The organism is Bordetella genomosp. 10, from assembly GCF_002261225.1.
Classification (GTDB): domain Bacteria; phylum Pseudomonadota; class Gammaproteobacteria; order Burkholderiales; family Burkholderiaceae_B; genus Bordetella_C.
Genome location: NZ_NEVM01000002.1, coordinates 1 through 56,732, shown reverse-complemented (window position 1 = coordinate 56,732; position 56,732 = coordinate 1). Strand labels below are relative to the sequence as shown.

52 protein-coding genes and 2 pseudogenes (1 of these 54 running past the window's edge) are annotated in these 56,732 nt (G+C 69.0%); 31 read left to right on the top strand and 23 right to left on the bottom strand.

The window, feature by feature from the left end; translation table 11 throughout:
- The 4 genes from CAL29_RS09735 to CAL29_RS09720 form a co-directional block, all read left to right on the top strand.
- A protein-coding gene (locus tag CAL29_RS09735; RefSeq protein ID WP_094852865.1) for a LysR family transcriptional regulator crosses the window boundary here: on the top strand, window positions 1-260 show its 3' end. It extends 646 nt beyond the left edge of the window; the window shows 260 of its 906 coding nt (coding positions 647-906); its start codon lies off the left edge, out of view; the stop codon is at window positions 258-260.
- 210 nt (window positions 261-470) lie between these two features.
- Window positions 471-1,445, top strand: a complete 975-nt coding sequence (locus CAL29_RS09730; RefSeq protein ID WP_094852864.1) for a tripartite tricarboxylate transporter substrate binding protein — start codon at window positions 471-473, stop codon at window positions 1,443-1,445.
- A 126-nt stretch (window positions 1,446-1,571) separates the two neighbouring features.
- Window positions 1,572-2,939 (top strand): MmgE/PrpD family protein, encoded by a 1,368-nt coding sequence (locus tag CAL29_RS09725; RefSeq protein ID WP_094852863.1) that lies wholly within the window; start codon window positions 1,572-1,574, stop codon window positions 2,937-2,939.
- 145 nt (window positions 2,940-3,084) lie between these two features.
- Window positions 3,085-4,080, top strand: a complete 996-nt coding sequence (locus CAL29_RS09720; RefSeq protein ID WP_094852862.1) for a bile acid:sodium symporter family protein — start codon at window positions 3,085-3,087, stop codon at window positions 4,078-4,080.
- Window positions 4,081-4,362: 282 nt separating this feature from the next.
- Here the strand turns inward: CAL29_RS09720 and CAL29_RS09715 are convergent, their stop codons facing one another.
- The 11 genes from CAL29_RS09715 to CAL29_RS09665 form a co-directional block, all read right to left on the bottom strand.
- On the bottom strand, window positions 4,363-5,751 hold the full coding sequence (locus CAL29_RS09715) for a replicative DNA helicase (protein WP_094852861.1): 1,389 nt from the start codon (window positions 5,749-5,751) through the stop codon (window positions 4,363-4,365).
- Between the two features lie 73 nt (window positions 5,752-5,824).
- On the bottom strand, window positions 5,825-6,697 hold the full coding sequence (locus tag CAL29_RS09710; protein WP_094852860.1) for a hypothetical protein: 873 nt from the start codon (window positions 6,695-6,697) through the stop codon (window positions 5,825-5,827).
- Between the two features lie 214 nt (window positions 6,698-6,911).
- A complete protein-coding gene (rplI, locus tag CAL29_RS09705; protein WP_094852859.1) occupies window positions 6,912-7,367 on the bottom strand; it encodes a 50S ribosomal protein L9 in 456 nt (151 codons plus the stop codon).
- Between the two features lie 13 nt (window positions 7,368-7,380).
- Window positions 7,381-7,653: a 30S ribosomal protein S18 gene (gene rpsR / locus CAL29_RS09700; RefSeq protein ID WP_094852858.1), complete on the bottom strand. Its 273-nt coding sequence runs from the start codon at window positions 7,651-7,653 to the stop codon at window positions 7,381-7,383.
- An 87-nt stretch (window positions 7,654-7,740) separates the two neighbouring features.
- Entirely contained in the window at window positions 7,741-8,055 is a 315-nt protein-coding gene (gene priB / locus CAL29_RS09695) for a primosomal replication protein N (protein WP_094852857.1), read from the bottom strand.
- 117 nt (window positions 8,056-8,172) lie between these two features.
- Window positions 8,173-8,547, bottom strand: coding sequence for a 30S ribosomal protein S6 (gene rpsF / locus CAL29_RS09690; RefSeq protein ID WP_094852856.1), 375 nt, complete (start codon window positions 8,545-8,547; stop codon window positions 8,173-8,175).
- Between the two features lie 221 nt (window positions 8,548-8,768).
- Window positions 8,769-9,566 carry a GTP cyclohydrolase FolE2 gene (gene folE2 / locus CAL29_RS09685; protein WP_094852855.1) on the bottom strand — a complete coding sequence of 266 codons (798 nt, stop codon included), beginning with the start codon at window positions 9,564-9,566 and terminating at the stop codon, window positions 8,769-8,771.
- A gap of 176 nt (window positions 9,567-9,742) precedes the next feature.
- Window positions 9,743-11,635: a 1-deoxy-D-xylulose-5-phosphate synthase gene (dxs, locus tag CAL29_RS09680; protein WP_094852854.1), complete on the bottom strand. Its 1,893-nt coding sequence runs from the start codon at window positions 11,633-11,635 to the stop codon at window positions 9,743-9,745.
- Between the two features lie 72 nt (window positions 11,636-11,707).
- Entirely contained in the window at window positions 11,708-12,619 is a 912-nt protein-coding gene (locus CAL29_RS09675; RefSeq protein ID WP_094852853.1) for a polyprenyl synthetase family protein, read from the bottom strand.
- A complete protein-coding gene (locus tag CAL29_RS09670) occupies window positions 12,616-12,891 on the bottom strand; it encodes an exodeoxyribonuclease VII small subunit (RefSeq protein WP_256977490.1) in 276 nt (91 codons plus the stop codon). The genes CAL29_RS09675 and CAL29_RS09670 overlap by 4 nt, the downstream gene beginning before the upstream one ends.
- A 162-nt stretch (window positions 12,892-13,053) precedes the next feature.
- The gene (locus CAL29_RS09665) at window positions 13,054-13,896 is read right to left on the bottom strand and encodes an IclR family transcriptional regulator (RefSeq protein ID WP_094852851.1); all 843 of its coding nucleotides are present in this window, start codon (window positions 13,894-13,896) and stop codon (window positions 13,054-13,056) included.
- 199 nt (window positions 13,897-14,095) lie between these two features.
- Between CAL29_RS09665 and CAL29_RS09660 the strand changes: the two genes are divergently transcribed.
- The 3 genes and pseudogenes from CAL29_RS09660 to CAL29_RS09650 all read left to right on the top strand — a co-directional run.
- Window positions 14,096-15,058 carry a Bug family tripartite tricarboxylate transporter substrate binding protein gene (locus tag CAL29_RS09660; protein ID WP_094852850.1) on the top strand — a complete coding sequence of 321 codons (963 nt, stop codon included), beginning with the start codon at window positions 14,096-14,098 and terminating at the stop codon, window positions 15,056-15,058.
- 280 nt (window positions 15,059-15,338) lie between these two features.
- Window positions 15,339-16,496: an aromatic ring-hydroxylating oxygenase subunit alpha gene (locus CAL29_RS09655; protein ID WP_094852849.1), complete on the top strand. Its 1,158-nt coding sequence runs from the start codon at window positions 15,339-15,341 to the stop codon at window positions 16,494-16,496.
- Window positions 16,497-16,708: 212 nt separating this feature from the next.
- Window positions 16,709-17,257 (top strand): annotated as a pseudogene (locus CAL29_RS09650) (HD domain-containing protein); the annotation flags it as partial.
- Window positions 17,258-17,354: 97 nt separating this feature from the next.
- Here CAL29_RS09650 and CAL29_RS09645 read toward each other — a convergent pair.
- Both CAL29_RS09645 and CAL29_RS09640 read right to left on the bottom strand, forming a co-directional pair.
- Window positions 17,355-18,215 carry a sulfurtransferase gene (locus CAL29_RS09645; protein WP_094852847.1) on the bottom strand — a complete coding sequence of 287 codons (861 nt, stop codon included), beginning with the start codon at window positions 18,213-18,215 and terminating at the stop codon, window positions 17,355-17,357.
- A complete protein-coding gene (locus CAL29_RS09640; RefSeq protein ID WP_094852846.1) occupies window positions 18,212-19,093 on the bottom strand; it encodes a DMT family transporter in 882 nt (293 codons plus the stop codon). Before CAL29_RS09640 ends, CAL29_RS09645 begins: the two co-directional genes overlap by 4 nt.
- Before the next feature lie 240 nt (window positions 19,094-19,333).
- On the opposite strand from CAL29_RS09640, the gene htpX reads away from it, so the two are divergent.
- The 10 genes from htpX (at window position 19,334) to gspN (ending at window position 26,389) form a co-directional block, all read left to right on the top strand.
- Window positions 19,334-20,212, top strand: a complete 879-nt coding sequence (gene htpX, locus CAL29_RS09635) for a protease HtpX (RefSeq protein ID WP_094852845.1) — start codon at window positions 19,334-19,336, stop codon at window positions 20,210-20,212.
- 195 nt (window positions 20,213-20,407) lie between these two features.
- On the top strand, window positions 20,408-20,845 hold the full coding sequence (locus CAL29_RS09630; protein WP_094852844.1) for a general secretion pathway protein GspC: 438 nt from the start codon (window positions 20,408-20,410) through the stop codon (window positions 20,843-20,845).
- 152 nt (window positions 20,846-20,997) lie between these two features.
- The gene (gspG, locus tag CAL29_RS09625) at window positions 20,998-21,429 is read left to right on the top strand and encodes a type II secretion system major pseudopilin GspG (RefSeq protein ID WP_094852843.1); all 432 of its coding nucleotides are present in this window, start codon (window positions 20,998-21,000) and stop codon (window positions 21,427-21,429) included.
- On the top strand, window positions 21,401-21,961 hold the full coding sequence (gene gspH, locus CAL29_RS09620; RefSeq protein ID WP_094852842.1) for a type II secretion system minor pseudopilin GspH: 561 nt from the start codon (window positions 21,401-21,403) through the stop codon (window positions 21,959-21,961). The genes gspG and gspH overlap by 29 nt, the downstream gene beginning before the upstream one ends.
- Window positions 21,948-22,346 carry a type II secretion system minor pseudopilin GspI gene (gspI, locus tag CAL29_RS09615; RefSeq protein WP_094852841.1) on the top strand — a complete coding sequence of 133 codons (399 nt, stop codon included), beginning with the start codon at window positions 21,948-21,950 and terminating at the stop codon, window positions 22,344-22,346. The genes gspH and gspI overlap by 14 nt, the downstream gene beginning before the upstream one ends.
- Before the next feature lie 14 nt (window positions 22,347-22,360).
- Complete coding sequence (locus tag CAL29_RS09610; protein WP_179283970.1) at window positions 22,361-22,987, top strand: prepilin-type N-terminal cleavage/methylation domain-containing protein; 627 nt, start codon at window positions 22,361-22,363, stop codon at window positions 22,985-22,987.
- On the top strand, window positions 22,984-23,973 hold the full coding sequence (gene gspK, locus CAL29_RS09605; RefSeq protein WP_306430681.1) for a type II secretion system minor pseudopilin GspK: 990 nt from the start codon (window positions 22,984-22,986) through the stop codon (window positions 23,971-23,973). The genes CAL29_RS09610 and gspK overlap by 4 nt, the downstream gene beginning before the upstream one ends.
- Window positions 23,970-24,977: a type II secretion system protein GspL gene (gene gspL / locus CAL29_RS09600; protein WP_094852838.1), complete on the top strand. Its 1,008-nt coding sequence runs from the start codon at window positions 23,970-23,972 to the stop codon at window positions 24,975-24,977. The genes gspK and gspL overlap by 4 nt, the downstream gene beginning before the upstream one ends.
- Entirely contained in the window at window positions 24,974-25,561 is a 588-nt protein-coding gene (gene gspM / locus CAL29_RS09595) for a type II secretion system protein GspM (protein WP_094852837.1), read from the top strand. The genes gspL and gspM overlap by 4 nt, the downstream gene beginning before the upstream one ends.
- Window positions 25,562-26,389 carry a type II secretion system protein N gene (gene gspN / locus CAL29_RS09590; protein WP_094852836.1) on the top strand — a complete coding sequence of 276 codons (828 nt, stop codon included), beginning with the start codon at window positions 25,562-25,564 and terminating at the stop codon, window positions 26,387-26,389. It begins immediately after the preceding gene.
- 63 nt (window positions 26,390-26,452) lie between these two features.
- On the opposite strand, the gene gspE is transcribed toward gspN, so the two are convergent.
- Both gspE and gspD read right to left on the bottom strand, forming a co-directional pair.
- On the bottom strand, window positions 26,453-27,886 hold the full coding sequence (gspE, locus tag CAL29_RS09585; RefSeq protein ID WP_218831839.1) for a type II secretion system ATPase GspE: 1,434 nt from the start codon (window positions 27,884-27,886) through the stop codon (window positions 26,453-26,455).
- Window positions 27,883-30,495, bottom strand: a complete 2,613-nt coding sequence (gene gspD / locus CAL29_RS09580) for a type II secretion system secretin GspD (protein ID WP_094852835.1) — start codon at window positions 30,493-30,495, stop codon at window positions 27,883-27,885. The genes gspE and gspD overlap by 4 nt, the downstream gene beginning before the upstream one ends.
- A gap of 130 nt (window positions 30,496-30,625) precedes the next feature.
- Between gspD and gspF the strand changes: the two genes are divergently transcribed.
- On the top strand, window positions 30,626-31,846 hold the full coding sequence (gene gspF, locus CAL29_RS09575; protein ID WP_094852834.1) for a type II secretion system inner membrane protein GspF: 1,221 nt from the start codon (window positions 30,626-30,628) through the stop codon (window positions 31,844-31,846).
- Between the two features lie 12 nt (window positions 31,847-31,858).
- Here the strand turns inward: gspF and CAL29_RS09570 are convergent, their stop codons facing one another.
- Complete coding sequence (locus CAL29_RS09570) at window positions 31,859-33,250, bottom strand: L-serine ammonia-lyase (RefSeq protein ID WP_094852833.1); 1,392 nt, start codon at window positions 33,248-33,250, stop codon at window positions 31,859-31,861.
- Between the two features lie 344 nt (window positions 33,251-33,594).
- Here CAL29_RS09570 and CAL29_RS09565 point away from each other — a divergent pair, with 344 nt between their 5' ends.
- Window positions 33,595-35,268 (top strand): Na/Pi cotransporter family protein, encoded by a 1,674-nt coding sequence (locus tag CAL29_RS09565; protein ID WP_094852832.1) that lies wholly within the window; start codon window positions 33,595-33,597, stop codon window positions 35,266-35,268.
- A 49-nt stretch (window positions 35,269-35,317) separates the two neighbouring features.
- Here CAL29_RS09565 and CAL29_RS09560 read toward each other — a convergent pair whose 3' ends face one another.
- Together CAL29_RS09560 and polA are read right to left on the bottom strand one after the other, a co-directional pair.
- Entirely contained in the window at window positions 35,318-36,109 is a 792-nt protein-coding gene (locus tag CAL29_RS09560; protein ID WP_094853991.1) for a dienelactone hydrolase family protein, read from the bottom strand.
- Between the two features lie 295 nt (window positions 36,110-36,404).
- Window positions 36,405-39,122 (bottom strand): DNA polymerase I, encoded by a 2,718-nt coding sequence (polA, locus tag CAL29_RS09555; protein WP_094852831.1) that lies wholly within the window; start codon window positions 39,120-39,122, stop codon window positions 36,405-36,407.
- Between the two features lie 55 nt (window positions 39,123-39,177).
- On the opposite strand from polA, the gene CAL29_RS09550 reads away from it, so the two are divergent.
- The 9 genes and pseudogenes from CAL29_RS09550 to ureG all read left to right on the top strand — a co-directional run bounded on the left by CAL29_RS09550 (window position 39,178) and on the right by ureG (window position 46,635).
- Window positions 39,178-39,804, top strand: a complete 627-nt coding sequence (locus CAL29_RS09550) for an LOG family protein (protein ID WP_094852830.1) — start codon at window positions 39,178-39,180, stop codon at window positions 39,802-39,804.
- A gap of 245 nt (window positions 39,805-40,049) precedes the next feature.
- On the top strand, window positions 40,050-40,988 hold the full coding sequence (locus CAL29_RS09545; RefSeq protein ID WP_094852829.1) for an urease accessory protein UreD: 939 nt from the start codon (window positions 40,050-40,052) through the stop codon (window positions 40,986-40,988).
- 31 nt (window positions 40,989-41,019) lie between these two features.
- The gene (gene ureA, locus CAL29_RS09540) at window positions 41,020-41,322 is read left to right on the top strand and encodes an urease subunit gamma (RefSeq protein WP_094852828.1); all 303 of its coding nucleotides are present in this window, start codon (window positions 41,020-41,022) and stop codon (window positions 41,320-41,322) included.
- Window positions 41,323-41,382: 60 nt separating this feature from the next.
- Window positions 41,383-41,982: a HupE/UreJ family protein gene (locus tag CAL29_RS09535; protein ID WP_094852827.1), complete on the top strand. Its 600-nt coding sequence runs from the start codon at window positions 41,383-41,385 to the stop codon at window positions 41,980-41,982.
- Window positions 41,983-42,013: 31 nt separating this feature from the next.
- The gene (locus CAL29_RS09530; protein ID WP_094852826.1) at window positions 42,014-42,319 is read left to right on the top strand and encodes an urease subunit beta; all 306 of its coding nucleotides are present in this window, start codon (window positions 42,014-42,016) and stop codon (window positions 42,317-42,319) included.
- Window positions 42,319-44,022, top strand: coding sequence for an urease subunit alpha (ureC, locus tag CAL29_RS09525; RefSeq protein ID WP_094852825.1), 1,704 nt, complete (start codon window positions 42,319-42,321; stop codon window positions 44,020-44,022). The genes CAL29_RS09530 and ureC overlap by 1 nt, the downstream gene beginning before the upstream one ends.
- Before the next feature lie 88 nt (window positions 44,023-44,110).
- A pseudogene (ureE, locus tag CAL29_RS32175) lies at window positions 44,111-44,737 on the top strand (urease accessory protein UreE); the annotation flags it as partial.
- Between the two features lie 409 nt (window positions 44,738-45,146).
- Complete coding sequence (locus CAL29_RS09515) at window positions 45,147-45,863, top strand: urease accessory protein UreF (RefSeq protein ID WP_094852824.1); 717 nt, start codon at window positions 45,147-45,149, stop codon at window positions 45,861-45,863.
- 145 nt (window positions 45,864-46,008) lie between these two features.
- A complete protein-coding gene (gene ureG / locus CAL29_RS09510) occupies window positions 46,009-46,635 on the top strand; it encodes an urease accessory protein UreG (RefSeq protein ID WP_094852823.1) in 627 nt (208 codons plus the stop codon).
- A 26-nt stretch (window positions 46,636-46,661) separates the two neighbouring features.
- Here the strand turns inward: ureG and CAL29_RS09505 are convergent, their stop codons facing one another.
- A complete protein-coding gene (locus CAL29_RS09505) occupies window positions 46,662-47,633 on the bottom strand; it encodes a tripartite tricarboxylate transporter substrate binding protein (protein WP_094852822.1) in 972 nt (323 codons plus the stop codon).
- Between the two features lie 362 nt (window positions 47,634-47,995).
- Between CAL29_RS09505 and CAL29_RS09500 the strand changes: the two genes are divergently transcribed.
- From CAL29_RS09500 to CAL29_RS09490, 3 genes are all read left to right on the top strand, one after another.
- Window positions 47,996-48,433: a helix-turn-helix transcriptional regulator gene (locus CAL29_RS09500; protein ID WP_094852821.1), complete on the top strand. Its 438-nt coding sequence runs from the start codon at window positions 47,996-47,998 to the stop codon at window positions 48,431-48,433.
- 158 nt (window positions 48,434-48,591) lie between these two features.
- Window positions 48,592-49,002 (top strand): VOC family protein, encoded by a 411-nt coding sequence (locus tag CAL29_RS09495; protein ID WP_094853990.1) that lies wholly within the window; start codon window positions 48,592-48,594, stop codon window positions 49,000-49,002.
- A 261-nt stretch (window positions 49,003-49,263) separates the two neighbouring features.
- A complete protein-coding gene (locus tag CAL29_RS09490) occupies window positions 49,264-50,754 on the top strand; it encodes a glucosyltransferase domain-containing protein (RefSeq protein WP_094852820.1) in 1,491 nt (496 codons plus the stop codon).
- Between the two features lie 138 nt (window positions 50,755-50,892).
- Here CAL29_RS09490 and typA read toward each other — a convergent pair whose 3' ends face one another.
- The 4 genes from typA to infB all read right to left on the bottom strand — a co-directional run.
- Window positions 50,893-52,722 (bottom strand): translational GTPase TypA, encoded by a 1,830-nt coding sequence (typA, locus tag CAL29_RS09485; RefSeq protein WP_094852819.1) that lies wholly within the window; start codon window positions 52,720-52,722, stop codon window positions 50,893-50,895.
- Between the two features lie 11 nt (window positions 52,723-52,733).
- Window positions 52,734-53,471 carry a tRNA pseudouridine(55) synthase TruB gene (truB, locus tag CAL29_RS09480; protein WP_094852818.1) on the bottom strand — a complete coding sequence of 246 codons (738 nt, stop codon included), beginning with the start codon at window positions 53,469-53,471 and terminating at the stop codon, window positions 52,734-52,736.
- A 38-nt stretch (window positions 53,472-53,509) separates the two neighbouring features.
- Complete coding sequence (gene rbfA, locus CAL29_RS09475; protein WP_094853989.1) at window positions 53,510-53,911, bottom strand: 30S ribosome-binding factor RbfA; 402 nt, start codon at window positions 53,909-53,911, stop codon at window positions 53,510-53,512.
- A gap of 24 nt (window positions 53,912-53,935) precedes the next feature.
- Window positions 53,936-56,732: translation initiation factor IF-2 (gene infB, locus CAL29_RS09470; protein ID WP_143277648.1), on the bottom strand; the 2,797-nt coding region annotated here is incomplete at its 5' end.

Sequence of the window (56,732 nt, the reverse complement as noted above, 5' to 3'; positions counted from 1 at the left end):
CCGACCACGAGGTGCTCAATACCGTTACCGCGCTGAGCATGGTGCGGGCGGGCTTCGGCCTGACCATCGTGCCGCTCATCGCGCTGCCCGAACTGAACCTGCGCGGCGTCGCCTGCCGCCCGCTGCGGGGGCCGCAGCCCTTGCGCGAAATCTGCCTGTGCCGCCATGCCGAGCATGCCCTGTCGCCGGCGGCCGAGCGGCTGCGCCAGATGCTGCGCGACATGCCGCGGCGGGAATCGGTGGTCATCCCACCCCGCTAGCGCCGGATCCATATGGGTTCGTACGGATTCGTACGGATTGGGTTGGTACGGATTCATACGCCCAGCCTATGAATTCAAACGATCTTTCGAATTGTCCCCGGCTCCGCGCCGGGCTGTAATCGTCGCCACGACGGGCGCACAGCCCGCATGTCCGCATGTCCATGCGCCTTCGGCCGCGTGGGCAGCGCGAAGACAACCGAAGAGACGATCATGCCCATCCGATTCATGCCGGTCTTGCGCGCCGCGCTGCTGGCCGCCGCGGCCATCGGCCTGCCCGCGCATGCCGACGATTACCCCGCCAGGCCGGTCAGGGTGATCGTGCCCTTCCCGCCCGGCGCCGGCGTCGACATCGTCACCCGCCTGGTCGCCGCCAAGCTGACCACGGAACTGGGCCAGACCTTCGTTGTCGAGAACCGCTCGGGCGCGGGCGGCAACGTCGGCGCCGGCGAAGCGGCGCGCACGGCGCCCGACGGCTATACGCTGCTGGCCGCGCCCTCGTCCATCGCCATCAGCCAGAGCCTGTATAGGAACCTGCCCTTCAAGGTCGACAAGGACTTCCGTTCGGTCGCCCTGATGGCGAGCGTGCCCTTCATCCTGGTGGTCAATCCCAAGGTGCCCGCCGCGAACGTGTCCGAACTGATCGCGCTGGCGAAGGCCAGGCCCGACACCTTGACCTACGCCTCCACCGGCAACGGCAGCTCTCCGCAACTGACGGCGGAAATGTTCGCGTCGGACACCGGCATCCGCCTGCGCCACGTGCCCTATCGCGGCTCCGCGCCCGCCATGACGGACCTGATGTCCGGACGCGTGGACATGATGTTCGCCAATGCCCTGTCCGTGCTGCCGCAGGTGCGCAGCGGACAGTTGCGGGCGCTGGCCATCACCAGCGCCCAACCCGATCCGGACTCGCCGGAACTGCCCACCATGCGGCAGGCGGGCGTCGCCGGCTTCGAATCGAATACGTGGTTCGTGCTGATGGTCCCCAGCGGCACGCCGGACGCCATCGTCGACACGCTGAACCGGGCCGTGGCCAAGGTCATGCAACTGCCCGACGTCCGCAACACGCTGCGCCTGCAGGGCGCCACCGCCGGACAGGGCACGCCGGCCGAGGTGGATGCCTACGTCAAGCGGGAAATCGACAAGTCCGCCGCCATCGTCAAGGCGGCCCATATCCATATCGACTGACGCCATATCGACTGACGCCATATCGATCGACGCCATATCGATCGACGCCATAACGACCGACGCCATATCGACCGATACGGCATCGACTCACACCTCATCGACCGAGACCACCTCGACCGGCTTCCCATGCAAACCTCCGCCACGCCGCAAACCGACCCGCCCGTCACCCTCGCCCTCGCCCGCTACCTGGTCGACGCGCGCTACGAAGACCTGCCCCCCGCCGTGATCCACGAGGCCTCGCGCGGCCTGCTCAACTGGATGGGTTGCGCCCTGGGCGCGGCGCGCCATGAGACCGTGCAGGCCGTGCTGGATGCGCACGCCCCCTTCTTCGGCCCGCCGCAAGCCCAGATCGCCGGCCGCGCGCAACGCGCCGACATCCTGCACGCCGCGCTCGTCAACGGCATCGGCTCGCACGTCCTGGATTTCGACGACACGCACTACCGCGCCGTGCATCCCAGCGCGCCGGTGGTGCCGGCCATCCTGGCGCTGGCCGAGTGGAAGCGCCACAGCGGCCGCGAACTGGTGCATGCCTACGTCCTGGGGGTGGAAGCGGAGATCCGCATCGCGCTGTCGGTGTTTCCCGAGCACTACGACCGCGGCTGGCACATCACCGGCACCGCCGGCGTCTTCGGCGCGGCCGCGGCCGCCGGCAAGCTGCTGGGGCTGGACGAGACGCGGATGGCCTGGGCGCTGGGCATCGCGGCCACGCAGTCCGCCGGCCTGCGCGAAATGTTCGGCAGCATGTGCAAGAGCCTGCATCCCGGCAAGGCCGCGCAGAACGGCCTGAGCGCGGCGCTGATGGCGCAGAGCGGCTACACCAGTTCGACGCGGGCCCTGGAGGCGAAGCGCGGCTTCGGCCAGGTGATGTCCTCGCGCTTCGACCCGTCGGTCATCACGACGGGGCTGGGCGAAAGCTACGAGCTGCTGAAGAACATGTACAAGCCGTTCGCCTGCGGCCTGGTGCAGCATGCCGCGATCGACGCCTGCCTGCAATTGCGGCGGGAATACGGCCTGGCGCCCGAGGATATCGAGGCGGTGCATGCCACCGTGGGGCCGCTGGTCATGGAGTTGACCGCCAAGCCCGAGCCGCGCACCGGGCTGGAAGGCAAGTTCAGCGTCTACCACGCCCTGGCCGCGGCCCTGGTCTACGGCGCGGCCGGCGAAACGCAGTTCGGCACCGCCGCCGTGCTGGATCCGCGCGTGGTCGCCCTGCGCCGGCGCGTGACCGCCGAACTGGATCCGGCCATGCGCAAGCTGGAAGGCCGCGTAAGCATCGTGCTGAAGGACGGCCGCCGGCTGGATCGCCATGTCCCCGAGGCCCTGGGCACGCTGGCGCGGCCGATGAGCGACGCCGACCTGGAGGAGAAATTCCGGAATCTGGCGGGAGACCTGCTGCCGGCGGCGCAGGCGACGCGCCTGGCGCGGGCCTGCTGGGACGTGGCGCGGTTGCCGGACGCCGGCGAGGTGGCCCGGCTGGCGGCGGGCCCCGGCTGAAACGGCGAAAAACAACACTTCAGGCCCCTGTACCCCCGGGGAAGTACAATGCGCAGCATTCGATTTCTTCCATCCCTCGATCCACGCCGGGATGCGATCCTGGGCGTTTCCATGCGCGCGGTCGCTCCGGCGGCCAGCCACCTCCATGAAACGCATAGCCAGTCTTCTGCCGGACCGTTTTACTCTCTTCCTCGTCACCACCGTCATCATCGCCAGCCTGGTGCCCGCGCACGGCCAGGGGATCAAGTTCTTCAATACCCTGACGAACATCGCGGTGGGCCTGCTGTTCTTCCTGCACGGCGCCCGGCTCTCGCGCGAGGCCATCATCGCGGGCATCACGCACTGGCGGCTGCACAGCGTGATCTTCTCGGCGACCTTCATTCTCTTCCCGGTCATCGGCCTGCTGCTGCGTCCGGTGCTGGCGCCGCTGGTCACGCCCGAGCTCTACCTGGGCATCCTGTTCCTGTGCTGCCTGCCGGCCACCGTGCAGTCCGCCATCGCATTCACCTCGATGGCGCGCGGCAACGTGCCCGCCGCGGTATGCAGCGCGTCGGCTTCCAGCCTGCTGGGCATCTTCATTACGCCGCTGCTGGTGGGCGTGGTGATCCACAACGCCAGCAGCGCGCCGGTGTCCTTCGACGCGGTCGGCAAGATCATGCTGCAACTGCTGCTGCCCTTCATCGTGGGCCAGATCATGCGCCGCTGGATCGGCGCCTGGGTGCACAAGCGCAAGGCCATGCTGAAGTTCGTCGACCAGGGCTCCATCCTGCTGGTGGTCTACACGGCCTTCTCCGAAGCCGTCAACGAAGGCCTGTGGCACAACACGCCGCTGGACGCCCTGGCGGGCCTGGTCGTGGCCTGCGCCGCCATCCTGGCGGTGGCCCTGCTGGCGACCACGCTGGCCGGCCGCCTCTTCGGCTTCAACCTGCCCGACCGCATCACGCTGCTGTTCTGCGGCTCCAAGAAGAGCCTGGCCAGCGGCGTTCCCATGGCCCAGGTGCTGTTCGCCGGCCACGCCGTCGGCGCCATCGTGCTGCCGCTGATGCTGTTCCACCAGATCCAGTTGATGGTCTGCGCCGTGCTGGCCAGCCGCTGGGCGAACCGCCCGGTGGATCCGCATGAGAAAGACGACCACCACTGAAAAGGGGAGACCCACCCCCTACCCGCTTCGCGGGCCCCCTCGAGGGGGCGGCGTTGGCGGACGGCGGGGGAAGCCCACCCCCTACCCCCTTCGCGGGCCCCCTCGAGGGGGCGGCGTTGGCGGACCGGCGAGGGAAGCCCACCCCCCACCCGCTTCGCGGGCCCCCTCGAGGGGGCGGCGTTGGCGGACCGGCAAAGCCGGCTCCGCTACGCCCTGGATGGGCATCGAGGTCTGCGTCCGGTTTCCATGCCGCCACGCCGGGCGTCCCAGGATGGCGTCCGATCAGTAGGACTGTTGGCCCGAGAAATTCAGGAAGCGCGTGCTCATGCCCTGGAAGGTCAGGCGCACCGTGCCGATGGGGCCGTTACGCTGCTTGCCGATGATGATCTCGGCCGTGCCCTTGTCCGGCGAATCGGGGTTGTAGACCTCGTCGCGGTAGATGAACAGGATCAAGTCGGCGTCCTGCTCGATGGCGCCCGATTCGCGCAGGTCGCTCATCACGGGACGCTTGTTGGGCCGCTGTTCCAGGCTGCGGTTCAACTGCGACAGCGCGATCAGCGGGCAGTTCAGCTCCTTGGCCAGGCCCTTGAGCGAACGGCTGATTTCCGAGATTTCGGTGGCGCGGTTCTCGCTGCCGCCGTTGCCGGCCATCAACTGCATATAGTCGATGATGATCAGGCCCAACTGGCCGCACTGGCGCGCCAGGCGGCGCGCGCGGGCGCGCACTTCCATGGCGCTCAAGGCCGGCGTTTCGTCGATGTAGACCTGGGCGTCCTGCATCATCTGCACGGCGTGCGTGACGCGCGGCCAGTCCTCGGCGGTCAGCTTGCCGGTCCGCATGCGATGCTGGTCGAGCAGGCCGACCGAACCCAGCATGCGCATCGCCAGTTGCACCGCGCCCATTTCCATGGAGAACACCGCCACCGGCAGGCCCTGCTCGATGGCGATGTGCTCGCCGATGTTCATGGAGAAGGTCGTCTTGCCCATGGACGGCCGGCCGGCCACGATGATCAGGTCGCCGCCCTGCAGGCCGGAGGTCATCTTGTCCAGGTCGGTGAAGCCGGTGGGCACGCCGGTCACGTCGGATTCGGTGTCGCGGTGATAAAGCTCGTCGATGCGCTCCACCACCTGCGTCAGCAGCGGCTGGATCTCGTGCCAGCCCGCGGAACCGCGCTGGCCTTCCTGGGCGATCTTGAAGACCTTGGATTCGGCCTCGTCCAGGATCTGGCGCGCTTCCTTGCCCTGCGGGTTCAGCGCGGCCGAGGAGATCTCGTCGGCGATGGTGACCAGCTTGCGCAGCGTGGCGCGTTCGCGCACGATCTCCGCGTAGCGGCGGATGTTGGCCGCCGACGGCGTGTTGTGCGCCAGCGAGTTCAGGTACGCGATGCCGCCGGCGTCCTCGGACTTGCCATTGGTGATCAGCGCCTCGTGCACGGTCACCACGTCGGCGGGGCGTGACAGGCCGATCAGCTTGGCCATGGCCTGCCAGATCAGGCGATGGTCATGGCGGTAGAAGTCCTCCTCCACCAGCACGTCGGCGACGCGGTCCCACGCCGCGTTGTCCAGCAGCAGGCCGCCCAGCACCGATTGCTCGGCCTCGATGGAGTGCGGGGGCACGCGCAGGTATTCGAGGGAAGTGTCGTTGCTGTTGGCGGCGGTGGGCGAATTCATGCGTACGCTCTAAAGGGCGGAATCACGGTTGCGGCCACGGGGGCCGATAACGGCTGAAGACCAGGGCTGGCGATCAAGGCCGGGGGTCAGTCCGGGAGTCGGGCCGGAAATCAGTCCGGGTCAGGTCCCGCAGCAAATCGGCCACCCGGAAGAAACCCTGCACGTCGCGCGACGACAGGCGGCCCAGCAGCGGACGCAGCAGGCGCGCCACGCCCCCCAGCACGCGACCCAGGCGCGCCAGGCGGTCCCGCACCCGCGCGTCCGGATTGACCTCGAAATACCCTTGCACCATGTCGCGCGCCAGCCCGGGCATGATCTCCGCGGGCAGCTTGCGCAGGGACACCAGCGAGGCGACCAACTGGAACAGATCGTAGGCCTGGGCCAGGGGCGGCGACAAGGCTTCGCCGATATTTTCTTCGAAATCGATGCGCCAGAGTTCGTCGTTCCGTATCGTCAGATTACGGATCTGCGCCCCGCCATGGCAATGGCCGCGCCGATGGAATTCGGCCAGGTCGCGGCCGGCCAGCCGCGCCCAGCGGCTGCGCGTCTCGGCGCTGCCGTGGCGGATGACGGAGGACAGGTCCTCGCCCACGTGCTCCAGCACCAGCAGGCCGGGCGCCTCGTGCCAGATGGCGGGCACCCTGCAATCGTCGGCCAGCAGCACGCGCAGGCGCTGCGCCTCGAAGTCCAGGCCGTTGCGCAACAGGACGCCGGGGCGCGGAAACTCGCCGAGGAACAGCTTGCAGCCCAGCCCCAGGAAAAAAGCGCGCAGATAGCGCAGCACATAGCTGAGGCCGCCGCCCAGGCTGGCCCGGCGGCGCTTGACCACGAAGTGGATGCCGTCCAGCTCGGTCTCCAGCACCTGCGGAAGCGGCCGCTTGGCGGCGGCTTCCAGCCACGCCTGCAAATCGGGCGGAGGCGACTGGTGTACGGGCGAGGAGGTCAATGAAGAGCCTTGGGCAAAAGGTCGGACGGGAAATACCCTTGCGCCGCGCCGCTTGCAGCGCCCCGAAGGGGCGTTCTTGCCTCGAGGCAGTCCGGCTGCGGCAAAAAACCAGAGCCGGCACCCGGCCGGCTCTGATAACGCAAGTGTCGATCGCGCGCCGGCTGGCCGGCGCCGAATCGGGATACGGCCGCCTGGGCCGCCGCATCCATGCGCCTTAGGCCATTTCGCCTTCGACCACCACGTTGATGTCGCTGACGACGTCGGCGTGCAGGGCAACCTGCACCGGGTACTCGCCGACCGCCTTCAGGGCGCCGTTGGGCAGGCGCACGTACGCCTTTTCAACGGAGTCGAAGCCGGCCTTGCGCAGGGCTTCGGCGATGTCGGCGTTGGTGACCGAGCCGAACAGGCGGCCGTCGACGCCGGCCTTCTGCGACAGCTTCAGTTGGTAGCCGTTCAGGCGCTCGCCCACGGCTTGCGAGGCGGCCAGGCGCTCGGCCTGGACCTTTTCCAGTTCGGCGCGGCGCGCTTCGAACGCTTCCAGCGCGGCCTTGGTGGCGCGGGTCGCCTTCTTCTGCGGGATCAGGAAATTGCGGGCGTAGCCGTCACGCACGCGGACCACTTCACCCAGGTTGCCCAGGTTGAGGACTTTTTCGAGCAGGATAACTTGCATGTCTGGCCCCGGATCAGTTGTGGTTGTCGGTGTACGGCAACAGCGCCAGGAAGCGGGCGCGCTTGATGGCCGTGTCGAGCTGGCGCTGGTAGTGCGCCTTGGTGCCGGTCAGGCGAGCGGGAATGATCTTGCCGTTTTCCTGGATGAAGTCACGCAGCGTGTCCAGATCCTTGTAGTCGATCTCTTCGACGCCGGCGGCCGTGAAGCGGCAGAACTTGCGACGCTTGAACAGCGGGTTCTGCTGCGGGAATTTGCGTTTTTCCTTGCGCTTGCCAAAGAAAGCCATGATGTGCCTCTTGATTTGCAGGGGTCCGTGGACCCGAATTCTTTACGTGTGGCCTGGATCAACCCCAGGCCGCCTGTTTATCCAAAACTAGACGGTGACCGGATCGCTGCCCGAAAGGCGCGTCGCCTGCTGCATGTGCAGCTTCAGCTTGACCGCGTCCTTGCGCACCGGCGCCAGGAAACCCCGGACTTCCAGTTGCGCCCCCAGCCCGACATCCGCCAGCAACAGCGCCAGGTCTCCCAGCGCCACCGCCGCGATCGTCAATTCGACGCGACGGGGATGTCCGGCTTCGACCACTTCGGACTGGTGGCTCAGCAACATCTCCAGCGCGGGCAAACCCGCCGGGGTGTAGCGCAACGCCTCTCTTTCGAGGACTTGCGCGCTGAGTACGACCTGGTTCATGAAGTGGCGAGGGTCCGGTGCCCATGCGGACCGGCTTGCCTGTCCCGCCGCGGCATGTACGCGGTTTCCCGCGAACGCCGCCGGCCCGGACGTGGCCGCCGCGATCCGCCTGGCCGTTTATTCGGATTGAGCCGTTGCCGCTTCCGCCGAAGCCTTGCGGGCTTCTTCGCGCTCGACCGACTTCATCATGATCGAGGCGCCCGACTGGGCCTTCTTGGTCTTGATGACCAGATGGCGCAGCACGGCGTCGTTGTAGCGGAACGAATGTTCGAGTTCGTCCAGGGTGGCCTGGCCGCATTCGATGTTCAGGCACACGTAGTGGGCCTTGACCAGCTTCTGGATGGGGTAGGCCAGTTGACGGCGGCCCCAGTCTTCCAGGCGATGCACCGTGCCGCCTTGGCCGGTGACCAGCGCCTGATACCGCTCGACCATGGCGGGCACCTGCTCGCTCTGGTCGGGGTGGACGATGAACACTACTTCGTAGTGACGCATGGGTAAAACTCCTCGTGGATATCCGGCCCCTGCGTGGCGCGTCCGCCGCGAGGGCGGGCGCCGCGTAGCGGGCCAGGGTCAGCCCGCCCCCAACCATCGGGAGTCGAGCAGGAAAGCCTTGTATTATCGCCGGAACCGGCAATTAGTGCAAATCGGCCGTCAAATCAAGGGAAATCGCGCCGCCGTGCGTTGCGGCGGCGAGACAGGCCGCGCCGGCGGACCTACCCTTCCACCACCGCGTAGGCGGAGTGGTTGTGGATCGATTCGAAGTTCTCGGCCTCGACGCGGTAGCGCCGGATGCCCTGGCGCGCCGCCATGCGGGCGGCGACGTCGCGCACCAGGTCCTCGACGAACTTGGGATTGTCGTAGGCGCGCTCGGTGACGAACTTCTCGTCCGGCCGCTTGAGCAGGCCCCATAGCTCGCAGGACCCTTCTTCCTCGACCGCGCGGATGACGTCGTCCATGCCGACGTCGTCGCCCAGGATGGCCGACACCGTGACGTGGGAGCGCTGGTTGTGGGCGCCGTACTCGGAAATCGCCTTGGAACACGGGCACAGGCTGGTGACCGGCACCTGCACGACGAGCTCGAATTCGACCTCGTCGCCGGCGGCGCGGGCGATCCACTGCACTTCGTAGTCCAGCAGGCTCTGCACCCCGGAAACCGGCGCCGACTTGTTGATGAAATACGGGAAGGCGGCGGTGATGTCGCCCTTCTCGGCATGCAGCAGCGGCAGCATTTCGCGCGCCATGGCGCGGAACAGGGCCGGCGTCATGGGAACGCTGCGATATTTCTCCAGCAGGGCCACGAAGCGCGACATGTGGGTGCCCTTCTCTTCCGCCGGCAGCGCCACCGTCAGCGTCCAGTTGGCCACCGTGGCCATGGCGCTGCCGTCGCCGGCCTGCACCAGCATGGGATGGCGCACGCCGCGGATGCCCACGCGCTGGATGGGGATGTGACGGGTATCGGCCGAACTCTGCACGTCCGGCATGACGATGGCGCGATCGATCGGGGAATTCATGTTGGTTTACCTGCTGCGGACGGTCGCCGGGCGGCCGCCCCAAAAAGCTGAAGGACTTGCATTATTGCGTAAAAAGCGCGCAATCTCCGTGAAAACCCTATTGCCGATAGGTAAGCGATAGCACACGGAGCCCGCCGCCGTGGCCGCGCGGCCACACGAAGCCGGGATCGGCGCGCTCAACCGGCGGCGGCCCGCGGCGCCTCGACCGCCAGCAGCGCGGCGAACCGCCCCCGCACCGACGCCTCGATGCCCTCGGCATTCAAGCCCAGGCCGGCCATCAGGGCCTGCTGGTCGCCGTGGTCGATGAAACGGTCCGGCAGGCCCAGTTGCAGCAGCGGGCACTGCACGCCGGCCTCGTTCAAGGCCTCGGCCACCGCGCTGCCCGCGCCGCCCATGATGGCGGCGTCCTCGACCGTCACCAGGGCGTCATGGCGCGCCGCCAGGGCCAGCACCAGGTCGCGGTCCAGCGGCTTGACGAAACGCATGTCGGCCACCGTCGCATCCAGCGCCTCGGCGGCGCGCAGCACCGCCGGCAGCAGCGTGCCGAAAACCAGGAAGGCGATGCGGCCGCCGTCCTCGCGCCGGACGACGCCCTTGCCCAGCGGCACTTCCTGCAGGTCGGTCCCCGCCGCCGCGCCGCTGCCGCCGCCGCGCGGGTAGCGCACGGAGGCCGGGCCGGGATGGCGGTAGCAGGTGGTCAGGAGCAGGCGCGCCTCGGCTTCGTCCGAGGGCGTGGCCACGACCATATTGGGAACGCAGCGCAGGAAGGCGGTGTCGTAGTTGCCGGCGTGGGTGGCGCCGTCGGCGCCCACCAGGCCGGCGCGGTCCAGCGCGAACGTGACGTCCAGGTTCTGCAGGGCCACGTCGTGGATCAGTTGATCGTAGCCGCGCTGCAGGAAGGTCGAATAAATGGCGACCACCGGCTTCTGCTGTTCACAGGCCAGGCCGGCGGCGAAGGTCACGGCGTGCTGTTCGGCGATGCCGACGTCGAAATAACGGGTGGGAAAGCGCCGTTCGAACTCCACCAGGCCGCTGCCCTCGCGCATGGCGGGCGTGATGCCGACCAGGCGCTGGTCGGCCGCGGCCATGTCGCACAGCCATTGTCCGAAGACCTGCGTGAACGTCACCTTGGCCGGCGCCTTGGCGGGCACGATGCCGACGGCGGGATCGAATTTGCCCGGGCCGTGGTAAAGCACCGGGTCCGCCTCGGCCAGCTTGTAGCCCTGCCCCTTGCGCGTGACCACGTGCAGGAACTGCAGGCCCTTGAGCTCGCGCAGGTTCTGCAGGGTCGGCACCAGCGCGTCGAGGTCGTGGCCGTCGATGGGGCCGACGTAGTTGAAGCCGAATTCCTCGAACAGCGTGGCCGGGGTGACCATGCCCTTGGCGTGCTCCTCGATGCGGCGCGCCAGTTCCAGCACCGGCGGCACGTGCTGCAGCATGGCGCGGCCGACGTTCTTGGCGGCGGCGTAGAAGCGGCCCGACATCAGGCGCGCCAGGTAGCGGTTCAGGGCCCCGACCGGCGGCGAGATCGACATGTCGTTGTCGTTCAGGATCACCAGCAGGTCGATGTTGGGCGTGACGCCGGCATTGTTCATGGCCTCGAAGGCCATGCCCGCCGACATGGCGCCGTCGCCGATCACGGCGATGTGCTGCCGCGCGACGCCGGCGTTGCGCGACGCCACGGCCATGCCCAGCGCCGCCGAAATCGAGGTCGACGAGTGCGCGGTGCCGAAGGCGTCGTATTCGGATTCGGCGCGGCGCGGAAAGCCGGAGATGCCGCCTTCCTGGCGCAGCCGGGCCATCTCCGCGCGCCGTCCGGTGAGGATCTTGTGCGGATAGGATTGATGGCCGACGTCCCAGACGATGCGATCGTGCGGGGTGTCGAAAACGTGGTGCAGGGCAAGCGTCAGCTCGACCGTGCCCAGGTTGGACGACAAATGGCCGCCGGTCCGGGAGACGGACTCCAGCACGAAGGCGCGCAGTTCGTCGGCCAGTTTCTTCAGATCGCGGCGGTCCAGACGCTTGAGGTCGGCCGGACTGGCGATGGTGTCCAGGAGTTCTGTGGTCATGCTGTAAAGGATAGCCCCGCGGGCGATCGAATGCACATCGTCCGATCCGGCGAGCGCCGGACCGGGCGAACGTCAACGGTCTCTCAAAACGATGAAATCGGCCAGTTCCGCCAGGCGCGCGCGACCCTCGCCCAGCGGCGCCAGGGCCTGCAGGGCGGTATCGCGCAGGGAGGAAGCGAAACGGCGCGCCTCTTCCAGGCCCAGCAGGGAAACGTAGGTCGGTTTGTTCCCGGCCGCGTCCTTGCCCGCGGTCTTGCCCAGCCTTGCCGTGTCGGCGGTGACGTCCAGGATGTCGTCCACCACCTGGAAGGCCAGGCCGATGGCCTGCGCGTAATCGTCCAGCGCGCGGCGGGCCACCGAGCTGGCGCCGGCGACGATGCCGCCCAGCGCCACGCTGACGGCCAGCATGGCGCCGGTCTTCATGCCGTGCATTTGCTGTAGTTCCTCGCGCGTCAGGGCGCGGCCCACGCTGGCCAGGTCGATGGCCTGGCCGCCGGCCATGCCGCGGCTGCCGGCCGCGCGCGCCAGCGCCTGGGTCGCCTGCACCACCAGGGCCGGCGCGATGGGCATGTCCGCCAGGAACTGGAAGGCCAGCGGCTGCAGGGCGTCGCCCGCCAGCATGGCGGTGGCTTCGTCGTAGCGCACGTGCAGGGTCGGCTGGCCGCGCCGCAAGGTGTCGTCGTCCATGCAGGGCAGGTCGTCGTGCACCAGGGAATAGGCGTGGATCAGTTCGACGGCCGCGGCGGCGCGGTCCAGCGACGCCTCCACCGCCATGGCGTGGCCGCTGACGGGACAGGCCTGGCCGGCGGCGTAGACCAGCGCGGCGCGCACGCGCTTGCCGCCGCCCAGGACGGCGTAGCGCATGGCTTCGTGCAGGCGCGCCGGGACGGCGTCCGCCGGCGGCAGCAACTCGTCGAGCTTCTGCTCGATATGTTGCGCGCGGGCCGTCAGCCAGTCCGCGAAGGCGAGATGGTTCTGCTTCATCCGTTCGTATCGTCGTCCAGCGCCCCGGGGTCGAGCGGCCGCAACAGGTCGCCCTCCAGCACCCGCACCTGCTGCTCGGCTTGCGCCAGGCGCTCCTGGCAGATCCGCGTCAGCGCGACGCCGCGCTTGTAGGCGGCCAGGGAGGCCTCCAGCGGCAGGGAACCGTCTTCCATCGACGCGACCAGATCCTCCAGTTGCGCCAGCGCGCCTTCGAAATCCTGCGGCAAGGCAGCGGCCTCGGCCGGCTCGGCCGCGGGGGGAACGGGGGGGATTTGCCTGGACGCCAAGCGGATCTCCGAAATGCGTGGGAAGAATCCTGGGATTGTAGCAAGGGGAAGGTTCCCTAGCCGCATGGCGCGCGGCCCCTCGATGGTGGACACCGGGGGGCCGGCAGGTCCAGGGGCCGGAAGACCGGGAGACGGGACGGCCGGCGCCTATGCGGCGGGGCGCGACAGGGCCTGGGCGGCGCGGCGCAGGACGGGGGCGACCTCGTCGCGCAGGACGGCTTCGGGGAGCAAGGTGGCGGGGCCGCCGCAACTGATGACGAAGATGCCCTCGCCCGTCGCGGATTCGAAAGGCGCGGCGGCGGCGTTGATGCCGGATTGCCATTCGCCCATCGCGAAACAGCAGCCCGTGGCGGCCAGGTCGTCGACGCAACGGCCGACGACCTCGGGCGCGGGCGCCAGCGGGCCCAGGCGCGCCAGCATGTCGCGGCGGGCGGGCGCCGGCAGCAGCGCCAGGTAGGCGCGCCCCATGGCGCTGTCCATGCTCACCCGGCAGCCGACCGGCAGGCGCAGGTACAGGGCCGAGGAACCGTGGATGGCCTCGACGTAGGCCATGGCGTCGCCGTCGCAGGTGCCCAGGGCCAGGGCCCCGCCCGTCTGCTGCGCCAGGGACTGCATGGCGGGCTTGGCCAACTGGCGCACCTCCAGCCCCGACAGCAGCCCCAGGCCCAGGGTCAGCACGCCATGGCCCGGCGCGTAGCGGCCGCTGTCGCGGTCGTAGCGCAGGTAACCCAGTTCGGTCAGCGTATAGGTGATGCGGCTGAGCGTGGCCTTGGGCAGTCCGGTCAACCGCGCCAGCTCGAGATTGCCCAGCGCGCCGCTGCCGTCCTGGAAACAGCGCAGGACCTGCAGCCCGCGCGCCAGGGCGGTAATGAAATCGGCCGATCGTTCCGCGCCCTCGGCGACCGGCGCGCGCCGGCGCCGCCCGGCGCGATCGCGCACCGCGGGCGCCTGCTCAACCTGGGGTTTTCCTTGAGGGCGAAAGGATTGCATTCGGCGACATCCCTTTTTATATTGAATTCCGAAAGACAAAATTTAATTCCGACATACGGAATTTAACGAATCGCGCCGGTTTTTTCATCGCCGGGCCGCTCCCAAGATGAAAAGCGCCCCCTCGGGGGGCAGCAAGCGGCGCAGCCGCGCGGCTTGGGGGCCTTTTTTCACCGCGCTTTTCCTGAGGGGGATTTTTTTCATGCGACCTTGGCTCAAGCTTTTTGCCGCCCTGGCCCTGGCAGGCGCCTGCGGCGCGGCCAGCGCCCACTATCCGGAACGGCCCATCAAGGTGGTGTCGCCCTTCCCGGCCGGCGGCGCCACCGACGTGCTGACCCGCCTGCTGGCCGAACGCATGGGCAAGGACCTGAAGGCCTCGATCATCGTGGAGAACCGCGCCGGGGCGGGCACCTCCATCGGCGCCTCCTACGTGCAGCGCGAGGCGCCGGACGGCTACACCATCCTCATGGCCACCAACTCCACGCTGGTGACCAACCGCTTCCTGTACAAGGACCTGCCCTACGACCCGGACGGCTACGCGCCGATCGGCATGGTCGGCATCGGTCCGCTGGTGCTGCTGGCCGGTCCCAAGGAACCGTTCCACGACACCGCCGGCCTGGTCGCCTATGCCAAGAAGCATCCGGGCAAGCTGACCTTCGCCTCCTTCGGTCCGGGTACGTCCTCGCACCTCGCGGCCGAACGCTTCAAGTCGCAGACCGGCATCGACATCCTGCACGTGCCCTTCAAGGGCGCCAGCCAGGCCCTGCCGGCCCTGATCGGCGGCGACGTCGACCTGTTCTTCGACATGGTCGCCACGGGCATGCCGCAGGCCGACGCCGGCAGGGTGCAGGTCTTCGGCATCACCAGCAGCCAGCGCCTGGAGAGCGAACCCAAGCTGGCGACCATCGCCGAACAGGGCTACCCCGGCTTCGACATGACCGCCTGGTTCAGCTTCGTCGCGCCCAAGGGCACGCCGCCCGACGTCCTGGGCAAGCTCCAGGGGGCCCTGGCCGATGCGCTGAAGGACGAGACGGTGCGCCGGAAGATGCTGGAAATGGGCATCCAGCCGAGCGACGGCACGCCGCAGGCGCTCACCGCGCAGATCAAGTCCGAACTGCCGGTGGTGCAGGCGCTGGTCAAGCAGGCCAACATCGTCCTGCAGTGAGTCCGCATGATGGCCATGCATAACGGCCACGCATAACGGCCATTGACCAGGCGGAACAAGCGCGGACATGCCCCGCCAGGGCATGGCGCTTGCACTCCGCATGCATCCATCGATCCTGTTGCCAAGCCGCTTCTCGCGGCCTGGCAATAGGAAAAAGGGATGGGTTTGGTCCCCGCTCCCCCCTGGGGTACAATCGACGTTTTGATCGGCCAGCCCGATTTTTCTTCGCGCCAGAACGGATCCGTGCCGTCCTGGCTTTTTTATCCGAGCGGAGGGAATCATGACCGACGTCGGTCGGATGGCGCAATTTGTGCCGGCTCGCACGCAACTGCCCGTCAACGCCTATTTTGACGAAGCACGCTTCCAGCGCGAGCAAGAAATCATTTTCAAACAGTCTTCCCTTTACGTCGGCAACCAGAAGATGGTCCCCGAGGTCGGAGACTGGCGCACGCTCGTCCAGGAAAATGGCGGGCGCGTGCTGGTGCGCAACCAGGAAGGCATAGAACTCATCTCGAACGTCTGCCGCCACCGGCAGGCCTTGATGCTGGGCGGCGCCCCGGGAAACGTGGCTGGCAACGTCAATACCGCGGGCAACCTGCGCGCCACCGGCGGCAATATCGTCTGCCCGCTGCACCGTTGGACCTACGACAAGCAGGGCCAGTTGCTGGGCGCGCCGCAGTTCGCGGCCACGCCCTGCATGGACCTGCCGCGGTTCCGCCTGCGCGATTGCCACGGCCTGCTGTTCGAAGGCCCGCGCGATCCGTCCAGGGACCTCGCCACGCTGTTCAACCGGCCCGAGTTCGATTTCGGCGACTACGTGCTGGACCACGTCGAGGTCCATCAGTGCAACTACAACTGGAAGACCTTCATCGAGGTCTATCTGGAGGACTATCACGTCGCGCCCTTCCACCCGGGCCTGGGCCACTTCGTCACCTGCGACGACCTGGAATGGGAATTCGGGAACTGGCACAGCGTGCAGCGCGTGGGCGTGCACAACGCCCTGGCGCAGCCAGGTTCGGACGTCTACCGCAAGTGGCACGACAACCTGATGCAGTACCGCGCGGGCGATGCGCCGGAATTCGGGGCCATCTGGGCCACCTATTTCCCCACGCACATGATCGAGCTGTATCCCCACGTGCTGGTGCTGTCGACCCTGCATCCGCGCGGTCCGCAGGACACGCTGAACGTGGTGGAGTTCTACTACCCCGAGGAAATCGCCGCCTTCGAGCGGGAATTCGTCGAGGCGCAGCGCGCGGCCTACATGGAAACGGCGATCGAGGACGACGAGATCGCCGAACGCATGGACGCCGGCCGCAAGGCTCTGATGCTGCGCGGCGTCACCGAGGCGGGTCCGTACCAGTCCCCCATGGAAGACGGCATGCAACATTTCCATGAATGGTACAGAACCATAATGGCGGAAACGGAACCTCATCCGTAATGCGCCGCCGTGCGGGCGGTTCCTCGGCAAGAGGGCCGCGCGCACGGTATTTCGCGCAAGGCCGCGCGCCGGCCCGCGCGAATCCCACACAGACCGTTACGCAACGCCTGTGTTTCTTCTCGTCCCCGTCATGAAAAAATCAAGTCGCGCTGGTCAACTCAAAAGGACCACCACAGCGCGCGCGATGCTGCGCGACCGTAAGGAGCACGGCCATGGGATTGACTCTGGACCAGATAGCGAACCTTTTCCACCTCACCGGCGATCTGCCCTACGGCAACACCGCGGTGACGCAGGCTGAACACGCGCGCCAGACCGCCGCGCTGGCGCTGGCTGAAAACGCCGCCCCGTCGCTGGTGACCGCCGCCCTGCTGCACGACCTCGGCCACCTCATCATTCAGCACCCCGACACCGTGCGCATCGAGGGCGCCGATTACAAGCACCAGTATTTCGTCCTGCCTTTCCTGCGCGACCTGTTCGGGCCCGACGTGCTCGAACCCATCCGCCTGCACGTCGAGGCGCACCGCTACCTGTGTTTCGTCGAGCCGGATTACCTGGGGCCGCGCAACAGCGCCGCGCGCCGGGCCCTGGATCTGGCGGGCGGCGTTTTCGACGCGCCCCAGGCCAGCGAGTTTTCCGCCCTGCCATGGGCGCCGGAGGCCATCCGCCTGCGCCGCTGGGACGACCAGGCCTGCCGGATAGGCGCCGAACCGCCGCCGCCCCTGTCCTATTTCCTGGAAATCGCCGCCGGCGTGGCGCAGCGTCACCAGGCCACGCGGCCATCCCGCCTGGGCACGCCGCCGCGCGGGACGGCGCGCCATCCGGCGGCATGGCCGCGCGCCGTGCCGCCGTCCGCGGGATTCAGCCCTTGGCCTGGGGCCGCGAAGGATCGCTGACCCACTCGCTCCACGAGCCCGGATACAGGCGCGACCCCTGCAGTCCCGCCACTTCCATGGCCAGCAGATTGTGGCTGGCGGTGATTCCCGAGCCGCACTGGTGCACGATGGCGCCGGGCGCGCGCTTGCCCAGCACGGCCTCGAATTCCTTGCGCAGTTCCTGCGGCGACTTGAAGCGGCCGTCGGCGGCGAGGTTGTCGGTGTTGGGACGGTTCAGGGCGCCGGGGATATGCCCGGCGGCCGGATCGATCGGCTCCATTTCGCCGCGGTAGCGGGCCGCCGCGCGGGCATCCAGCACCGTGAAGGACGGCTGCGCGATATTGGCGAGGACCGTATCGGCGTCCACCGGCTCGGTCAAGGCCTCGCGCAACAGGGGCGCCCCCGCCCCGGCCGACACCGGCGCGGGCCGCGGGCCGGGGCCGCTCTCCACCGCCAGGCCGGCGGCCGACCATGCCTGCCAGCCGCCGTCCAGCACCGCCACGCGATCGTGGCCCAGCCAGCGCAGCATCCACCACAGGTGCGCGGCGAACTGGCCGCCGCTGGCGTCGTAGGCGACGACCAGGGTGTCGGGGGCGACGCCATGGCTGGCCAGCAGCGCGGCCAGCGCGGCGCGATCTGGCAGCGGGTGGCGGCCGTTCCTGCCCGTGCGCGGCGCGGCGAGCTCGGTCTCGTTGTCCAGGTAGCGGGCGCCCGCGATGTGCGATTGCTCGTACTGGCGGCGGCCGGCGGCGTGGTCCATCAGGTCGTGGCGCAGGTCGAATACCCGCACGTCGGGGTCGCCGAGGCGGGCGGACAGCTCGGATGCGGAAATCAAGGTCATGCTCATACGGCGTTCTCCTGGGCAGTCTTGGTAAGGGGGCGCGTTTCACGCATGGTGCGCCAGACCGACAACAAGCCGGCCGCGATAATCAGGCCCATGCCGGACCAGGCGATGGCATCGAGATGATCGTGCCAGAACGCCATGCCCAGGCAGGCGGCGAAGATGATGGTGGTGTACTGCAGGGCCGCCGTCAACAAGGCCGAGCCCAGGCCGAAGGCGCGCGTCATGGCGAGCTGGCCGCACAGGCCGGACAGGCCGATGCCGAACAGCGCGGCGTAGCCGATGAGGTCGGCCTGGCCCCAGCCATGGATCAACAGGCCCACCAGGCTGCTGAGGCTGACCGCCAGCGAAAAGAACAGCACCGTGCGCCACTCCGGTTCGCCGATGCGCCCCAGCTCGCGTATCTGCATCATCGAGATGGCGGCGGCGCCGCCGGCGCCCAGGCCGGTCAGCGCCGCCAGCCACTGGTCGTCGCCGATGCTGGGCCGCAGCACGGCGATGACGCCGAGAAAGCCGAGGCCCACGGAAAGGATGCGCACGGCATCGCGCTGGACGCCGCCCCACCCCAGCATATAGCCGGCGATGAACAGCGGCGAGGTGTAGTTCAGGCTGATGGCCGTGGCCAGCGGCAGGTGGGACAAGGCATAGAAGCCCAGCCACATGGACGAGACGCCGGCCAGGTTGCGCCACAGATGGGGCCGCCACCTGGAGGGCACGATGGAATGGCGGCCGGCGCGCGCCCATAGCAGGATCAGGACCACCGACGGCATGCCCCGGAACAATACGACTTGCGCCAGGGAAGCTTCGTGCTCGGTGGCAAGCTTCACGCAAGAACCCATGATGGCGAACATGAGCGACGCCAACAACATCCAAAGAGCCTGCATGAGACCTGCGAAATTCCGGAAAGGGTTGGGGCGGATCGGGACGGATTTCCCCGGCCGCGGCCCGCGCCAGCCGATTTTCCGGGGAAACAGGCGCTCATGAGAGGAACCTGAACGGAACCGATAATATACTCGTTGTCACGACGGGGAACCCGCCGGGACCCGGCGGTGCGGGCCGCCGGGAACCACGGCCGGCTCCGTCACGTCCAAGCTACACCTGCTCGCAGAGGATCCATAACAATCATGAAACGCATCATTCTTTTTGTCCTGACCAACCTGGCCGTCATGCTGGTGCTGTCGGCGACGCTGCATATCTTCGGCGTCGACCGCTACCTGACGGCCAATGGCCTGAACGTCTCCCAGTTGCTGGTCTTCTCGGTCATCGTCGGCTTCACCGGCTCCATCATCTCCCTGTTCATGAGCAAGCCGATGGCCAAATGGAGCACCGGCGCCCACGTGATCGACCCCAACGCCCCGCGCAACCAGCGCGAGGCCTGGCTGCTCGATACCGTGCATCAACTGGCCGAGCGCGCCGGCATCGGCCGGCCCGAAGTGGCCATCTACGACGGCGCGCCGAACGCCTTCGCGACGGGCGCCTTCAAGAACGACGCGCTGGTCGCCGTCAGCACGGGCCTGCTGGACAGCATGACGGAGGAAGAAGTGGCCGCCGTGCTGGGCCACGAAGTGGCGCACGTCGCCAATGGCGACATGGTGACGCTGACGCTGATCCAGGGCGTGGTCAACACCTTCGTGATCTTCCTGGCGCGCGTGGTCGGCTATTTCATCGACCGCACGGTGCTGCGCAACGAGCGCGGCCTGGGCGCGGGCTACTACATCACCGTCATCGTCTGTGAGCTCCTGTTCGGCATCGCCGCCTCCATCATCGTCGCCTGGTTCTCGCGCCAGCGCGAGTATCGCGCCGACGCCGGCTCGGCCCACCTGCTGGGTTCGCGCGATCCGATGATCCGCGCCCTGGCCCGGCTGGGCGGCCTGGAAGCGGGCGAGCTGCCCAAGTCCTTCGAGGCCTCGGGCATCAGCGGCCGCGCCGCCGTCAGCGCCCTGTTCGCCTCGCACCCGCCCATCCAGCAGCGCATCGCCGCGCTGCAACGCGGCGCCGTCTGATCCGGGCGCGGGCGCGGCATCCGGCGCGCGTCGATCGAAACCGATGCGTGCCGATATGACCGTCCCGCGTGCGTAATATGACGGTCCGGCGCGTTTCGTGCAGCTATACTCGGGCGCGCCCGCCACGGGCTCCGTCATAGAACCTGCGCCCGCGTTCGTCCCCATCGGGACCGGCGGGCGCGCCGTCCGATCGCCATGCTGCCTTTTCCCCGCCTTTCCCCGCCCCGGCTTTTGCGCGTCCTCGCCATCCTCGGCCTGGCGGCCGGGCTGGGCGTCTGGGGCGCCATCCTGCTCGCGCCCCGCCCGGACGCCCCGCCGCCGGCGCTGCATGCCGGCGCCGTGCGCGCGGTGGACACCACGCCCGCCGCGCTGCTGTTCGGCAAGGACGGCACGCTGAAGACGCAGGTGACCGTGACCGGCATGATCGCCGACGCCACCGACGGCGCCGTCATCCTCAGCGTGGACGGCGGTCCGCCCCACGCCTGGCGCGCGGGCCAGGAAATCGCCCCCGGCCTGCGCGTGGCGCGGATCGGCAACAACGCGGTGGTGCTGGACCAGAACGGCGCCACGACCACCCTCGCCGCGCCCCCCCTGCCGGCCGCGCCCGCCGGCATCGTCAACGCCGCGCGCTGACGCGCGGCGGAGCAGCGCTTTCTCGCCCCCGCAGCGCCGGCAGGCACATCCGGATAGCGTCACCGAAACTCCGTCACGTTTCCCCCGCGCTCAATATTGCTGTCATATTGCACCGTCACACTTCCCCGTTTTCCGCAAGAACGGAGTAAGTCGTGCATCGTCGCCGCAGCGCCGCCAGGGCGCGCCAGCAAGGTTTCACCCTGATTGAAATCATGGTGGTGGTGGTCATCATGGGCATCCTCGCCGCCCTGATCGTGCCGCGCGTGCTGGACCGTCCCGACCAAGCTCGCCAGGTGGCCGCGCGCCAGGACATCGGCGGCCTGATGCAGGCGCTGAAGCTGTACCGCCTGGACAATGGCCGCTATCCGACCACGCAGCAGGGGCTGCAGGCGCTGGTGACGCGGCCCGACAACGCCGCCAACTGGCGCGCCTATCTCGACCGCCTGCCCAACGACCCCTGGGGCCATCCCTACCAGTACCTCAGCCCGGGCGTGAAGGGCGAAGTCGACGTGTTCTCCTTCGGCGCCGACGGCAAGGCCGGCGGCGAGCAGAACGATGCGGACATCGGTTCCTGGGATCTCTGAGTCCCTGCCCTCGCCGTCCCTGCCCGCGCCGGCCCGTCGCTCTTGCGCGCGGCGGCGCGAAGGCGGCTTCACGCTGATCGAGATCCTGATCGTGCTGGTGATCATCGGCATCGCCGCCGGCATGGTCGGCATTTCCGCGGTGGGCGCGCCGGACCGCCGCCTGCATGAAGACGCCGAGCGCCTGGTGCAGGCCTTCGCCGTGGCGCAAAGCGAAGCGCGCAGCGACGGCCGCCTCATCACCTGGCGCGCGTCGGCGGCCGGCTATCGATTCGAACGCCCCGGACGCCGGCCGGCGAGCACGGGCAGCGCCGACGACGAAGCGCCGCTGCCGCCCGACGACTTCCATGACGACGCCGTGCTGCGGCCCCACGCCTGGTCGGCCGGCGCCGTCGTGATCATGTCGGACGACCGCGCGGGCGGGATCGTGTTCGATACCGAATGGATGGCCGATCCCATGCAACTGACCCTCAGCGCCGGCGGCCGCAGCGTCACCGTCACGCGCGACGCCGGCGGCGCCTATGCGGTGCAATGACGCGCGCCGCGCCGCGCGGCGCCGGGAACGCGGCTTCACGCTGATCGAAGTGCTGGTGGCGCTGGCCATCATCGCCGTGGCCCTGGCCGCGGCCCTGCGCGCCACCGGCGTGCTGGCGCAGAACAACCACGCGCTGCGCGACAAGACCCTGGCCCTGGTCGCCGCCGAGAACCGAATGGCCGAATTGCGGCTGGCGCAGGCGCTGCCCGATCCCGGCAAGCAGGACACGCCCTGTCCGCAAGGGCGGCTGGACATGCTGTGCGAGTCCACCTACACCTACTCGCTGAACCGCGCCTTCCGGCAGGTGTCGGTGCGCGTGTACCTGCGCGGGCGGCCGGACATCACCCTGGCCGAACTGTCGGGCCTGCTGGCGAACGTGCGATGAACGGGCGCGGCGCGATGAATGGGCACGGTGCGGCGCGCACGCGAGCGGCCGGGGGCGGCCAGGCGGGCTTCACGCTGATCGAGGTGCTGGTGGCCATCACCTTGATGGCGCTGGTCAGCCTGCTGGCCTGGCGCGGCATCAGCCGCGTCGCCGACACCCGCGCGTGGCTGGAAAGGGATGCCGCCGACAACGCCGTCGTGGTGCGCACGCTGGGCCAGCTCGAACGCGACCTGTCCCTTTCCGAAGATGGCCGCAACGGCGACGATGCGGCCTTGCCCGGCCAGCCGCTGGCCGGCGTGGCGGTCGCGCAGGAGCCCGGCAAACCGCTGCAACTGGAGATCGTGCGCGCGGCCCCGGCCGACGACGGCGCCTGGCAGGCCGTGATCTGGCGCATCCGCGACGGCGGCCTGTGGCGCTACGTCGGCGCCGCCGGCGCGCGCTATCCCCTGCCGCCGGCGCGGGCCGGCGCCGAAGTCATGGCCAACGTCGCCACGCTGGCCGTCCGCTTCTGGATTCCGGGACAAGGCTGGGTCCCGCCGGGAACGCCCGGCGCCGGCAAGGCCAGCGGGATCGAAGTCGCCGTCGAACGCAATCGCGACGGCCAGCGCGAGCGCTATACACGCGTGGTGGTGCTGCGATGAAGATGACGAGCGTGTCGTGTTCACCTCGCGGGCAGCCACCAGGCGGCCGGCTCCGCCACGGCCGCGAACGCGGCATGGCGGTGGTCAGCGCGTTGATCGTGGTCGCCGTAGTGGCGGCGCTGACGTCCGGGCTGTTCATGCGCCAGACCGCCGCGGTGCGCCAGGTCGAAAACGAACAGTCGCGCGCCCAGGCCCGCTGGCTGCTGCTGGGCGGCCTGGACTGGGCGCGCCTGGTGGTGCGCGAAAGCCTGCGCCGCGAGGCCACCGTCCATGCCGGCCAATTGTGGACCGTCCCCGTGCAGGACACGCGACTGGAACGCCCCGGCGACGCGCGCGTGGCGGTGTTTTCCGGCTACATCGAAGACGAGCAGGGCAAATTCAATCTCTACAACGTGGCGCGCAACGGCCTCATCCTGCCCGATCAGGCGCGCATACTGCAACGCCTGCTCACGGCCCTGGGCGACCGGGACGACCTGGCGCGGACGCTGGCGCAGCGCGTGGCGCTGACGCAGCCGGCCAAGGCCGTGACCGGTCCCGACGGCGCCATCGTTTCCCAATCCGCGCCGGCGCGCGCGCCCACCCCACGCGGCCTCGACGACCTGCTCGGCGCGACGGCGCTGGCGCCCGCTTTCCGGCGCGATCTCGAACGCACGCTGACCTACCTGCCGGCCACCACCACCGTCAACGTCAACACCGCGCCGCCGGAAGTCCTCGTCGCCCTGATGCCGGACATGACGCTGGCGCAGGCGCGCGTGCTGGCGGGCGAACGCGAGCGCGGCGCGTGGTTCAACGACGCCGCCGATTTCGGCAACCGCCTGGCCGGGCTGGGCGTGGCTACCGCGCCGGCCGGCATCGGCGCCACCAGCGCCTGGTTCGCCGCCACCGGCACCGTGGTGTACGAGCGCGCGCACCTGGTCATGCGGGCATTGATCCAAAGCGGCGCCGACCAATCCACCGACATCGTCTGGAGACGGGAAATCCATTGAAGAACACCCTACGCATCGCGCTTCCCGACCTGGCCGGCTTGAGCGCCACCGCGCCCCTGGCCTATGCCTGGTTCGACCGCCAGGGGCGCTGCGCGCGCAGCGGCGAACTGGCGGCCGCGGCGCTGGCCACGGCCTTCCCGGGCGCCCGCGTCGAGGCCGTGCTGGCGCCGGCCGACGCCATCGTCGCCACCGTCCAGGTGCCCGCCGTGCCCAAGCGCGTGCTGACGGCCGCCGTGCACGGCGCCATGGAACCGCTGCTGCTGAGCGACATGGACGAGCTGGCCGTCGGCCATGGCGCGCGCGCGGCCGACGGCGCGGTGACCGTCGCCTGGGCCGAACGCGAGCCCCTGGCGCGCGCCTGGCGCCTGCTGGCCGGGGCCGGCCTGCGCGTCGACGCCCTGCTGCCGGCGCAACTGGTGCTGCCGCAAGACGATGCCGCGCCGGACCAACCGCTGACGCTGCCGGCGGATGCGCGCTGGCGCCACGACGCGCCGCGCTGGTCGCTGGCCCTGCCGGCGCTGAGTCCGCGCCAGCGCTCGCCCTGGCGCGCGCCCTTGTGGTGGACGGCGGCCGCCGCCGCGGTATGGATCCTGGGATTGAACATCCACGCCGCGCGGCTGCGCGGCGAAGCGGCTTCCCTGCATGCGCGGATGGAAGCCCAGGTGCGTGCGGCTTTTCCCGACATTCCGGTGGTGGTCGATCCGCTGCGCCAGGCCGAACAGGGCCGCAACGCGCTGCTGGCCGGACAGGGCGGCAGCAGCGCCGGCGACTTCGTGCCGCTGGCCCTGGCCACGGCCGGCGCCCTGCCCTTCGCGGCCGGCCACGCCGCCGCGCTGCGATACGCCGACGAGGCGATCACGATCACGCTCGACGACGCCGACGGCAAGGATCCCGAACAACTGGCGCAAATGCCCGCCATGGCGCAGGCCGCCTCGGCCCAGGGCCTGCACATCGAAAAACAGGACGCGCCCGCGACGTGGCGCATCACCCGGAGCCAACCATGAAGCGTCCCGATCCCGCCGCGCGCATCGCCGCCTGGTCGGCGCGCGCCCGGCAAGGCCTGCGTCCGCTCGCCGCCTGGCATGCCGCGCTGACGCCGCGCGAGCGCCGCCTGGTCAATGCCGGCGGCGCCGCGCTGCTGCTCTTTCTGGTCTTCACCATCGCCGTCGACCCGGCGTGGACCGCCATCGCGCGGGCCCGCGCCGAACTGCCCGCCCTGCGCGCGCAGGCCGCCGCCGTGGCCAGCCTCGCCGGCGAAGCGCAGCGCCTGCGCCAACGCGGCGGGCGCGCGGCGGACGCGCCGCTCGCGCAAGCGGACGTCGAGGCCAGCCTGCGCCGCGCCGGCCTCGCGCCCGAGAGCTGGCGCGCGACGCAGGAAGGCGGCGGCTCCGGCAAGCCGGCCGGGTGGCGCATCGACCTCAAGGAAGCATCCTCGTCGGCCCTCATGCGCTGGAGCGACAGCCTGGCGGCCGACCTGCGCCTGCGCGTGGCCAGCGCCGACCTGAAGCGCGCCAGCACCGAATACGGCCGGCCGATTCCGGGCAAGGTCGACGGCGTCTTGCGGCTCGCCGCCGCGACGGGCGCCTGAATGCGCCTGCTGGATTCCTGGCGCGCGCGCCGCGCCCAGCCTCGCGGGCATCGCCATGGCCTGACGCTGGCCGCCGTGCTGGTGGCCCTGGCCTCCGCCCTGGCCGTCATGCCGGCCCGCTGGCTGCCGCGCCTGCTCGACGAGCGGGGCATGGTCGCCATCGTCGACGCCTCGGGCACGATATGGGATGGCGCGGCGCTGCTGGCCCTCGGCCCGCCCGGCGCGCGCCGCACCCTGCCCCAGCCCGTGCGCTGGCGCTGGACCTGGCAAGGCATCGTCGTGCGCCATCCCTGGCTGGGCGGCGACGTCCGCCTCTCGCTTGCGTGGCGCGGGCTGGGCGTGCCCGCCTTCTCCCTGTCCGCGCAAACCCTGCGCCTGCCGGCCGACGTCCTGCCGGCGCTGGGCGCGCCCTTGAACACGCTCGCTCCCGGCGGCAACCTGGTCTTGAGCTGGCCCGACTACGAGGCGGGCGCCACGCGCGCGCCGATCCTGTGGCAGATCGAATGGCGCGACGCGTCCTCCGCCCTGTCCACGGTGCATCCCCTGGGTTCGTACCGGCTGCGGGCGACGGCGATGAGTGGCGGCGCCAACGCCGATGCCAACGCCAATGGCAAAGGCAAGGCCGGCGCCGCGAACCTGGCGTTGACCACGCTGAGCGGTCCGTTGCAGGTACAGGCGACGGGAAAATGGGACGGCCGCAAGTTCGAGCTGAACGGCGCCGCCGAACCGGCCGCGGGCAGCCCCGACGCCGTGCGCGCGGGCCTGGACGCCCTATTGTCGGCGCTGGGAAGACGCGACGGCGACCGCAGCGTCTTCGTCGTCCACTAGGGTCGTGTCCCGGAGCTTCGTGCGAACCCGAGGGCACGGCACGGACGCCAATGCGTCGATGCGTCAATGATCCCGCGTGACGCGCACGATCTCCTCCGGCGCGGTCACGCCGGCGGCGATCCATCGCTCGCCGTCCTCGCGCATCGAGCGCATTCCCGCTGACGCGGCGGCGGCCCGCAGCGCCTGCTCGTCCCGTCCCTCGTGCACCAGCCGCCGCACGTCCTCGTCCACGACGAAGAGTTCATGGATGCCCGTGCGCCCGCTGTATCCCGTGTGATTGCAATGCGCGCAGCCGACCGGCCGGTAGACCACCCGTCCCTCCTCCTCGTGCGGGGCGCGGCAATGCGTGCACAGCCGCCGCACCAATCGCTGCGCCAGCACCCCCAGCAGCGACGAGGCCAGGAGGAAAGGCTCCACCCCCATGTCGGTCAGCCGCGTCACCGCCGACACCGCGTCGTTGGTGTGCAGGGTCGCCAGCACCAGGTGCCCCGTCAACGACGCCTGCACCGCGATCTGCGCCGTCTCCAGGTCGCGGATTTCCCCGATCATGATCACGTCCGGATCCTGGCGCAGGATGGCGCGCAGGGCCAGGGCGAAGCTCATGTCGATCTTGGCGTTGACCTGGGTCTGGCTGATGCCGGGCAGGTCGTATTCGATCGGATCCTCCACGGTCAGGATATTGCTGGTGCTCGCGTCCAGGCGCCCCAGCGCCGCATACAGCGTGGTCGTCTTCCCGCTGCCGGTCGGCCCGGTCACCAGCACGATGCCGTGCGGCTGGCGGATCAGCGTATCCAGCCGCCCCAGCAATGCCGGCCCCATGCCCAGCTTCTCCAGTTGCAGGCGGCCGGCTTCCTTGTCGAGCAGGCGCAGCACCGCGCGCTCGCCATGGCCGGTCGGCAGCGTCGACACCCGCACGTCGATCGGCCGGCCGCCCACCCGCAAGGCGATGCGGCCGTCCTGCGGCAGGCGCTTCTCCGCGATGTCCAGATGCGCCATGATCTTGATGCGCGAGATCAGCGCCGCGTGCAGCGCCTTGCGCGGCGAGACCACGTCGCGCAAGGTGCCGTCGACGCGGTAGCGGACCACCGAATGCGTCTCGAAGGGCTCGATGTGGATGTCGCTGGCGCCGTCGCGCGCGGCCTGGGTGAACAGCGCGTTGATCATGCGGATCACCGGGGCGTCGTCCTGCGCTTCGAGCAGGTCGGCGATCTCGGGGATGTCCTGCATCAGGCGGTCGAGGTCGATCTCGTTCTCGGCCGCGCCCATCACGGTCGCGGCGTCGCCGGTATCGCTGTAGGTCGCCGTCAGCAAGGTTTCCAGCACGGCGTCGTCCACCGTCTCCACCGCGAGCTCGCCGTAGCGCCGGCGGATCTCCGCCAGCGCCCAGGGTGGCGTGCGCGGACTGACGGTCAGGCGCGGCGCGCCGGCGTGCGCCGCCAGCACGGCGCGCTGCGCGCGCGCCCAGGCATAAGGCAGCGGCCGCAGCGCAACGCTCATGGCTGCGTCACCAACTCCGGCTTGTAGCCCAGTTGCCTGAGCAGCGACAGCGCGGTGTCGACGCTGCGCGCGTCGCGCGGGACCTGGGAGCGCACGACGTAGCCCAGGCCGCCGGGGCCGGGCAGGCTGTAGGCGTCCAGGCCGCTCATGCGCACGCGCCCGACGATGTTGTCGGCCTGCTCGCGCGCGTCGGTCTGCGCGAATTGCAGCGTGGTCTTGGTCGAATCCGCGTCGCCGTACAGCGCGGCGGGATCGGTGGCGATGGTCACCCCGACGGGCAGGCTGGCCCGGATCACCTCGTCGGGCGGGCGCGGCGTCTCCGGCAAATGCCGCACCGCGTACGACTGCGTGACGGGCGGCGGCGTCTGCTTCATGGTCTCGGCGGCGGCGCCCGGCCGCAGGTCGTAGGCCCCCGTGGAGGCGCCGCGGACGTTGGCCGGCGGCAGGATGGGCGCGTTCATGTCCGGCAGCGCCCAATGCTCGCCGGGCTGCACGGCGCTCTGCGCGCGGCGCATGTAGTTGTAGCGGTCCAGGGTCACGCCCATGCTGTCCTGGCTGTTGCGTATCACGTGCGGACGCAGGAAGACCATCAGGTTGGTCTTCTCGCGGCTGCGCGTATCCGAACGGAACAAGGCGCCGATCAGCGGAATCGAACTCAGGCCGGGCACGCCCTCGTTGGTCGTCGACACGCTGTCCTGCAGCAGGCCGCCCAGCACGATGATCTGGCCGTCGTCGATCAGCACGCTGGTGTCGATGGCGCGCTTGTTGGTGACGATGCCGCTGGTCGACGTGGAACTGGCCGTGTCGATGGAGCTGACTTCCTGGTAGATGTCGAGCTTGACCGAACCGCCTTCGGAGATCTGCGGCCGGATGTTCAGCTTCAGGCCGACGTCCTCGCGCTCGATGGTCTGGAAGGGATTGCTGCTGGAGCCGCTGCCCGAGGTCACGTACTGGCCCGTCACGAAGGGCACGGTCTTGCCCACCATGATGCTGGCCGCCTCGTTGTCCAGGGTCATCAGGTTGGGCGTGGACAGGATATTGGCGCCGCCGTTGGTCTTCAGGGCCGTGGCCAGCACGTTCAGGTTGAGGATCTGGCCGATGCCGGGAATCGTGGTGGTGCCGCGGATCAGGCCGATGTTCAGGCCCGACGGCAAGGCGTCTATGGTGGTCGCGGCGGACGTATTGATGCCCGAGCCGCCCAGGTTGGAGCCGCCGATCACGGACGCGCCGCTGGTGCCCAGGCCGTTGGTGGCGCCGAACCACTGGATGCCGATCTGCGCGGCCTGGTCCTCGGTGACCTCGACGATCATGCTTTCCACCAGCACCTGGGCGCGGCGCTGGTCCAGCATGTCGATGACTTCGCGCAGGCTGCGGTATTGCGGCTCGGTGGCGGAGATGATGAGGGTGTTGGTGGCCGGATCGGCCTGCACCGTCGCGCCGTTGCCCGAGTACGAGACCGGCTGCATATTGTTGCTGCCGTCCACGCGCGCGATGGCTTGCTGCTGGCCCGAGCCCAGGCCGGCGTTGCTGCCCGAGGCGATGCCCGTACTGCTGTTGCCGCCCATGCCGGTCGGCGTGTAGGTGTTGCTGCCGCCGTTGTTCGACGCCGCCCCCTGCTGTCCCGCCGCGCGGTTGCCCTGCGCGCCCGCGGCGTTGCCGCCGTTGGCCCCGGGCGCGGCGCCGGCCTGGCCGGCCAGCAGTCCGCCCAGCACCGCCGCCAGGCGCACGGCCTGCGCATTGCGCAGGTACACCACGTGCAGGTTGCCGGCACTGGCCTGCTGCGTGTCGAGCTTCACGACCAGGTCGCGCGCCAGCGCCGTGCGCGCCGGGCTGCCGGCGCGGATCACCACGTTATTGGTGCGCGGGTCGGCGACGACGGCGATGCGCTGCGACGCATCGGCGCCGTTCTGCTGCGCGTCCAGCAACTGCGAGGCCAGCGCCGCCACGTCCGAGGCGATGGCGTAGCGCACGGGCACCACCGCCGTGTCGATCGAGGTCGGCACGTCGATGCTGGCGATGACGCGCGCGATGCGCTCCATGTTGTCGGCGTAGTCGGTCACCACCACCGTGTTGTTGCCGGGATAAGCGTTGACCGGATTATTGGGCGGCACCATGGGGCGCAGCACCGGCACCAGGTTGGCGGCGTTCTCGTACTTCAACGGAAACACCCGCGTGACCACCTCGCCGCCCGATGCGCGGGGCGCGGGGGCGCCGCGGCCGCGCCGGTCGAACTCCTCCACCGACATCGCGCTGCCTTGCAGCTTGGCGTCGGCCTCGGGCACCACGCGCGTCACGCCGCCCACCTCGACGATGGCGTAGCCTTGCAGGCGCAGCGCGCCGGCCAGCATGTTCATCGCGGTCTGCCGATCGACCGGCTGGTCCGACACCAGCGTCATCTTGCCCTTGACGCGCGGATCGTAGAGATAGTTGCGCCGGGTGAAGAGCGACATGGCGCGCAGCACCGCGGCGATGTCGACGTCCACGAAATTCAGCGACACCTTGTCGTCCGTATTGCGGGCGGGCTGCTGCGCGAAGACCGTCGCCGGCAATCCGGCACAGAGGGTAAGAGACAAGGCGCTGGCGGCCAGCCGTTGCAGAACGCGTCGCATGATCCATCGTGGTTTGGCTTGAAACGCGGCGAGTATACGAGGGGGCACTGCAACACTACGGTCATATTCGACCCGCAAGGTAGCGGACGCCGGACATCGCCGCGATGCCCCGAAAACCCCTCGTTTCCGCATGCCCTCCTATCGCTATACCGCCACCGACGCGCTCGGCAAGACCGTGCGCGGACTGATAGACGCCGACACCGCCCGCGGCGCCCGCAATCAACTGCGCGCGCGCGGCCTGCTGCCGCTGTCGGCCGAGCCCGCCGGCGGCGCGGCAGCGGCCGGCGCGAGCCCGGGCCGGGCCCTGTTCGGCCCCAGGCTGAACGACGGCGACCTGGCCTGGCTGACGCGCCAGTTGTCCAGCCTGCTGGCCGCCGGCCTGCCCCTGGACGCGGCTCTGGGCGCGGCGCAGGAGCAGGCCGAGCGCAAGCACGTGGCCGAAGTGCTGGCGGGCGTGCGCGCCGACGTGCGCGCCGGCCATCGCCTGGCGCAGGCCCTGGCCGCGCGGCCGCGCGATTTTCCCGAGATCTACCGCGCGCTGGTGACGGCCGGCGAGGAGTCCGGCGAGCTGGCCACGGTCATGGACAAGCTGGCGGTCTATATCGAAGACCGCAATGCGCTGCGCAGCAAGATCCTCACCGCCTTCATTTATCCGGGCGTGGTCGGCTGCGTGTCGGTGGCGATCGTGATTTTCCTGCTGGGCTACGTGGTGCCGCAGGTCGTGTCGGCCTTCAGCCAGACCCACCAGCAACTGCCTTTCCTGACGCGCGCCATGCTGGCCTTGAGCGACTACGTGCGGCAGTGGGGCTGGCTGACGGGCCTGGCCATCGCCGCCCTGCTGTTCGCCTGGCGCCGCGCGCTGCGCGTGCCGGCCGCGCGCCTGGCCTGGCACGCGCGCGTCCTGCGCCTGCCGCTGGCCGGCCGCTTCGTGCTGGGCGTCAACGTGGCGCGCTTCGCCTCGACCCTGGCGATCCTCACCGGCAGCGGCGTGCCGCTGCTGCGCGCGCTCGACGCCGCGCGCCGGACCCTGGGCAACGACCGGCTGCGCGACGCCGTCGACGACGCCACCGCGCGCGTGCGCGAAGGCGCCACGCTGGCGTCCTCGCTGCAGGCGCAGCGCGTCTTCCCTTCCCTGCTGGTGCACCTGACCGCCAGCGGCGAGAAGACCGGCACGCTGCCGCAGATGCTGGAGCGCGCCTCGTCCACGCTGGCGCGCGAACTGGAGCGCCGCGCCATGGCGATGACGGCCTTGCTGGAACCGGCCATGATCCTGCTGATGGGGGGCTTCGTGCTGATGATCGTGCTGGCGGTGATGATGCCCATCCTGGAGATCAACCAGCTCGTGCGCTGAACGCCGCGGCGCTCAGCACTCGACGATGTTCACCGCCAGGCCGCCGCGCGCCGTTTCCTTGTACTTGGTCTTCATGTCCGCGCCGGTCTCGCGCATGGTCTTGATGACGGAATCCAGCGACACGTAGTGGTGCCCGTCGCCGCGCAGCGCCATGCGGGCGGCGTTCACCGCCTTCACCGAGGCCATGGCGTTGCGCTCGATACAGGGAATCTGCACCAGGCCGCCCACCGGATCGCAGGTCAGCCCGAGGTTGTGCTCCATGCCGATCTCGGCCGCGTTCTCCACCTGGGAAACGTTGCCCCCGAACACGGCGGCCAGCGCGCCGGCCGCCATCGAACAGGCCACGCCCACCTCTCCCTGGCAGCCCACTTCGGCGCCAGAGATCGAGGCGTTGTACTTGTACAGCAGGCCGATGGCCGCCGCCGTCAGCAGGAAGGCATGCACGCCCTCGCGGCTGGCGCCCGGCACGAAGCGGTCGTAGTAGTGCAGCACCGCGGGAATGATGCCGGCCGCGCCGTTGGTCGGCGCGGTGACGACGCGGCCGCCCGCGGCGTTTTCCTCGTTGACGGCCATGGCGTAGAGATTGACCCAGTCCATCACGGACAGCGGATCGGACAAGGCGCGCTCGGCGCGCTGCGTCAGGTGGCGATAGAGTTCGGGGGCGCGCCGCCGCACGCGCAGGGGGCCGGGCAGTTCGCCGTCGGCCTCCGGGCGCCCGATGCCGCAGCCGCGCGCCACGCAATCCTGCATCACGCGCCAGATATCGTCCAGGCCCGCCCGCACCTCCTCCTCCGTGCGCCACGTCTGTTCGTTGCGCAGCATCAGCTCGGCGATGGACAGGCCGGCGTCCTCGGCCATGCGCAGCAGTTCGCGGCCCGTGCGGAAGGGATAGGGCAATTGGTCGTGCGCGGCGATCACCTGGCTGTTCGACGCCCCGGCCGTCACCACGAAGCCGCCGCCCACCGACAGGTAGCGCGCTTCGCGCAGGCTCGCGCCCTGGGCGTCGTAGGCGTGGAACTTCATGCCGTTGGGGTGCTCGGCCATCGCCTCGCGTCGGTAGAACAACAGGTGTTCCTTCTCGGCGAAGGGCACGGCATGCTCGCCCAGCAGCAGCAGGCGCCGGTCGGCCCGCACCTGCTGGATGAGGCCGGAGATGGCGTCGGGGTCGACCGTATCGGGCGCCATGCCCATGAGGCCCAGCAACACGCCCTTGTCGGTGCCGTGGCCCTTGCCCGTCGCGCCCAGGGAGCCATAGAGCTCGGCGCGCACGGCGGCCACCGCCGGCAGCAGGCCGTCGCGTTTCAGCCCCGAGGCGAACAACAAGGCGGCCCGCATCGGGCCCACCGTATGCGAACTGGACGGGCCTATGCCGATCTTGAACAGGTCGAAAACAGAAACGGCCAAGATAACTCCATGTTCCGTGGGAGCGGCGCCTGCGCGGTCGTCGGCCCGGACCGGGCGCCGGCAAGACAATAAGGATTGGCCGCCATGTGTCGCCATGCCCACACATCATATACCTTGCATCCGGGCCGGAATGCCTCTGATGGATCGGCCTCTACCCAGGGAGGCGGCATGGAAGAAAAAGCCCCGTTATGGCCGGCATAAATATTTTTATGAGAACGTTTTCATTTTGCGTTCGACCCGACGCGACTTCTCATGCGATGATGCGGGCGTCCCTTCGTATTCCGAACCGTCATGGCCGCGCGCGTCCCGCGCTCCCCGGGCGGTTCCACCATTGCTACCTGTCCATGTCCGGAATCATCACGCTACTCGACTTCGCCGGTTATGTCGCCCTGCTGCTGTGGGGGGTGCACATGGTCCAGACCGGCGTCCAGCGTGCCTTCGGCGCGGCCCTGGGGGTGGTGCTGGGACGGGCGCTGGGCACGCGGCTGCGCGCCTTCTGCGCCGGCCTGGCCATCACCGCCGCGTTGCAAAGCAGCACGGCCACCGGCCTGATGATCACCGGCTTCGCGGCCGGCGGCGTGGTGGCGCTGGTGCCGGCGCTGGCCGCCATGCTGGGCGCCAACGTCGGCACCACCCTGATCGTGCAGTTGCTGTCCTTCGACCTCACCGCGCTGGCGCCCATCCTGATCCTCGCCGGCGTCTGGATGTTCCGCCGCTACCCGCCGGGACGCACGCGCGACCTGGGCCGCGTCTTCATCGGCCTGGGCCTGCTGCTGATGTCCCTGCATGCCCTGGTCGAGCTCTTCACGCCTTTCCAGACCGCGCCGCTGCTGCGCACCATCCTGGCGGCCCTGGCCACCCAGCCCGTGGCCGCCATGCTGCTGGCCGCGGCGCTGACCTGGGCCGCCCATTCCAGCGTGGCCGTGGTGGTGTTGATCATGTCCATGGCCACCCACCACCTGGTGACCGGCCCGGCCGCCTTCGCCATGGTGCTGGGCGCCAACCTGGGCACCGCCGTCAATCCCATCATCGAAGGCGTCACCGGCGACGATCCCGCGGCGCGCCGCCTGCCGCTGGGCAATCTGCTGACCCGCCTGGCCGGCGTCGTCGCGGGGCTGCTGGTGCTGCCCTGGGTCGAGCCCTGGATGAACGCGCTGTCGCAAGACCCGGCGCGGGCGGTCGCGAATTTCCACACGCTGTTCAACGCCGTCATCGCGCTGGTCTTCCTGCCCTTCCTCACGCCCTACGGCGCGCTGCTGACGCGCTGGCTGCCCAAGCGCGCCGATCCCGACGATCCCTCGCGCCCGCACTACCTGGACGAGGCGGCGCACGACGTACCGGCCGTGGCGCTGGGCAACGCCTCGCGCGAGGCGCTGCGCATGGCCGACATGCTGCAGACCCTGCTGCTGCTGGCGCGGGCCGGCTTCAAGCGCGACAACCGCCACCGGCTGATCCAGGCGCGCCAACTGGACGGCGCGCTGGACAAGCTGGAAACGGCCATCACGCTGTACCTGGCCACGCTGGACCGCGAGAACATGACCAGCGAGGACACGCAGCGCATGGAGGAAATCCTGGCCTTCGCCAGCAATATCGGGCATGCCGGCGACGCCGCCTACCACGGCCTGCTGTCGCACGCGAACAAGCTGCGCAAGCAGGGCTGGACGCTGTCGCCGGAACAGCGCCAGGAGCTGGACGAGGTGCTGGGCCAGTTGCTGGGCAACGAGCGGCGCACGGCCGCGCTCTTCGTCAATGCGGACGTGCGCCAGGCGCGCGCCTTGGCGGGCGAAAAGGAAAGGCTGCGCGCGCTGGAAATCCGCGCCTCCGAAGCCCATCTGGAGAAGATCAAGTCCGGCCAGGTGGAAGCCGCCGAAGTCGGCCAGCTCTACCTGGACATCCTGCGCGACGTGAAGGCCGTCAACTCGCACCTGGTCGGCGCGGCGGCCTATCCGGTGTTGGCCAAGGAAGGCGAACTGCTGCCGAACCGGCTGCGCGAAAGCGTGAACGAAACCACGAATTGAGCGGCTAGCGTGGTGTCCCGGAAGTGCGAATTCCCGGGACACCACACTACTAGTTCAGGTATTGCGCGAACCAGTCCACCATACGCTTCCAGCCGTCCTTGGCGTCCGCATCGCGATAGCTGGGACGGTAGTCGGCGAAGAACGCATGGCCGGCGTCGGGATAGACCACGAATCTGGACGCCTTGGCCTGGGCATTGCCCTGCGCCAGCTTGGCCTTGACCTGCTCGATGGTGTCCAGCGGAATGCTCTCGTCCTTGGCGCCGTACAGGCCCAGCACCGGGCCATGCACCTTGTCGGCGACGTCGACGACGAACTGCTTGATCAGCGGGCCGTGGCCCGTCGCCAGCTTGCCGTACCAGGCCACGCCGGCCTTCACGTCGGGGCTGTGCGCGGCATACATCCAGGTGATGCGTCCGCCCCAGCAGAAACCGGTGACCCCGACGCGCTTGGGATCGCCGCCGTTCTGGGCGGCCCAGGCCACGCTGGCGTCCAGGTCGGACATGACCTGCTCGTCGGGCACCTTGGAGACGATTTCGGCGACCAGCTTGGGAATGTCGGTATAGGACGCGGCGTCGCCCTGGCGTTCGTACAGATTGACGCCGATGGCGAAGTAGCCTTCCTTGGCGATGCGGCGGCAGACGTCCTGGATATGCTCGTGCAGGCCGAAGATTTCCTGCACCACCAGCACGATGGGCAGGCCGGTCTTGCCCTCGGGCAAGGCGTAATAGGCTTGCACCGTGCCGTCCTTGACGGGCAGGTCGATCAGGCCATGCGTCAGGCCTTGCGGGCTGGTGTGGATGACCGTGGATTGCACGGTACCGGCGGCGGGAGCGAAACTCATGGCGGATTCCTTGTCGTGGGTGGAGATGTCCCGCGCCATGCGCGCCGGCCGTTGCCGCTCGCCGCGCGCGCCGGAAACTTCCCGGTCAAGGCACGCATGAGGGCGACGTCCTGGCGGCCCGGCGGCGTGACAGCGCGATAGCGCGGGCGGGGGAAACTCCGATTATGCCTGCCCCCGGCTGACCCGCAACTGGCGCGCGGGCGGCCCGCCCGGCCGCGCTGCTCTGCACTGCACTGCGCCAGGCACCCGGCCCGGCACCCGGCGCGCCCCGCCCGCTATCCTCGCCCCCAGGCCGTCAATGCGCCTGTTCCCAGTTCTTGCCCATCCCCACTTCCGCCACCAGGGGAACGCGCAGCGTGGCCACGCCGCACATCAGCGCGGGCAGGCGTTCGCGCACGCGTTCGAGCTCCTCGTCGGGGACCTCCAGCACCAGTTCATCGTGCACCTGCATGATGATGCGGCTGTCCAGCCGGTCCGCGTCTATCCAGCCCTGCACCGCCACCATCGCCATCTTGATGAGGTCGGCGGCCGTGCCCTGCATGGGCGCGTTGATGGCCGCGCGCTCGGCCGCCTGGCGGCGCGGCCCGGAGCCGCCGTTGATTTCCGGCAGCCAGAGGCGACGGCCGAACACCGTTTCGACATAGCCTTGCTGGCGCGCCAGCACGCGCGTGGACTCCATGTACTGCGCCACGCCCGGATAACGGGCGAAATAGCGGTCGATATAGGCCTGCGCCGCGTCGCGCGTGATGCCCAGGTTGGACGCCAGGCCGAACACGCCCATGCCGTAGATCAGGCCGAAATTGATGGCCTTGGCCGCGCGCCGCTGCTCGGCGGCCACCTCCGCCAGCGGCACGCCGAACACTTCCGAGGCGGTGGCGCGGTGGATGTCCTCGCCCGCCGCGAAGGCGCGCTGCAGATTGGCGTCGTCGGACACGTGGGCCATGATGCGCAGCTCGATCTGCGAATAGTCCGCCGACACCAGCACGCCGCGCTGCGGCACGAAGGCTTCGCGCACGCGGCGGCCTTCGGCCGTGCGCACGGGAATGTTCTGGAGATTGGGCTCGGACGAGGCCAGCCGGCCGGTAATCACCGCGGCCTGGGCGTAATGCGTGTGCACGCGGCCGGTGGCCGGGTTGATCATGCGCGGCAGCTTGTCCGTGTACGTGGACTTCAGCTTGGCCAGGCCCCGGTATTGCAGCAATACCTGCGGCAGCGGATAGTCCTGCGCCAGCTTGGTCAGCACTTCCTCGTCGGTGGACGGCACGCCGCTGGCGGTCTTGCGCACCACCGGCAACTGCATGCGGCCGAACAGGATTTCGCCGAGCTGCTTGGGCGAATTGAGGTTGAAGGGCTGGCCCGCCAGCTCGTAGGCGCGCGCCTCCAGCGCCAGCATCTCCTGCCCCAGGGCGTGGCTCTGGCGGCCCAGCTCCTCGGCATCGACGCGCACGCCGGTGCGCTCCATCCCCAGCAGCACCTCGGCCACCTGCAATTCCAGCTTGTAGATGAAATCCAGGCCGCGGTCGGCGCCGACGCGCGGCCGCAGCAGGCCGTGCATCTGGATGGTGAAATCGGCGTCCTCGGCCGCGTAGAAGGCCGCCTTCTCCACCGGCACTTCGTCGAAGCAGATCTGGTTGACTCCCTTGCCGCACAATTCCTCGTACGTCACGCCCTTGCGGCCGAGCCAGCGCTGAGCCAGGTCGGCCAGGCTGACGCCGCGATGCGACTCCAGCACGTAGGCCTGCAACATGGTGTCCTCGCGCACGCCGGCCAGGCGCACGCCCTCGTTGGCGAAGACGTGCGCGTCGTACTTGGCGTTGTGCAGCAGCTTGCCGGCCTGCGCGTTCTCCAGCCAGGGCCGCAGCCGCGCCAGCACCTCGTCCTTGGGCAGTTGCTCGCCGGCCTCGGGACCGCGGTGCGCCACGGGGATATAGCAGGCGACGCCAGGCGTCACGCTCAGGGATATGCCCACCAGGCGCGCCTGCATTTCGTCCAGCGAGGTGGTTTCCGTATCCAGCGCCACCAGCGGCGCATCCTGGATCAGCGCCAGCCAGCGCTCGAAGGCGGCCCAGTCCGTGACCAGTTGGTAATCGGTTTCGGCCGGCGGCGCGGGGGCATCCTCGATCACGCGGGCGTCGCCGGTGGGAATGCGCTCGCTTTCCCCGCTGATCTCGCGCAGCCAGGAGCGGAAGCCGTAGCGCTCGTACAGCTCCAGCAGGACCTCCTTGTCTTCCTCCCGCGGCAGCAGTTGCTCGGGCGCGATGATCTCGCCGCCCAGGTCGCAATCCCGCTTGACCGACAGCAGTTGGCGCGTCATCGGGAAATTGGGGATGGCCGTGCGCAGGTTGTTGCCCGCCACGCCCTTGACGCTGTCCGCCGCCTCGACCAGCTTGTCGATGCTGCCGTGCTCGGTCAGCCACTTCACGGCGGTCTTGGGACCGACCTTGGCGACCCCCGGCACGTTGTCGACGGTGTCGCCGATCAGCATCAGGTAGTCGACGATGCGTTCCGGCGGCACGCCGAACTTCCTGACCACGCCGGCCGGGTCCAGCACCTCGCCGCTCATGGTGTTGACCAGGGTCACGTGATCGTCGACCAGTTGCGCGAGATCCTTGTCGCCGGTGGACACCACGGTATTCAGGCCGTGCTCGGTGGCGATGCGGGCCAGGGTGCCGATGACGTCGTCGGCCTCCACGCCCTCCACGGCGAACACCGGCCAGCCGAGCGCGCGGACCGCCTTGTGGATGGGCTCGATCTGCGCCGCCAGGTCTTCCGGCATGGGCGGCCGGTGCGACTTGTATTCAGGATAGATATCGTCACGAAAAGTCTTGCCTTTCGCGTCGAAAATGCAGGCGGCGTACTCTGCCTTATGATCTTGGACCAGCTTGCGCAACATATTGATCACGCCATACAGCGCGCCGGTAGGCTCGCCCTGCGCGTTACGCAAGTCCGGCATGGCATGATAGGCACGGTATAAATAGCTGGAACCGTCAACCAATAACAGGGTTTTATTCATGTTGAAAGTGGCAGATGGCAAGGAGACTCCTGCCGGTACGCAAATACCGGTGATTATGTCAGAGTTGCATAACGCGGCCGAAAAGCTGGGCAATATCGGTCCCGCGGTCAGTGTATTCGGCAGCGCCCGGATCAGCCGGGAATCGCCGTTCTACGAAAAAGCGCGCGCCGTCGCCGACGCCCTGGCGCAGGCGGGCTTCGCGGTCATCGCCGGCGGCGGGCCGGGCATCATGGAAGCCGCCAACAAGGGGGCCTTCGAGGCCAAGGGCACCAGCGTCGGCCTGAACATCAAGCTGCCGCACGAGGCCAGCAACAACGAATACCAAACCATCGGACTGGACTTCGAATACTTCTTCTCGCGCAAGGCGACCTTCTTCATGCACAGCTTCGCCTACGTCGCCCTGCCGGGCGGCTTCGGCACGCTGGACGAGCTGTTCGAGGCGCTGACGCTGGTGCAGACCGGCAAGGTGCCGCCGGCGCCCATCATATTGATGGGCAGCGAGTACTGGCACGGCCTGGTCCAGTGGCTGGCGAAGACGGTGTTCGGCAACGGCATGATAGGCCGGCGCGACCTGGACCTGTTCATCATCGAGGACGACCCCGTCAAGGTGGTGCAGCACATCGTCGACTTCCATACGGAGCTGTTGTCGCAGGAGCGTTACAAGCCGTCGCTGCCGGCGTAAGGCGGCGGACGGGGGCCGGGGGGTCGGGAGACCCGGCGCACCATCCCGGGGCATTTCATGCTCTTGCGCACCATATCGGGTAATTTTCCGCCCCATTTTGCAGCAAGACGTGAAATGAACGCCGCCATGCCCCGGGTCGGTGCGTGCCCTGATATGGCACACATTTTGCATGGGGTCGGTTGACGCGCCGCATAGACGCGTCCCCGATTTCCAACCGGCGGCGCGCCGCCCTTCCGTCCCACCGCATGAACGGCTTTCTCCCCTTGCCCGGCACGCCCCACACCGGCGGCTGGCGCGCTTCGCTGGCCCTGGGCCTGGCGCGGCGCGGTCCGCGCACGGTGCTCGCCAGGCGCGCGCATCGCGGGCCGTTGAACGTCCAGAAGCCGCTCTATCCCGAGCCCGACCCGGCCATCTGCCACCTCACCCTGCTGCACCCGCCGGGCGGAGTGGCCGGCGGCGATCGCCTGGACCTGGACCTGGCGCTGGAGGCCGGCGCCCACGCGGTGTTCACGACGCCCGGCGCGACCAAGTGGTACAAGGCCAGCCCCGCCTATCCCGCCCACCAGCACGTCCGCATCACGCTGGCGCCCGGCGCGCGGCTGGACTGGCTGCCGCTGGAAAACATCTATTTCGACCACAGCGAGGCGCGCCAGAGCCTGGAGCTGCGGCTGGCCGAGAACGCCACCGCCATCGGCTGGGATGCCGCCCTGCTGGGCCGCCAGGCCTCCGGCGAAACCTGGCGCGCGGGTTCGCTGCGCACCCTCACCCGGCTGCGCGACGCCGCCGGCCGGCTCCTGTGGACCGAACGCCAGGTCCTGGACGCGGATGCCGCGCTGCGCGGCGCGCCGCAAGGACTGGGCGGCCTGCCGGCCTACGGCACGCTGTGGGCCGTCGCGCCCGCCTGCGACAGCGCGCTGGCGGAAGCGTGGGCGGCCAGCCTGCCCGCGTGGCCAGGGCCGGGCGCCCGGCCGGCTTCGGCCTCGGAAGCGGGCTCGCAGTCGGACTCCCTACCCGCCCCGCGGCTGCACGCCGGCATCACCAGCCCGGCGCCGGGCCTGCTGCTGGTGCGCGCCGTCGCCGAGAACATCGAACCCATACGCCTGCTCTTCAACGATCTATGGCTGCGCCTGCGCCCGCTGGTGCACGGCGTGCCCGGCCGGCCGCTGCGGCTGTGGGCCACGTAATCCAGACCTCTCCCCGATCCCAGGAATCCCCATGAAGCTCACGCCCCGAGAAAAAGACAAGCTGCTGATCTTCACCGCCGCCCTGCTGGCCGAACGGCGCAAGGCGCGCGGCCTGAAGCTCAATTACCCCGAGGCCGTCGCCTACATCAGCGCCGCGCTGATGGAAGGCGCGCGCGACGGCCGCGGCGTGGCCGAACTGATGGACTACGGCACCACTCTGCTGACCCGCGACGACGTCATGGAGGGCGTGCCCGAAATGATTCCCGACGTCCAGATCGAGGCCACCTTTCCCGACGGCACCAAGCTGGTCACCGTGCACCACCCGATTCCCTAGCCAAGCCCGCGCCCTCCCCCCACGCGCCGCCCCCAACACATCCCTGAAGAAAGGACTCCCATGAACCGCTCCCGAATCGCCCGCGCCGCCGCCTTGCTCGCCCTGCTGGCCGCCGGCGCCGCCCAGGCCCATCCCGGCCACGAGCACGTCGCCGAAGCCGCCGGCTGGGCCGCCAGCGCCACCGAAGGTTTCCTGCATCCGCTCACCGGCGCCGATCACCTGTGCGCCATGACCGTCCTGGGCGTGTGGAGCGCCATGACCAGCCGCCGCGTCTGGCTGGCGCCGCTGTCTTTCGCTTCGGTGCTGCTGCTCGGCGCCCTGCTGGGGCTGGCGCGCGTGCCGCTGCCGGCGGTGGAGCCGATGATCGCCGTCTCCCTGCTGGTGCTGGGCCTGCTCACCGCCACGCGAGCGCGCCTGCCCGAAGTGGCCGGCGCGGTGGTGGCCGGCGTCTTCGCGCTGTTCCACGGCCATGCGCACGGCTACGAGCTGCCGGAAACCGCCATTGCCTTGCCGTATATCGGCGGCTTCATGGTGGCGACCGTGGCCCTGCACTGCCTGGGCATCGCCGGCGGCCTGGCCCTGCGCCGGGGCAGCGCCTGGCTGCCGCGCGTCGCGGGCCTGGGCGTGGCGGCCTACGGCGTGCTGTTGCTCGCGGCCTGAGCCCGATCGAAGATCCATAGAGGAGCCCGCCATGATCCCTGGAGAACTGCTGGTCGACGACGGCGAGATCGAGCTGAACGCCGGCCGCGACACCGTCACCCTGCGCGTCGAGAACACCGGCGACCGGCCGGTGCAGATCGGTTCGCACTTTCATTTCTACGAAGTCAACGACGCGCTGCGCTTCGATCGCGAGCAGGCGCGCGGCTTTCGCCTGAACATCACCGCCGGCACCGCCGTGCGCTTCGAGCCGGGGCAGAGCCGCAGCGTCGAGCTGGTGGCCCTCGCCGGCAACCGCGAGGTGTACGGCTTCGCCGGCCGGGTCATGGGGAGACTGTAATGAGCCTGAAAATCGGCCGCCGCGCCTATGCGGAAATGTTCGGCCCGACCACCGGCGACCGCCTGCGCCTGGCCGACACCGAACTGCTCATCGAGATCGAGCGCGACTACACCACCTACGGCGAGGAAGTGAAGTTCGGCGGCGGCAAGGTCATCCGCGACGGCATGGGCCAGTCCCAGCGCTTCGGCGCGGAGGTCGCCGATACCGTCATCACCAATGCCGTGATCCTCGACCACTGGGGCATCGTCAAGGCCGACATCGGCTTGAAGGACGGCCGCGTCATGGCCATCGGCAAGGCCGGCAACCCGGACATCCAGCCGGGCGTGACCATCGTCATCGGCGCCGGCACCGAAGTCATCGCCGGCGAAGGCAAGATCGTCACGGCCGGCGGCATCGACTCCCACGTCCACCTGATCTGCCCGCAACTGATCGACGAAGCCCTGTCGGCCGGCCTGACCACGCTGCTGGGCGGCGGCACGGGCCCGGCTACCGGCACCGCCGCCACCACCTGCACGCCCGGCGCGTGGCACATGGAGCGCATGCTGGCCGCGGTCGACGGCTGGCCCATCAACATCGGCCTGCTGGGCAAGGGCAACGCCAGCCAGCCGGGGCCGCTGCTGGAACAGATCGACGCCGGCGCCATCGGCCTGAAGCTGCACGAGGACTGGGGCACCACGCCGGCCGCCATCGATTGCTGCCTGGACGTGGCCGAGCGCACCGACACCCAGGTCGCCATCCATACGGACACCCTGAACGAAAGCGGCTTCGTCGAGACCACGATCGGCGCCTTCAAGAACCGCTCCATCCACACCTACCACACCGAAGGCGCCGGCGGCGGGCATGCGCCCGACATCCTCAAGGTGGCCGGCCTGCCCAACGTCCTGCCCTCGTCCACCAACCCGACGCGGCCCTACACCGTGAACACGGTGGACGAACACCTGGACATGCTGATGGTGTGCCACCACCTGGACGCCGCCATCGCCGAGGACGTGGCCTTCGCCGAATCGCGCATCCGCCGCGAGACCATCGCCGCCGAGGACATCCTGCAGGACCTGGGCGCGATCTCGATGATCTCCAGCGATTCGCAGGCCATGGGGCGCATCGGCGAAGTCATCATGCGGACGTGGCAGACCGCCCACAAGATGAAGGTGCAGCGCGGCGCGCTGCCCGGCGACGGCCGCGCGGACAATGCGCGCGCCAAGCGCTATATCGCCAAGTACACGATCAATCCGGCGCTGACCCACGGCATCGCCCATGAAGTGGGTTCGGTGGAGCCCGGCAAGTGGGCCGACCTGGTGCTGTGGGACCCGGCTTTCTTCGGCGTCAAGCCCGACATGGTGCTCAAGGGCGGCATCATCACCACCGCCTTGATGGGCGACCCCAACGCCTCTATCCCCACGCCGCAGCCGGTACACTACCGGGAGATGTTCGGCGCGCGCGCCGGCGCGCTGGCGCGCGGATCGCTGACCTTCGTGTCGCAGTCCGCGCACCAGTCGGGCGTGGCGGCGCGCTATGGCTTGTCCAAGCGGGTGGTTCCGGTGCATGGCGTGCGCGGCGTGCGCAAGTCGCACATGATCCACAACGATTGGCAGCCGCATATCGAGGTCGACCCGGAAACCTACCGCGTGCTGGCCGATGGACAGGAACTGATCTGCGAACCGGCCGAGATCCTGCCGATGGCGCAGCGGTATTTCCTGTTCTAGGGCGCGGGGCGCTTGCCGCCCACGCGGAGGCGTCCCTTCGGGACGCCGCCAGCCCTGCCGGCGCGCTTTACCGCAAGAACAAGGCATCATGAAACGCATCGAGAAAATCGTCGGACCCGGCCAAGGCGTCGCCAAGGCATTGCTGCGCCGCGCGCCCACGCTGACGCTGCCTTACGACCAGCGCAGCCGCAGCCGCCTGGCCGTCACGCTGGACAACGGCGAGGAAGCGGCGCTGTTCCTGCCGCGCGGCACCGTGCTGCGCGACGGCGACGCGCTGGTGGCCGAGGACGGCACGTTGGTGCGCGTGGTCGCCGCCGCCCAGCCGGTGCTGCGCGCGACCTGTGTCGATCCGCACGTCCTGCTGCGCGCCGCCTATCACCTGGGCAACCGGCACACGCCGGTCGAGGTGGGCGCGGATTATCTGCAACTGGAATTCGATCCGGTGCTGCGCGATCTGCTCCTGCGCCTGGGCCTGAAGGTCGTCGAGGTCGAAGCGCCCTTCCAGCCCGAGGCCGGCGCCTACGGCGGCGGCCACAAGCACGGCCACGACGAGACCTACGCCGAGGATTACGCGCTGGCGCAACAGGTGTATCGGGACAGGCATGGGCATGATCATGGGCACGACCATGAGCATGATCACGGACACGGCCATGATCACGGGCCCGCGCACAAGCATGCTCACGGCCATAAACATGCGCATGAGCATGAGCATCACGACCACGATCACGATCACGGCCATAAGCACGGTCATGATCATGACCACGATCATGAGCACGAGCATCACGAGCACGGTCACAAGCATGCGCACGACCATGACCACGGGCACAAGCACCACGATCACGGACCCAAGCATGGTCCCGGCCACGGCCCCAAGCACGCTCACGACCATGACCATGAGCATGAGCATCACGACCACGGCCCCAAGCACGGTCCCGGCCATGGCCCCAAGCACGCCCACGACCATGACCATGAGCATGAGCATCACGACCACGGCCCCAAGCACGGTCTCGGCCATGGTCCCAAGCATGCCCACGACCATGACCACGGGCATGAGCATCACAAGCACGGACCCAAGCACGATCACGATCACGATCACGACCACGGCGCCGACCCGCATGGACACGATGAGCACGACCACGGCAAGCCGCCTGGCTCCGCCGCCAAGCACCGGCACTGAGCTGATCGCCCTGCTGCACCTGGCGTCGCCGGCCCTGCCGATCGGCGCCTTCAGCTACTCGCAGGGCCTGGAGGCCGCCATCGACGCCGGCCTGGTCGGCGATGCGGCGTCGGCGCGCGACTGGATCGCCGCCGGCCTGGACCTGGCCGCGCGCGGGGAAGCCGTGTTCCTGGCCCAGCAATACCGCAACTGGGAAGCCGGCGACGCCGCCGCGCTCGCCGACTGCAACGACGAACTGCTGGCCATGCGCGAATCGTCCGAGTTGCGCCAGGAGACCGAGCAGATGGGCTGGTCGCTGGCGCGCCTGCTGGACGACCTGGCATGGGGCCCCGAAGCCGCCCGCGCCGTCCTGCGCGCCATCCGCCCGCTGAGCCTGCCCACGGCCTACGCCTATGCCATGCAGAGCGCCGGCGTCGCGCTGCCCGAGGGCCTGCAGGCCTGGCTTTTCGCCTGGACCGAAAACCAGGTCGGTGCCGCGCTGAAGGCGGTGCCGCTGGGCCAGGTGGCGGGCCAGCGCATCCTGTTCGGCCTGCGCGGCGATATCGCCGCCGCCGCGGCGCGCGCGGCCGTCACGGCCATCGAGGACGCCTCGACCTTCGCCCCCATGCTGGGCATCCTGTCCTCGCGCCACGAAACGCAGTATTCCAGGCTGTTTCGGTCATGACGGCGCGCCTTGCCGTTTCTCCCGCCTTCGCCGGACGGCCAGCGCCGGGTCCGGCCACGGCCTTTCCGTTCCGCACCTGCCGGTCCAAGGCCTCGTATTCCCCTTCTCGCGGCGCGCCCTCCGCGCCCTCCACCAGGATCCACCCATGACATCCCGCACCAAGAAAAACCCTCCCCTGCGCGTCGGCATCGGCGGCCCGGTGGGCTCCGGCAAGACCACGCTCACCGAAATGCTGTGCAAGGCCATGCGCGACAAGTACGACCTGGTGGTCATCACCAACGACATCTACACCAAGGAAGACCAGCGCCTGCTCACCGTCGCCGGCGCCTTGCCCGCCGAACGCATCATGGGCGTGGAGACGGGCGGCTGCCCGCACACCGCCATCCGCGAGGACGCCTCCATCAACCTGGAAGCGGTCGACCGCATGCTGTCGCGTTTTCCCGATGCGGATATCGTCTTCATCGAATCCGGCGGCGACAACCTGGCCGCCACCTTCAGCCCGGAACTGTCGGACCTGACGCTCTACGTCATCGACGTGGCCGGCGGCGAGAAAATCCCGCGCAAGGGCGGGCCCGGCATCACCAAGTCCGACCTGCTCGTCATCAACAAGACCGACCTCGCGCCGCTGGTGGGCGCCTCCCTGCCCGTGATGGAGGAAGACACGCGCAGGATGCGGGGCGAACGGCCCTACGTGATGAGCGACATGAAGGCCGGCAAGGGCCTGCCCGACATCGTCGCCTTCATCGAAAAACGCGGCCTGCTGACGGCGTAACCGGCGCGGCCGGCCGGGCCGCCCGCCTACTCCACCTTGCCTATCTTCTGCACGGCCAGCGCCAGCGACGCCGAATCCCGGCGCCAGTAGGCGTCGAAGGCCGCGGCATCCAGATACTGCACCGGGCTGCCCGTGCCGGCGATCAGGGCCTTGACCTTCTCGTCGTTGGCGACCTCCTTCACGGCCTGCCGCAGCCGGTCCAGCACCGCCGGCGGCGTTCCCGCCAGCGCGAACACGCCCGACCACTGCACGAACGAGACGTCATAGCCCAGCGACTTCAAGGTGGGCACTTGCGGCATGCTTTCCAGCGGCGCGTCGCCCCAATGCGCCAGGGCCTTGACGCGCCCGGACTGCACCAGTTGCGCGACCGACGAAGGCCCGGTGGCGACGGCGTCCACCTGCCCGCCCAGCAAGGCCTGCACGGCCGGCCCCGCGCCCGTGAACGGCACGTGCAGCATGTCGATGCCCGCCGCGCCCTGCAGCATGGCCATCGGCACGTGCATGGTGCCGTAGATGCCCGAACTGCCGTAGCTGAGCTTGCCGGGCTGCTTCTTCGCGGCATCGACCAGGTCCTGCGCCCGGTTCCAGGGCTTGTCGGCGCGCACCACCAGCACCGTCGGATCGGCGGTGATCCGCGCGATCGGCACGAACTGGTCCAGGCGATAGGCCGGCTTGCGCGCCAGCACCTTGTCGGCCTCGGGCAGGATGGAGATCGACGACAGGCTCATCAGGATCGTGTAGCCGTCCGGCTTGGCCCGCGCCGCCTGCCCGATGCCCAGGGCGCCGCCGGCGCCGGCGCGATTCTCCACCACCACCGGCTCGCCCAGTTTCTCGCCCAGGGCCTGCGCCAGCGGACGCGACACCACGTCGGCCACGCCGCCCGGCGGAAACGGCACGATCATGGTGATGGGATGGTCCGGGTATTCCGCGGCCGCCACCGTGGCGCCCAGGCACAAGGCGGCCGCCGCCGCGTGCTTGATCAGCGTATGCAATGCCATGACTGTCTCCTCCCGGCCCGCCGTACGTCGCAGCCGGCCGTGGCTAGTGCTGCCCGTTGGCGATATCCAGGAAGCGCCGGCCGGCGCCGCCCCACGGAAGGGCGTCACGCCGACGCGAATCAAACCAATTGGTATCGATTATTCGTTTTGTGTTTGTAAGAATATCCGAACCTTAAGCCGAATCCCAGCATTTTTCTTGCAAATAGACGACTGATTCGCCTGTCTTTCCAAGAAGACCAATTGGTTCAACAATAATCGGGAAAACGATCCCAAACATTGTCGAAACCCTGGAGCACCGGCGCCGACATGCGCGGCGCCATACGCCTGTTGAGCCCGCCGGCCACGCATGGCACCATTGCCCGATGGCTGCCTCCCTTCCCACCACGCTGCGGGATCTCGCCAGGCTGCGGCGAGTCCGTGACCGCATCGATCGCGACTATGCGCAAGCGCTGGACGTCGACGCATTGGCGCGCGGCGCGCACATGTCGGCCGGCCACCTCAGCCGCCAGTTCCGGCTCGCCTATGGCGAATCCGTTTATTCCTACCTGATGACGCGGCGCATCGAACGCGCGATGGCATTGCTGCGCCGTGGCGACGTGACCGTGACGCAAGCCTGTTTCGAAGTCGGCTGCTGCTCCCTCGGCACCTTCAGCAGCCGCTTCTCCGAGCTGGTCGGCGTCTCGCCCAGCGCCTACCGGCGCGATTGCGCGCGCGCGACCGAGGGCATGCCTTCATGCGTCGCCAGGCTGGTGACGCGACCGGTCAGGAATCGAGAAGCGCCGGTGAAGACGCGCGCGTAGTGTCGTGCCTCGGAAGTGCGCGTCCCATGCTGCATGGCGTGACTTCCCGGAACCGCGAACGCGCGAACGGCATCGGACCGTCGTTCGCGGTCTCGCACCATACGGGTGGCGGCCTCGAACATGCCGCCGCCGCGGCTCATCAACGTCGGAGACTGATCATGGACATCACCATCCATTCGACCTTCCTGCCTCATGGCGATCCCGAGGCGTCCCTCGCCTTCTTTCGAGACACGCTGGATTTCGAAATCCGCAACGACGTCGCCTATGGCGGCAACCGCTGGATCACCGTCGGCCCCAAGGGCAAGCCGGACACCTCCATCGTGCTCTACCCGCCCAACGCCACGCCCGGCCTCACCGACGACGAAAAACGCATGATCGCCGAGATGATGGCCAAGGGCACGTTCGCGATGCTGCTGCTCGGCGCGCGGGACCTCGACGCGGTGTTCCAGCGCATGCAGGCGCGCGACGCCGAAATCGTCCAGGAACCCATGGACCAGCCCTACGGCGTGCGCGACTTCGCCGTCCGCGACCCGGCCGGCAACATGATCCGGATACAGCAATTGAAATAGCGGCCATGCGCCGCGGAAGGCGGGAGGTGGGGACGGGAGGCGGCGCGCCGGCCGGAGCGGGCCGCTTGCGCCGCCGTCCCGGGCCTCCGCGCTCCGCCGGCCCCGAAGAGCCGCCCCGGATTTCCTGACCATGAATTTTTCATCAAATTTCGATGAAAAATGGACACTCCATGTGCGAACCGTCACAATGCGCGCGCCGTCCAAGCCAGGCGCGCGCAATCCCGGCCGCTCCCGATCCGTCCACGTCCCTAATCCGGTTCCATGCACCGCTCGTTCCCCCGGCGTCCGTTCTCGGCCGCGCTCGTGCTCTTCGGCCTGATCGTCTGGCCCATCCTCCACGCCAACCGCCTGTACATCGACGACATGGGACGCGCCAGCGCGGGCTATCTCGGCTGGGGTTCCGACGGCCGGCCCCTGGCCAACGTGCTGATGGAGGTGGTCAACGCGGGTACCCCGCTCACCGACATCACGCCGCTGCCGCAACTGGGCGCCCTGCTGCTGCTGGCCTGGCTGGCGGGGCTGATCGCGCGGCGCCTGGAGCTGCCGGGTAGCTGGCTGCCCGCCTTGTGCGCCCTGCCGCTGGCCGGCAGCCCGTACTACCTGGAGAACCTGTCCTATAAGTTCGACGTGCTGACGATGACCTCGGCCCTGGTGCTGGCGGTCGTCGCCGCCCTCGATCCGGTGCGCGGCAAATGGCAGGTGCCGCGCAAGATGCTGTTTCTGCTGATGGCCTTGTGCCTCTACCAGCCCGCCGCCAATGCCTATCTGCTGCTGGTCATCGCGCAACTGGTCATCGGCCAGTTGCGCGATGCGGACCCCGCCGTGCTGCTGCGCCAGTTGGCCAGCCAGATCGGCGCCACCCTGCTGGCCTGCCTCCTCTACGTCTTCGTGCTGCGGCATACCGTGCGCGGCGGCTATTCCAACGCCCACAGCGGCATCGATCCGAAGGCCTTCCTCTCGAACCTGGGCCACTTCTGGCACTACATACGGATGACCCTGACCTCCATGCGGGGCTGGATACTTCTGATCCTGGCGGGGCTTGCCGTGCCCCTGAGCTTGCTGGCCGCGCTGCGCTACGCCATCCGGCAATGGCCACGCGCCGGCGGCGGCGTGCGTCTCGCGCTATGCCTGGCGGTGCCGCTGCTGCCGTTGTCGCTGCTGGTCGCGCCCTGGGGCCCCATGCTGGCGCTGGCGCAACCGGTGTTCGCGCCGCGCGCGATGATAGGCTTCGGCGCCCTGATGACCGCCTCGGCGCTGATCCTGGCGGCCGCCGCGCCGCGGCTGCGGGCCGACCATCGCCACGTCGTCGGCCTGCTCGTCGTGCCGGCGGCCGTCATGGTGCTGATCGCCTCGGTCTACGGCAATTCCCTGGCGCGGCAGAAGACCTACGAAGACAACCTCTCCGGCAATATGGTGGACGACATCGCCGCCCTGCAGGCGCAGACACCCTTGGACGGCATCGCCCTGGTCGGCCGGGCCGGCCATCCGCCCGTCGTGCGCCACAACATGCGCAAGCATCCCATCCTCGCCGAATTGCTGCCGGTGCACCTGACGCAGGGCTGGGGCTGGGCCGAGGAACAACTACGCCTGTTCGGCCGCGTGCCGCACATGCGCGCCGTCGCCCCTGAGACCGTCGCCGCGCTGGCCGACCAGAAACCCGACATCGTACGCGCCGCCTACCGCGTATTCGTACACGACCGAACCGCCATCTTCGTCTTCACGACCACCGAGGTCCCCTCCCCGGTCCGCTAGGCCGGCCACGGCAGCATGAAGGCCTGGCTAAATCGGATAACCGCGATTTCCCAAACCAGCACACCAAAATAAAAAAAGCCTGTGCAATCGAAATTGCACAGGCTTTTCATCGAACAGCCTCGGGCGGAAGTACCGGCCTTATGCCTGCTCGGCGCGGGCCATGCGCTTGCGTTCGTTTTCCGTCAGGTAACGCTTGCGCAGGCGGATGGACTTCGGCGTGACTTCGACCAGTTCGTCGTCGTCGATGAACTCGACCGCGTATTCCAGCGACATCTGGATCGGCGGCACCAGGCGCACCGCTTCGTCGGTGCCCGACGCCCGGATGTTGGTCAACTGCTTGCCCTTGATCGGGTTGACCACCAGGTCGTTGTCGCGGCTGTGGATGCCGATGATCATGCCTTCGTACAGCGGCTCGCCCGGGCTCACGAACATGCGGCCGCGATCCTGCAGCTTCCACAGCGCATAGGCCACGGCGTCGCCGTTGTCCTGGCTGATCAGCACGCCGTTGCGGCGCTCGCCGATGCTGCCCTCGCGCACGGGACCGTACTCGTCGAAAATGTGGCTCATCAAGCCCGTGCCGCGCGTCATGGTCAGGAATTCGTTCTGGAAGCCGATCAGGCCACGCGCCGGAATGCGGTATTCCAGGCGGGTGCGGCCGCGGCCGTCCGGCTGCATGTCCAGCAGGTCGCCCTTGCGGCGGCCCAGTTCTTCCATCACGCCGCCCTGGTGCGCGTCCTCGACGTCCACCGTCAGCAGCTCATAGGGTTCCTGGCGCTCGCCGTCGACTTCCTTGAACACCACGCGCGGACGCGACACGGCCAGCTCGTAGCCCTCGCGGCGCATGGTTTCCAGCAGGATGGTCAGGTGCAGTTCGCCACGGCCCGAGACCTCGAACACCGTGTCGTCGCCGGTATCGCGCACGCGCAGCGCCACGTTGGACTTCAGTTCGCGGTCCAGGCGTTCGCGCAGTTGGCGGCTGGTGACGAACTTGCCTTCGCGGCCGGCCAGCGGCGAGGTGTTGACCATGAAGTTCATCGTCAGCGTCGGCTCGTCGATGCGCAGCATGGGCAGCGCCTCGGTGGCCGCCGAGGCCGAGTCCATCACCGTGCAGCCGATGCCCAGGCCTTCGATGCCGTTGATCAGCACGATGTCGCCGGCTTCGGCCTCGCTCACCACTTCGCGCTCCAGGCCCTTGAACTTCAGCACCTGGTTGATGCGGCCCTTGCCGCTCTCGCCGTCCGGGCCGAAGCGGTATTGCACGTCCATGCCGCTGCGGATGCGGCCGCGGTTCACGCGGCCCACGCCGATCTTGCCGACGTAGCTGCTGTAGTCCAGCGAGATGATCTGCAGTTGCAGCGCGCCGTCGGGATCGTCGTCGCGTTGCGGCACGTACTTGAGGATGGCTTCGAACAGCGGACGCATGTCGCCTTCGCGCACGTCCGCCGTCAGGCCGGCATAGCCGGACAGGCCGGACGCGTAGATCACCGGGAAGTCCAACTGTTCCTCGGTCGCGCCCAGCTTGTCGAACAGTTCGAAGGTGGCGTTGATGACGAAGTCGGGACGCGCGCCGGGGCGATCGATCTTGTTGACCACCACGATGGGCTTCAGGCCCAGCGCCAGCGCCTTGCGCGTCACGAAGATGGTCTGCGGCATCGGGCCTTCGACCGCGTCGACCAGCAGCAGCACGCCGTCGACCATGGACAGCACGCGCTCCACTTCGCCGCCGAAGTCGGCGTGCCCCGGGGTGTCGACGATATTGATGTGGGTGCCCGCGTACTCCACCGCGCAGTTCTTCGCGAGAATGGTGATGCCGCGTTCCTTTTCCAGGTCGTTGGAGTCCATGACCCGTTCGGCCACGGCCTGGTTTTCGCGGAAAGTGCCCGACTGGCGCAGGAGCTGGTCGACCAGCGTGGTTTTGCCATGGTCGACGTGGGCGATGATGGCGACGTTGCGCAGAGCGCGACTCATAAGGGGATCCTTTAATGTATGGCGGGCGCCAGGCCCGCCGGCAATTCATTCATGGGCAGCAAGGCCTGCTTGGGATCAGGCATTGCTTGCAAAACTTCCAGCGCCACCGCGCGCGTCAGCGAAAACGGTCCCACCTGGGTGCGCCGCAGCGCGGACAAGTGGCCGTAGCATCCCAACGCGCGCCCGATGTCCTGGGCCAGCGTGCGTATGTATGTCCCCTTGCTGCACGTCACGTCGATCTGTGCGCTCATGCCGTCGCAGGCGAGCAGTTCGATGCGGTATATCGTCACCTGGCGCGGGGCCCGCTCCAGTTCGATGCCGGCGCGGGCATACTCGTACAACGGCTTGCCATCGCGCTTGAGCGCCGAATACATCGGCGGAATCTGCTCGATGGTGCCGACGAAACGTGACAGCACGTCGCGCAGCGCCGCCTCCTCCACGCCGGCGAATTCCGCCGGCGCCCGCGCCACCACGTTCCCGGTCAGGTCGCCCGAATCGGTCTCCTCGCCGAAGCGCAAGGTCGCCACATATCCCTTGTCGGCATCCAGCATGACGCCGGCGATCTTGGTGGCCTTGCCCATGCAGCACACCAGCAAGCCGGTGGCGAAGGGGTCGAGCGTTCCCGTATGCCCCGCCTTGGCGGCATCCAGCGTCCGCCGCACGCGCTGCAAGGCATGATTGCTGGACAGCCCTTCGGGTTTGTCCAGCAGCACTACTCCGTCGAGCACCTGCCCGCGTCGTTTGGCCATCGTCGTAATCCAGGAAAAAAAGCAGTGACGACAGCCGATCAGGACTGGTCTTCAGGCTCGTCGGGCTTGTCGCGATAGGAATCGGGACGATTGGCGCGATCGATCAACTGGGACATTTCGATACCGCGCGCGATCTGCTCGTCGTGGAAGAAGCGCAGCGTCGGCACGGTATGGATATGCAGCATGCGGTAGAGCTGCGAATGCAGCCAGCCCGCCTTTTCATTGAGCAGGGCGGCGGCCGTTTCCGGCTCCGCGCCCATGACGGTGAAATACACCTTGGCATGGGCATAATCCTGCGACAGCTCCACCCCCGACAGCGTAATCAGGCCGCCGCGCGCGACGTCGATTTCCCGCTGGATGAGGACCGCCAGATCCTTCTGGATCTGGTCGGCCAACCGCAGATTGCGGCCGGGGATGGCTTTGGACTTGTGACGGCTCATGATCACCGGTACGCCTCGCCCGCCTTACAGCGTGCGCGCGATCTCCCTGATCTCGAAGACTTCCAGTTGGTCGCCGATCTGGATGTCGTTGTTGCCGCGCAGCGTGAGACCGCAGTCGAAACCGGCCTTGACCTCGCGCACGTCGTCCTTGAAGCGGCGCAGCGAATCCAGGTGGCCCGTCCAGGCGACCACGTTGTTGCGCAGCAGGCGCACTTGCGAGTCGCGGCGAACGATGCCGTCCAGGACCATGCAGCCGGCGATGTTGCCGATGCGCGAAATCGAGTAGACCTCGCGGATCTCGACCAGGCCGATGATTTCCTCGCGCTTTTCCGGCGCCAGCATGCCCGACATCGCGGCTTTCACTTCATCCACGGCGTCGTAGATGATGTTGTAGTAGCGCAGGTCGATGCCGTTGTTGTCGGCCAGCTTCTTGGCGCTCAGCTCGGCGCGCACGTTGAAGCCGATGACGACGGCGTTCGAGGCGATGGCCAGGTTGATGTCGCTTTCCGAGATGCCGCCCACGGCCGCATGCACCACCTGCACGCGCACTTCCTCGGTAGACAGCTTGGTGAGCGCGGAGACCAGCGCTTCCTGCGAACCCTGCACGTCGGTCTTGACGATGAGGGCCAGGGTCTGCGTGCCTTCGCCCATGTTGTCGAACATCGACTCCAGCTTCGCGGCCTGCTGGCGCGCCAGCTTGACGTCGCGGAACTTGCCCTGGCGGAACAGCGCGATTTCGCGCGCCTTGCGCTCGTCGCCCAGCACCATCAGTTCGTCGCCGGCGGCCGGCACTTCGGTCAGGCCCTGGATCTCCACCGGGATGGAGGGACCCGCGGTCTGCACGGGCTTGCCGTTTTCGTCCAGCATGGCGCGCACGCGGCCGAAGCTGGCGCCGGCCAGCACCACGTCCCCGCGCTTGAGCGTGCCGCTCTGCACCAGGATGGTCGCGACCGGGCCGCGGCCCTTGTCCAGGCGGGCTTCGATGACCAGGCCCTTGGCCGGAGCGTCGACGGGCGCCTTCAGTTCGAGGATTTCGGCCTGCAGCAGCACGTTCTCCAGCAGGTCGTCGATGCCGGCGCCGGTCTTGGCGGACACCGGCACGAAGGGCACGTCGCCGCCGTATTCTTCCGGCACGACCTGCTCGGCCACCAGTTCCTGCTTGACGCGCTCGGGGTTGGCGTCCGGCTTGTCGATCTTGTTCACCGCGACCACCAGCGGCACGCCGGCGGCCTTGGCGTGGTGGATGGCTTCGCGCGTCTGCGGCATCACGCCGTCATCCGCCGCCACCACCAGGATCACGATGTCGGTCGCCTTGGCGCCGCGGGCGCGCATGGCCGTGAAGGCCTCGTGCCCCGGGGTGTCCAGGAAGGTGACCATGCCGCGATCGGTCTCGACGTGATACGCGCCGATGTGCTGCGTAATGCCGCCGGCTTCGCCCGCGGCCACCTTGGCGCGGCGGATGTAGTCCAGCAGCGAGGTCTTGCCGTGGTCGACGTGGCCCATGACGGTAACCACCGGGGCGCGCGGCAGCGTTTCCGCTTCCTCGCCCGGCGCGGTCTCGTCCAGGAAGGCTTCGGGGTCGTCCAGCTTGGCGGCGATGGCCTTGTGGCCCAGTTCCTCGACCACGATCATGGCCGTTTCCTGGTCCAGAACCTGGTTGATGGTGACCATCTGGCCCAGCTTCATCAACTGCTTGATGACCTCGGCGGCCTTGACGGACATCTTGTGCGCCAGGTCGGCGACGGAGATGGTTTCCGGCACGTGCACTTCGCGGGAGATGAACTCCTGCGACGCGGCTTCCTGCTGCGCGCCGCCGCCACGGCGGTCCTGCTGGCCGCGACGGCCGCCGCCCTTGCCGCCACCCTTGCCACCGGCGCGCCAGCCGTCACGGCTGGCGGGGGTGGCGGGCTTCTCGGCGGGCTTCTTGCCGCGATTGTCGTCCGACCAGGAGGACGAGACCTCCGTGGTCTTGATGGTCTTCTTCGTGCCCGGAGCGCCGGCGGCGCCCGGCTTGGCGTCCTTCTTGGCGCCCGCGGCCTTGCCGGCCGGCTTGTGCAGCGTGCCGGACAGGTTGGCGTTGGCCGGCGCTTCCGGCTCGGGCGCGCGCAGCACCTTGCGCGGACGGTTCAGCATCTCGCGCAGGGCGGCCGCTTCGGCTTCGGCGCGCAGGCGCGCGTCGTCGCGCTGGGCGGACGTCAGCGTGGCCGCGGCCGAGGCGGCCAGGGGCGGCGGGCCGCGTCGGGCCTCGCCCGCGCGCGGACCGCGGGGGCTCTGCTGCGCGCCGGGGCGCGAAGCGGCGGGCGGCACGCTGGCCGCGGGCCTGGCGGCCGGCGAGGACGGTTTGGCCGCGCTCTCGGCGGCTGGCTTGGAGACAGGGGTTGCGGCGGCAGGCTGCTGCGCAACCGCGGCGGGTTCGGAAATCTTCACGGGCTCTTGCTGGGCAACGGCGGCGACCGGCGGCTCGGCGGCGGGGCCGGCGGCGGACGCCGCGGATGCCTCGTGTTCGGGTTCCGGCTGTCGGGAAACAGGTTCTGCTTGTTTTTCGGTGGCCGCCGGCTTTTCGGCAGCGGTCTCTTGCGGGGCCGCGGCCGGCGTGGCGTCGGCAGCGGGTTGGGTTTCGACAGCCGGCCTGGCTTCGGCGGCGGGCTCGGCGGCCGCGACCGGCTGTTGCGCGGTCGCTTCGGACGCGCCGGCAGCCTCGGCGGGCTGGGCCGCGGCGGCGGGCTCGGCGACAGGCGCCGGCTCGGCGGCGGGCGCGCTGGCCGCGGGCTCCGCGACGGCGGGCGCCGCTGCAGGCGCGGATTCGGCCGTCGCGGCGGCG

Coding starts and splice junctions, on each gene's coding strand:
- CAL29_RS09730 (WP_094852864.1), top strand. CDS start 471: ATGCCCATCCGATTCATGCCGGTCTTGCGCGCCGCGCTGCTGGCCGCC.
- CAL29_RS09725 (WP_094852863.1), top strand. CDS start 1,572: ATGCAAACCTCCGCCACGCCGCAAACCGACCCGCCCGTCACCCTCGCC.
- CAL29_RS09720 (WP_094852862.1), top strand. CDS start 3,085: ATGAAACGCATAGCCAGTCTTCTGCCGGACCGTTTTACTCTCTTCCTC.
- CAL29_RS09715 (WP_094852861.1), bottom strand. CDS start 5,751: ATGAATTCGCCCACCGCCGCCAACAGCAACGACACTTCCCTCGAATAC.
- rplI (WP_094852859.1), bottom strand. CDS start 7,367: ATGCAAGTTATCCTGCTCGAAAAAGTCCTCAACCTGGGCAACCTGGGT.
- rpsR (WP_094852858.1), bottom strand. CDS start 7,653: ATGGCTTTCTTTGGCAAGCGCAAGGAAAAACGCAAATTCCCGCAGCAG.
- priB (WP_094852857.1), bottom strand. CDS start 8,055: ATGAACCAGGTCGTACTCAGCGCGCAAGTCCTCGAAAGAGAGGCGTTG.
- rpsF (WP_094852856.1), bottom strand. CDS start 8,547: ATGCGTCACTACGAAGTAGTGTTCATCGTCCACCCCGACCAGAGCGAG.
- folE2 (WP_094852855.1), bottom strand. CDS start 9,566: ATGAATTCCCCGATCGATCGCGCCATCGTCATGCCGGACGTGCAGAGT.
- dxs (WP_094852854.1), bottom strand. CDS start 11,635: ATGACCACAGAACTCCTGGACACCATCGCCAGTCCGGCCGACCTCAAG.
- CAL29_RS09675 (WP_094852853.1), bottom strand. CDS start 12,619: ATGAAGCAGAACCATCTCGCCTTCGCGGACTGGCTGACGGCCCGCGCG.
- CAL29_RS09665 (WP_094852851.1), bottom strand. CDS start 13,896: ATGCAATCCTTTCGCCCTCAAGGAAAACCCCAGGTTGAGCAGGCGCCC.
- CAL29_RS09660 (WP_094852850.1), top strand. CDS start 14,096: ATGCGACCTTGGCTCAAGCTTTTTGCCGCCCTGGCCCTGGCAGGCGCC.
- CAL29_RS09655 (WP_094852849.1), top strand. CDS start 15,339: ATGACCGACGTCGGTCGGATGGCGCAATTTGTGCCGGCTCGCACGCAA.
- CAL29_RS09645 (WP_094852847.1), bottom strand. CDS start 18,215: ATGAGCATGACCTTGATTTCCGCATCCGAGCTGTCCGCCCGCCTCGGC.
- CAL29_RS09640 (WP_094852846.1), bottom strand. CDS start 19,093: ATGCAGGCTCTTTGGATGTTGTTGGCGTCGCTCATGTTCGCCATCATG.
- htpX (WP_094852845.1), top strand. CDS start 19,334: ATGAAACGCATCATTCTTTTTGTCCTGACCAACCTGGCCGTCATGCTG.
- CAL29_RS09630 (WP_094852844.1), top strand. CDS start 20,408: ATGCTGCCTTTTCCCCGCCTTTCCCCGCCCCGGCTTTTGCGCGTCCTC.
- gspH (WP_094852842.1), top strand. CDS start 21,401: ATGCGGACATCGGTTCCTGGGATCTCTGAGTCCCTGCCCTCGCCGTCC.
- gspI (WP_094852841.1), top strand. CDS start 21,948: ATGCGGTGCAATGACGCGCGCCGCGCCGCGCGGCGCCGGGAACGCGGC.
- CAL29_RS09610 (WP_179283970.1), top strand. CDS start 22,361: ATGAATGGGCACGGTGCGGCGCGCACGCGAGCGGCCGGGGGCGGCCAG.
- gspK (WP_306430681.1), top strand. CDS start 22,984: ATGAAGATGACGAGCGTGTCGTGTTCACCTCGCGGGCAGCCACCAGGC.
- gspM (WP_094852837.1), top strand. CDS start 24,974: ATGAAGCGTCCCGATCCCGCCGCGCGCATCGCCGCCTGGTCGGCGCGC.
- gspN (WP_094852836.1), top strand. CDS start 25,562: ATGCGCCTGCTGGATTCCTGGCGCGCGCGCCGCGCCCAGCCTCGCGGG.
- gspE (WP_218831839.1), bottom strand. CDS start 27,886: ATGAGCGTTGCGCTGCGGCCGCTGCCTTATGCCTGGGCGCGCGCGCAG.
- gspD (WP_094852835.1), bottom strand. CDS start 30,495: ATGCGACGCGTTCTGCAACGGCTGGCCGCCAGCGCCTTGTCTCTTACC.
- gspF (WP_094852834.1), top strand. CDS start 30,626: ATGCCCTCCTATCGCTATACCGCCACCGACGCGCTCGGCAAGACCGTG.
- CAL29_RS09565 (WP_094852832.1), top strand. CDS start 33,595: ATGTCCGGAATCATCACGCTACTCGACTTCGCCGGTTATGTCGCCCTG.
- CAL29_RS09560 (WP_094853991.1), bottom strand. CDS start 36,109: ATGAGTTTCGCTCCCGCCGCCGGTACCGTGCAATCCACGGTCATCCAC.
- polA (WP_094852831.1), bottom strand. CDS start 39,122: ATGAATAAAACCCTGTTATTGGTTGACGGTTCCAGCTATTTATACCGT.
- CAL29_RS09550 (WP_094852830.1), top strand. CDS start 39,178: ATGTCAGAGTTGCATAACGCGGCCGAAAAGCTGGGCAATATCGGTCCC.
- CAL29_RS09545 (WP_094852829.1), top strand. CDS start 40,050: ATGAACGGCTTTCTCCCCTTGCCCGGCACGCCCCACACCGGCGGCTGG.
- ureA (WP_094852828.1), top strand. CDS start 41,020: ATGAAGCTCACGCCCCGAGAAAAAGACAAGCTGCTGATCTTCACCGCC.
- CAL29_RS09535 (WP_094852827.1), top strand. CDS start 41,383: ATGAACCGCTCCCGAATCGCCCGCGCCGCCGCCTTGCTCGCCCTGCTG.
- CAL29_RS09530 (WP_094852826.1), top strand. CDS start 42,014: ATGATCCCTGGAGAACTGCTGGTCGACGACGGCGAGATCGAGCTGAAC.
- ureC (WP_094852825.1), top strand. CDS start 42,319: ATGAGCCTGAAAATCGGCCGCCGCGCCTATGCGGAAATGTTCGGCCCG.
- CAL29_RS09515 (WP_094852824.1), top strand. CDS start 45,147: ATGAGCACGACCACGGCAAGCCGCCTGGCTCCGCCGCCAAGCACCGGC.
- ureG (WP_094852823.1), top strand. CDS start 46,009: ATGACATCCCGCACCAAGAAAAACCCTCCCCTGCGCGTCGGCATCGGC.
- CAL29_RS09505 (WP_094852822.1), bottom strand. CDS start 47,633: ATGGCATTGCATACGCTGATCAAGCACGCGGCGGCGGCCGCCTTGTGC.
- CAL29_RS09500 (WP_094852821.1), top strand. CDS start 47,996: ATGGCTGCCTCCCTTCCCACCACGCTGCGGGATCTCGCCAGGCTGCGG.
- CAL29_RS09495 (WP_094853990.1), top strand. CDS start 48,592: ATGGACATCACCATCCATTCGACCTTCCTGCCTCATGGCGATCCCGAG.
- CAL29_RS09490 (WP_094852820.1), top strand. CDS start 49,264: ATGCACCGCTCGTTCCCCCGGCGTCCGTTCTCGGCCGCGCTCGTGCTC.
- typA (WP_094852819.1), bottom strand. CDS start 52,722: ATGAGTCGCGCTCTGCGCAACGTCGCCATCATCGCCCACGTCGACCAT.
- truB (WP_094852818.1), bottom strand. CDS start 53,471: ATGGCCAAACGACGCGGGCAGGTGCTCGACGGAGTAGTGCTGCTGGAC.
- rbfA (WP_094853989.1), bottom strand. CDS start 53,911: ATGAGCCGTCACAAGTCCAAAGCCATCCCCGGCCGCAATCTGCGGTTG.